Annotated in this window: 56 protein-coding genes, 3 tRNA genes and 1 pseudogene (2 of these 60 only partly in view); 32 read left to right on the forward strand and 28 right to left on the reverse strand. The window is 57.9% G+C overall.

Translation table 11 applies throughout. The annotated features are described in order from the left end of the window. Nucleotides 1–889, forward strand: the 3' portion of a protein-coding gene (locus tag RAE07_RS07190) for a bile acid:sodium symporter family protein (RefSeq protein WP_259825468.1). The gene continues 77 nt to the left of window position 1, outside the view; only the last 889 of its 966 coding nucleotides appear in the window; its start codon lies beyond the left edge, outside the window; it ends in the stop codon at nucleotides 887–889. A gap of 15 nt (nucleotides 890–904) precedes the next feature. After that, nucleotides 905–1,213, forward strand: a complete 309-nt coding sequence (locus tag RAE07_RS07195) for a hypothetical protein (protein ID WP_284836039.1) — start codon at nucleotides 905–907, stop codon at nucleotides 1,211–1,213. A gap of 16 nt (nucleotides 1,214–1,229) precedes the next feature. On the opposite strand, the gene RAE07_RS07200 is transcribed toward RAE07_RS07195, so the two are convergent. From RAE07_RS07200 to RAE07_RS07215, 4 genes are read right to left on the reverse strand one after another with little or no spacing between them, the layout of a single operon-like run. After that, nucleotides 1,230–1,562 carry a branched-chain amino acid transport AzlD family protein gene (locus RAE07_RS07200; protein ID WP_200288494.1) on the reverse strand — a complete coding sequence of 111 codons (333 nt, stop codon included), beginning with the start codon at nucleotides 1,560–1,562 and terminating at the stop codon, nucleotides 1,230–1,232. Then, complete coding sequence (locus tag RAE07_RS07205) at nucleotides 1,562–2,278, reverse strand: AzlC family ABC transporter permease (RefSeq protein ID WP_284836038.1); 717 nt, start codon at nucleotides 2,276–2,278, stop codon at nucleotides 1,562–1,564. Before RAE07_RS07205 ends, RAE07_RS07200 begins: the two co-directional genes overlap by 1 nt. 39 nt (nucleotides 2,279–2,317) lie before the next feature. Continuing rightward, nucleotides 2,318–2,914: a YqgE/AlgH family protein gene (locus RAE07_RS07210; protein ID WP_284836037.1), complete on the reverse strand. Its 597-nt coding sequence runs from the start codon at nucleotides 2,912–2,914 to the stop codon at nucleotides 2,318–2,320. Further along, a complete protein-coding gene (locus RAE07_RS07215; protein WP_248100264.1) occupies nucleotides 2,914–4,350 on the reverse strand; it encodes a CCA tRNA nucleotidyltransferase in 1,437 nt (478 codons plus the stop codon). The genes RAE07_RS07210 and RAE07_RS07215 overlap by 1 nt, the downstream gene beginning before the upstream one ends. A 43-nt stretch (nucleotides 4,351–4,393) precedes the next feature. Between RAE07_RS07215 and RAE07_RS07220 the strand changes: the two are divergent. The 5 genes and pseudogenes from RAE07_RS07220 to RAE07_RS07240 all read left to right on the forward strand — a co-directional run. Beyond that, a pseudogene (locus RAE07_RS07220) lies at nucleotides 4,394–5,032 on the forward strand (NUDIX hydrolase); the annotation flags it as partial. Continuing rightward, nucleotides 5,032–7,227: a DUF6049 family protein gene (locus tag RAE07_RS07225; protein WP_317001640.1), complete on the forward strand. Its 2,196-nt coding sequence runs from the start codon at nucleotides 5,032–5,034 to the stop codon at nucleotides 7,225–7,227. The pseudogene RAE07_RS07220 and the gene RAE07_RS07225, both read left to right, overlap by 1 nt. Nucleotides 7,228–7,245: 18 nt before the next feature. Further along, the gene (gene murJ, locus RAE07_RS07230; protein WP_317001641.1) at nucleotides 7,246–10,674 is read left to right on the forward strand and encodes a murein biosynthesis integral membrane protein MurJ; all 3,429 of its coding nucleotides are present in this window, start codon (nucleotides 7,246–7,248) and stop codon (nucleotides 10,672–10,674) included. A gap of 213 nt (nucleotides 10,675–10,887) precedes the next feature. After that, nucleotides 10,888–11,421 (forward strand): YceI family protein, encoded by a 534-nt coding sequence (locus RAE07_RS07235; RefSeq protein WP_023020184.1) that lies wholly within the window; start codon nucleotides 10,888–10,890, stop codon nucleotides 11,419–11,421. Between the two features lie 179 nt (nucleotides 11,422–11,600). Further along, nucleotides 11,601–11,888 (forward strand): hypothetical protein, encoded by a 288-nt coding sequence (locus RAE07_RS07240; RefSeq protein ID WP_023020185.1) that lies wholly within the window; start codon nucleotides 11,601–11,603, stop codon nucleotides 11,886–11,888. 120 nt (nucleotides 11,889–12,008) lie between these two features. On the opposite strand, the gene RAE07_RS07245 is transcribed toward RAE07_RS07240, so the two are convergent. After that, nucleotides 12,009–12,644 carry a hypothetical protein gene (locus RAE07_RS07245; RefSeq protein ID WP_317001642.1) on the reverse strand — a complete coding sequence of 212 codons (636 nt, stop codon included), beginning with the start codon at nucleotides 12,642–12,644 and terminating at the stop codon, nucleotides 12,009–12,011. Between the two features lie 419 nt (nucleotides 12,645–13,063). Here RAE07_RS07245 and pepN point away from each other — a divergent pair, with 419 nt between their 5' ends. From pepN to RAE07_RS07275, 6 genes are all read left to right on the forward strand, one after another. Next, the gene (gene pepN / locus RAE07_RS07250) at nucleotides 13,064–15,589 is read left to right on the forward strand and encodes an aminopeptidase N (RefSeq protein ID WP_317001643.1); all 2,526 of its coding nucleotides are present in this window, start codon (nucleotides 13,064–13,066) and stop codon (nucleotides 15,587–15,589) included. Between the two features lie 82 nt (nucleotides 15,590–15,671). Next, nucleotides 15,672–16,220: an RNA polymerase sigma factor gene (locus RAE07_RS07255; RefSeq protein ID WP_239206122.1), complete on the forward strand. Its 549-nt coding sequence runs from the start codon at nucleotides 15,672–15,674 to the stop codon at nucleotides 16,218–16,220. Between the two features lie 84 nt (nucleotides 16,221–16,304). Continuing rightward, nucleotides 16,305–17,231 carry a thioredoxin-disulfide reductase gene (trxB, locus tag RAE07_RS07260; protein WP_023020189.1) on the forward strand — a complete coding sequence of 309 codons (927 nt, stop codon included), beginning with the start codon at nucleotides 16,305–16,307 and terminating at the stop codon, nucleotides 17,229–17,231. Nucleotides 17,232–17,237: 6 nt separating this feature from the next. Further along, nucleotides 17,238–17,561, forward strand: a complete 324-nt coding sequence (gene trxA / locus RAE07_RS07265; RefSeq protein ID WP_023020190.1) for a thioredoxin — start codon at nucleotides 17,238–17,240, stop codon at nucleotides 17,559–17,561. A gap of 85 nt (nucleotides 17,562–17,646) precedes the next feature. Beyond that, nucleotides 17,647–18,828, forward strand: coding sequence for an N-acetylmuramoyl-L-alanine amidase (locus RAE07_RS07270; RefSeq protein WP_023020191.1), 1,182 nt, complete (start codon nucleotides 17,647–17,649; stop codon nucleotides 18,826–18,828). Between the two features lie 94 nt (nucleotides 18,829–18,922). Beyond that, nucleotides 18,923–20,284, forward strand: a complete 1,362-nt coding sequence (locus tag RAE07_RS07275; RefSeq protein WP_396130209.1) for an MFS transporter — start codon at nucleotides 18,923–18,925, stop codon at nucleotides 20,282–20,284. Nucleotides 20,285–20,878: 594 nt separating this feature from the next. On the opposite strand, the gene RAE07_RS07280 is transcribed toward RAE07_RS07275, so the two are convergent. Genes RAE07_RS07280 through rpmH form a run of 7 tightly spaced genes read right to left on the reverse strand, consistent with a single transcriptional unit; the run spans nucleotide 20,879 to nucleotide 25,177 of the window. After that, the gene (locus RAE07_RS07280) at nucleotides 20,879–21,919 is read right to left on the reverse strand and encodes a ParB/RepB/Spo0J family partition protein (protein ID WP_317001644.1); all 1,041 of its coding nucleotides are present in this window, start codon (nucleotides 21,917–21,919) and stop codon (nucleotides 20,879–20,881) included. Nucleotides 21,920–21,925: 6 nt separating this feature from the next. Further along, the gene (locus RAE07_RS07285; RefSeq protein ID WP_023020194.1) at nucleotides 21,926–22,774 is read right to left on the reverse strand and encodes a ParA family protein; all 849 of its coding nucleotides are present in this window, start codon (nucleotides 22,772–22,774) and stop codon (nucleotides 21,926–21,928) included. 10 nt (nucleotides 22,775–22,784) lie between these two features. After that, nucleotides 22,785–23,384, reverse strand: coding sequence for a 16S rRNA (guanine(527)-N(7))-methyltransferase RsmG (rsmG, locus tag RAE07_RS07290; protein ID WP_049359070.1), 600 nt, complete (start codon nucleotides 23,382–23,384; stop codon nucleotides 22,785–22,787). Nucleotides 23,385–23,413: 29 nt separating this feature from the next. Next, the gene (gene yidC / locus RAE07_RS07295) at nucleotides 23,414–24,391 is read right to left on the reverse strand and encodes a membrane protein insertase YidC (protein ID WP_284836030.1); all 978 of its coding nucleotides are present in this window, start codon (nucleotides 24,389–24,391) and stop codon (nucleotides 23,414–23,416) included. A gap of 13 nt (nucleotides 24,392–24,404) precedes the next feature. Further along, a complete protein-coding gene (gene yidD, locus RAE07_RS07300) occupies nucleotides 24,405–24,620 on the reverse strand; it encodes a membrane protein insertion efficiency factor YidD (protein ID WP_080971176.1) in 216 nt (71 codons plus the stop codon). 47 nt (nucleotides 24,621–24,667) lie between these two features. Continuing rightward, nucleotides 24,668–25,030 carry a ribonuclease P protein component gene (rnpA, locus tag RAE07_RS07305; protein ID WP_023020197.1) on the reverse strand — a complete coding sequence of 121 codons (363 nt, stop codon included), beginning with the start codon at nucleotides 25,028–25,030 and terminating at the stop codon, nucleotides 24,668–24,670. Nucleotides 25,031–25,033: 3 nt separating this feature from the next. After that, entirely contained in the window at nucleotides 25,034–25,177 is a 144-nt protein-coding gene (gene rpmH, locus RAE07_RS07310; protein WP_003847033.1) for a 50S ribosomal protein L34, read from the reverse strand. 669 nt (nucleotides 25,178–25,846) lie between these two features. Here rpmH and dnaA point away from each other — a divergent pair. The 5 genes from dnaA (at nucleotide 25,847) to gyrB (ending at nucleotide 33,347) form a co-directional block, all read left to right on the forward strand. Further along, entirely contained in the window at nucleotides 25,847–27,484 is a 1,638-nt protein-coding gene (dnaA, locus tag RAE07_RS07315) for a chromosomal replication initiator protein DnaA (protein ID WP_239206134.1), read from the forward strand. Nucleotides 27,485–28,183: 699 nt separating this feature from the next. Beyond that, nucleotides 28,184–29,365 (forward strand): DNA polymerase III subunit beta, encoded by a 1,182-nt coding sequence (dnaN, locus tag RAE07_RS07320; protein ID WP_317001645.1) that lies wholly within the window; start codon nucleotides 28,184–28,186, stop codon nucleotides 29,363–29,365. After that, nucleotides 29,365–30,558 carry a DNA replication/repair protein RecF gene (gene recF / locus RAE07_RS07325; protein ID WP_317001646.1) on the forward strand — a complete coding sequence of 398 codons (1,194 nt, stop codon included), beginning with the start codon at nucleotides 29,365–29,367 and terminating at the stop codon, nucleotides 30,556–30,558. Before dnaN ends, recF begins: the two co-directional genes overlap by 1 nt. Further along, nucleotides 30,551–31,120 (forward strand): DciA family protein, encoded by a 570-nt coding sequence (locus RAE07_RS07330; protein ID WP_317001647.1) that lies wholly within the window; start codon nucleotides 30,551–30,553, stop codon nucleotides 31,118–31,120. Before recF ends, RAE07_RS07330 begins: the two co-directional genes overlap by 8 nt. 157 nt (nucleotides 31,121–31,277) lie before the next feature. After that, complete coding sequence (gene gyrB / locus RAE07_RS07335; RefSeq protein ID WP_200288482.1) at nucleotides 31,278–33,347, forward strand: DNA topoisomerase (ATP-hydrolyzing) subunit B; 2,070 nt, start codon at nucleotides 31,278–31,280, stop codon at nucleotides 33,345–33,347. Between the two features lie 69 nt (nucleotides 33,348–33,416). Here gyrB and RAE07_RS07340 read toward each other — a convergent pair whose 3' ends face one another. Genes RAE07_RS07340 through RAE07_RS07360 form a run of 5 tightly spaced genes read right to left on the reverse strand, consistent with a single transcriptional unit; the run spans nucleotide 33,417 to nucleotide 36,274 of the window. Then, nucleotides 33,417–34,892 (reverse strand): MFS transporter, encoded by a 1,476-nt coding sequence (locus tag RAE07_RS07340; RefSeq protein WP_317001648.1) that lies wholly within the window; start codon nucleotides 34,890–34,892, stop codon nucleotides 33,417–33,419. A gap of 41 nt (nucleotides 34,893–34,933) precedes the next feature. Then, a complete protein-coding gene (locus RAE07_RS07345; RefSeq protein ID WP_284836027.1) occupies nucleotides 34,934–35,371 on the reverse strand; it encodes a DUF6918 family protein in 438 nt (145 codons plus the stop codon). A gap of 20 nt (nucleotides 35,372–35,391) precedes the next feature. After that, nucleotides 35,392–35,748: a hypothetical protein gene (locus tag RAE07_RS07350; protein WP_317001649.1), complete on the reverse strand. Its 357-nt coding sequence runs from the start codon at nucleotides 35,746–35,748 to the stop codon at nucleotides 35,392–35,394. 37 nt (nucleotides 35,749–35,785) lie between these two features. Next, entirely contained in the window at nucleotides 35,786–36,046 is a 261-nt protein-coding gene (locus RAE07_RS07355) for a cell filamentation protein Fic (protein WP_284836025.1), read from the reverse strand. A gap of 6 nt (nucleotides 36,047–36,052) precedes the next feature. After that, nucleotides 36,053–36,274 (reverse strand): CopG family transcriptional regulator, encoded by a 222-nt coding sequence (locus RAE07_RS07360; protein ID WP_086588404.1) that lies wholly within the window; start codon nucleotides 36,272–36,274, stop codon nucleotides 36,053–36,055. A gap of 78 nt (nucleotides 36,275–36,352) precedes the next feature. On the opposite strand from RAE07_RS07360, the gene gyrA reads away from it, so the two are divergent. From gyrA to RAE07_RS07385, 5 genes are all read left to right on the forward strand, one after another. Beyond that, nucleotides 36,353–38,905: a DNA gyrase subunit A gene (gene gyrA, locus RAE07_RS07365; protein WP_301716431.1), complete on the forward strand. Its 2,553-nt coding sequence runs from the start codon at nucleotides 36,353–36,355 to the stop codon at nucleotides 38,903–38,905. A 3-nt stretch (nucleotides 38,906–38,908) separates the two neighbouring features. After that, nucleotides 38,909–39,247: a DUF3566 domain-containing protein gene (locus tag RAE07_RS07370; protein ID WP_023020209.1), complete on the forward strand. Its 339-nt coding sequence runs from the start codon at nucleotides 38,909–38,911 to the stop codon at nucleotides 39,245–39,247. A 162-nt stretch (nucleotides 39,248–39,409) separates the two neighbouring features. Beyond that, nucleotides 39,410–39,486 (forward strand) — tRNA-Ile (locus tag RAE07_RS07375). Between the two features lie 9 nt (nucleotides 39,487–39,495). Continuing rightward, nucleotides 39,496–39,568: transfer RNA gene (locus RAE07_RS07380), tRNA-Ala, on the forward strand. Nucleotides 39,569–39,924: 356 nt separating this feature from the next. Next, nucleotides 39,925–40,146 carry an MmcQ/YjbR family DNA-binding protein gene (locus RAE07_RS07385; RefSeq protein ID WP_317001650.1) on the forward strand — a complete coding sequence of 74 codons (222 nt, stop codon included), beginning with the start codon at nucleotides 39,925–39,927 and terminating at the stop codon, nucleotides 40,144–40,146. A gap of 146 nt (nucleotides 40,147–40,292) precedes the next feature. On the opposite strand, the gene RAE07_RS07390 is transcribed toward RAE07_RS07385, so the two are convergent. Beyond that, nucleotides 40,293–41,000 (reverse strand): DUF4352 domain-containing protein, encoded by a 708-nt coding sequence (locus tag RAE07_RS07390; protein ID WP_200288475.1) that lies wholly within the window; start codon nucleotides 40,998–41,000, stop codon nucleotides 40,293–40,295. 185 nt (nucleotides 41,001–41,185) lie between these two features. Here RAE07_RS07390 and RAE07_RS07395 point away from each other — a divergent pair, with 185 nt between their 5' ends. Beyond that, nucleotides 41,186–41,671, forward strand: a complete 486-nt coding sequence (locus RAE07_RS07395) for a MarR family winged helix-turn-helix transcriptional regulator (RefSeq protein ID WP_200288474.1) — start codon at nucleotides 41,186–41,188, stop codon at nucleotides 41,669–41,671. 18 nt (nucleotides 41,672–41,689) lie between these two features. Here RAE07_RS07395 and RAE07_RS07400 read toward each other — a convergent pair whose 3' ends face one another. Together RAE07_RS07400 and RAE07_RS07405 are read right to left on the reverse strand one after the other, a co-directional pair. Beyond that, the gene (locus RAE07_RS07400; RefSeq protein ID WP_200288473.1) at nucleotides 41,690–42,238 is read right to left on the reverse strand and encodes a DNA-3-methyladenine glycosylase; all 549 of its coding nucleotides are present in this window, start codon (nucleotides 42,236–42,238) and stop codon (nucleotides 41,690–41,692) included. Next, entirely contained in the window at nucleotides 42,238–43,101 is an 864-nt protein-coding gene (locus tag RAE07_RS07405) for a polysaccharide deacetylase family protein (protein WP_200288472.1), read from the reverse strand. The genes RAE07_RS07400 and RAE07_RS07405 overlap by 1 nt, the downstream gene beginning before the upstream one ends. A gap of 167 nt (nucleotides 43,102–43,268) precedes the next feature. Here RAE07_RS07405 and RAE07_RS07410 point away from each other — a divergent pair. Continuing rightward, nucleotides 43,269–43,341, forward strand: a tRNA-Ala gene (locus RAE07_RS07410). A gap of 208 nt (nucleotides 43,342–43,549) precedes the next feature. After that, nucleotides 43,550–43,798, forward strand: a complete 249-nt coding sequence (locus tag RAE07_RS07415) for a hypothetical protein (RefSeq protein WP_005329702.1) — start codon at nucleotides 43,550–43,552, stop codon at nucleotides 43,796–43,798. Here the strand turns inward: RAE07_RS07415 and RAE07_RS07420 are convergent. The 3 genes from RAE07_RS07420 to RAE07_RS07430 all read right to left on the reverse strand — a co-directional run bounded on the left by RAE07_RS07420 (nucleotide 43,795) and on the right by RAE07_RS07430 (nucleotide 45,439). After that, the gene (locus tag RAE07_RS07420) at nucleotides 43,795–44,265 is read right to left on the reverse strand and encodes a GNAT family N-acetyltransferase (RefSeq protein WP_200288471.1); all 471 of its coding nucleotides are present in this window, start codon (nucleotides 44,263–44,265) and stop codon (nucleotides 43,795–43,797) included. The genes RAE07_RS07415 and RAE07_RS07420 overlap by 4 nt on opposite strands. Nucleotides 44,266–44,364: 99 nt before the next feature. Then, a complete protein-coding gene (locus RAE07_RS07425) occupies nucleotides 44,365–44,568 on the reverse strand; it encodes a hypothetical protein (protein WP_005326240.1) in 204 nt (67 codons plus the stop codon). A 133-nt stretch (nucleotides 44,569–44,701) separates the two neighbouring features. After that, nucleotides 44,702–45,439: a hypothetical protein gene (locus tag RAE07_RS07430; protein ID WP_200288470.1), complete on the reverse strand. Its 738-nt coding sequence runs from the start codon at nucleotides 45,437–45,439 to the stop codon at nucleotides 44,702–44,704. A 282-nt stretch (nucleotides 45,440–45,721) separates the two neighbouring features. On the opposite strand from RAE07_RS07430, the gene RAE07_RS07435 reads away from it, so the two are divergent. Both RAE07_RS07435 and metE read left to right on the forward strand, forming a co-directional pair. Then, nucleotides 45,722–46,654, forward strand: coding sequence for a methylenetetrahydrofolate reductase (locus RAE07_RS07435; protein ID WP_200288469.1), 933 nt, complete (start codon nucleotides 45,722–45,724; stop codon nucleotides 46,652–46,654). Beyond that, nucleotides 46,641–48,911, forward strand: coding sequence for a 5-methyltetrahydropteroyltriglutamate--homocysteine S-methyltransferase (metE, locus tag RAE07_RS07440; protein ID WP_200288468.1), 2,271 nt, complete (start codon nucleotides 46,641–46,643; stop codon nucleotides 48,909–48,911). The genes RAE07_RS07435 and metE overlap by 14 nt, the downstream gene beginning before the upstream one ends. Nucleotides 48,912–48,959: 48 nt before the next feature. Here metE and RAE07_RS07445 read toward each other — a convergent pair whose 3' ends face one another. Then, nucleotides 48,960–49,598, reverse strand: coding sequence for a DedA family protein (locus RAE07_RS07445; protein WP_200288467.1), 639 nt, complete (start codon nucleotides 49,596–49,598; stop codon nucleotides 48,960–48,962). Between the two features lie 142 nt (nucleotides 49,599–49,740). Here RAE07_RS07445 and RAE07_RS07450 point away from each other — a divergent pair, with 142 nt between their 5' ends. Then, nucleotides 49,741–51,378 (forward strand): dihydroxyacetone kinase family protein, encoded by a 1,638-nt coding sequence (locus RAE07_RS07450; protein WP_200288466.1) that lies wholly within the window; start codon nucleotides 49,741–49,743, stop codon nucleotides 51,376–51,378. Here the strand turns inward: RAE07_RS07450 and RAE07_RS07455 are convergent. After that, nucleotides 51,338–51,997: an HAD family hydrolase gene (locus RAE07_RS07455; protein ID WP_200288465.1), complete on the reverse strand. Its 660-nt coding sequence runs from the start codon at nucleotides 51,995–51,997 to the stop codon at nucleotides 51,338–51,340. The two genes, RAE07_RS07450 and RAE07_RS07455, sit on opposite strands and share 41 nt — an antisense overlap. Before the next feature lie 69 nt (nucleotides 51,998–52,066). Here RAE07_RS07455 and RAE07_RS07460 point away from each other — a divergent pair, with 69 nt between their 5' ends. The 3 genes from RAE07_RS07460 to RAE07_RS07470 all read left to right on the forward strand — a co-directional run bounded on the left by RAE07_RS07460 (nucleotide 52,067) and on the right by RAE07_RS07470 (nucleotide 55,121). After that, on the forward strand, nucleotides 52,067–52,597 hold the full coding sequence (locus tag RAE07_RS07460; protein WP_034656094.1) for a peptidylprolyl isomerase: 531 nt from the start codon (nucleotides 52,067–52,069) through the stop codon (nucleotides 52,595–52,597). 109 nt (nucleotides 52,598–52,706) lie between these two features. Further along, entirely contained in the window at nucleotides 52,707–53,360 is a 654-nt protein-coding gene (locus tag RAE07_RS07465; protein ID WP_259825500.1) for a rhomboid family intramembrane serine protease, read from the forward strand. Between the two features lie 306 nt (nucleotides 53,361–53,666). Then, a complete protein-coding gene (locus RAE07_RS07470; protein WP_200288463.1) occupies nucleotides 53,667–55,121 on the forward strand; it encodes a phytoene desaturase family protein in 1,455 nt (484 codons plus the stop codon). Here the strand turns inward: RAE07_RS07470 and RAE07_RS07475 are convergent. The 3 genes from RAE07_RS07475 to pknB form a co-directional block, all read right to left on the reverse strand. Continuing rightward, nucleotides 55,072–55,638: a hypothetical protein gene (locus RAE07_RS07475; protein ID WP_200288462.1), complete on the reverse strand. Its 567-nt coding sequence runs from the start codon at nucleotides 55,636–55,638 to the stop codon at nucleotides 55,072–55,074. The two genes, RAE07_RS07470 and RAE07_RS07475, sit on opposite strands and share 50 nt — an antisense overlap. Before the next feature lie 74 nt (nucleotides 55,639–55,712). Then, complete coding sequence (crgA, locus tag RAE07_RS07480) at nucleotides 55,713–55,982, reverse strand: cell division protein CrgA (protein WP_317001651.1); 270 nt, start codon at nucleotides 55,980–55,982, stop codon at nucleotides 55,713–55,715. 64 nt (nucleotides 55,983–56,046) lie between these two features. After that, on the reverse strand, nucleotides 56,047–56,176 hold the final stretch of the coding sequence (gene pknB, locus RAE07_RS07485; RefSeq protein ID WP_200288461.1) for a Stk1 family PASTA domain-containing Ser/Thr kinase. The gene runs 1,829 nt beyond the window's last position; the window shows 130 of its 1,959 coding nt (coding positions 1,830–1,959); the start codon falls outside the window, past its right edge; its stop codon occupies nucleotides 56,047–56,049.

Below are 56,176 nucleotides of genomic sequence, written 5' to 3' on the forward strand. Positions count from 1 at the left end.
AGCCCGTGGGGATTTTGCCGAGACATTCGGCCAGTTAACAAATGTTGCGATCGCTTTCCTCTTCTTTTTGTACGGCGCTAGGCTCTCCACTCAAGAGGCCCTCAATGGGCTTAAGCATTGGCGCCTACACCTAACGATCCTGGCCTTCACCTTTGTGGTCTACCCGCTAATAGGTATAGCGCTACGACCGCTTACCGCTTTCATTTCGCACGATATGTACCTGGGGATCTTGTTTCTCACGCTGGTGCCGTCCACCGTGCAATCTTCGGTTGCTTTCACTTCCATCGCGAAGGGGAACGTCGCCGGCGCAATCGTGTCAGCATCTACTTCTAACTTGGTCGGAGTATTTATTACCCCTTCGCTGGTTATGCTCCTCATGGGTACCGGGGGAGGAGTCCACATCGACACTTCCGTATTTGGAGAAATCGCGCTCTTGCTGCTGGCTCCCTTTATCCTGGGTCAGCTGACTCGGCGCTGGGTTGGCAAATTCGCCCAAAGCAAGGCCACCAAAGTGGTAGACCGCGGCTCCATTGCCATGGTGGTGTATTCTGCCTTTTCCAAAGGCGTAGTAGACGGAATTTGGTCCTCCATCTCCATATGGGAGTTGGCCTTCCTTGTCGCCTTCGCAGCGATCTTCGTTGCTTTCATGCTGTGGCTCACCAAGAAGGTAAGTGAAAAATTGGGATTCAAGCGCGCCGATACAGTCGCAATCGAGTTCTGTGGATCGAAGAAGTCACTAGCCACGGGCCTACCCATGGCCTCGGTTATCTTTGCTTCTGGGGGAACGTCTCTTGGTCTACTTATCCTGCCGTTGATGATTTACCACCAGGTCCAGTTAATGATGTGTTCGTGGCTGGCATCCCGCTACGCCCAGCGTGCCACCACGTAGCTACACTTAGGTCCTATGGGGAAATTTCTATACGTACGAACTGAACTAACCGTGCCCGGCGTAGGCTCGGCCATCCATATGGCGGAAATGGAGGAGCAAGATGCGCGCAGCTGTCGAATGGTCCGCATGATCGCCCTCGATCCCTCAGATGCCATAGTTGGTGTGGCTACCCCGACCAGTTCCACGGGAAACGTAGATCAGCCGCAGGAGGTTATCCCACACCCGGATACCTACGATGAGTTTCCAGACATTAGCGCCAAATACGTGGACCAATCTCATTTCGACGCCCTATGGTCCGAAGCTACCGCCAAGTTCGGCCTTTAGCGTCGAAACACGATGCCTACAAGACAACGTTAACGAGGAGCATATAAAAAGCGGTTCCTCCGAAGATGGACAGCGCTGATTCACGCTTCCACAGGTGGAGCAGGAAGGTTACCACCACGCCGAGGAGAGCCGCCCAGATGCCCCCAGGGGCACCTGCCTGCCCGTAGACGGTATAAACCACCAAAATGGTCATCACACCTACAGGCATCATCATGCCCAGCAATGAAAAGAACTGGCTATCCTTCATCCATTTCACAAAGGAAAAGGGAAGCTGGCGCAGCACAATGGTAATAAGGCCGACTGGGACCAACACCGTGGCGATGGAAGCAAGCGTAACTCCAGCGGGCATTAGCGTTCCTCCCGGAATCTCGTAGACTCGCCGCGGCTACGCAAGCCAATAGCGGCATCGATGCGGGGAGATGCGTAGCGGATAATAAGCAGAATGAAGTAGGCACTCAGCCCCACCATGAGCAGTTGTCCTGGGGCGAAGACTGCAGCAAGGATTCCCACCACCACAGCACTTAACGGCAATGAAAAGTCCTGGTTACTGCGGAAGGAATCCATTGCAAGCACGACAAAAAGGGCAACCAGAGCGAATTCCATTCCCTGCACGGAAGAGGGAATCACTCGGCCGGCGAGGGCACCGACGATGCCGCCGCCTACCCACAAGACCTGACAAAAGATTTGGATGGTGAGTATTCGGTTCCCACTCGGGCGCTCCTCGGCGGGGAGGGAGGAGACGATGGCATAGGTTTCGTCGGTAAGCGCATATGTGGAATAAGCCCGGCCCACCCGTGAATGAATGCGGTGCCGGGGAAAGGTGAGGCCATAGAAAATATGGCGGAAGTTCACCATGAATCCGGTAAGCAACGAAGCAAAGGCGGAAGCCCCACCAGTAACCATGGAAATGGCCAAGAATTCCATAGAGCCGGCGTAGATGACGAGGGAGAAAATCGGCGTCCACCACCAGCTGAAACCGGATTGGACCATGAGTAGGCCGAGGGGAATAAGGCCGATCGCGGCGACCCAGGTATCTCTTAATCCTTGAGAAATATCCGGGCGCATGCGGGCTAGTCTAGCCCATTGCCTGCAGCGCGATAGGAATTAATTGTCTTCCACGTTGACTGGATATGTGGAATAGAGAGGCAACGGCATGGGCTGACGTTTCATAACATCGGCCCAGAGATCGGCCGGACCTGGAGTAATAACGTCTTGGGCAAGGGCAGGGGAGACGAACCATTCGCCGGCCTCGATTTCCTCCTCCAACTGGCCCGGGCCCCATTCGGCATAGCCGGCAAACATACGCATGCCAGAAACTAGGGGCTCGATCTCTTCTGGGTCCGCGCGCAGATCCACATGTGCCAGGCGCGGTGCGAGGCGGGTGAGCCGATCTTGCTTGTCCACATCGACGCCCTGTTTAGTCTGCGCGAGCCCAACAACGGATTGTTGGTTGAGCGGACCGCCGATATACAGCGCCTGCGGTTTAGCCACCACGGGAAGCCATTCCGGCAGCACATTGAAAATAGCTACCTCAGAGCGCTTGGTCAGATCCACGCCGAAGGTCATAATGTCATTGTGCTCAATGACGAGGATGACGGAGCGGGCGAATTCCGGCGAAAGCATGCCCGGAGCAGCGATAAGAAGCTGGCCGGGGGCGGGGTCATTGCGCTCGAGGGCGTTAAATAATCTATCGGCAAACATCACTGTTTAGAATCCCACCACTCGCGCAACTTCGCAATCGCTTCCTCGCGCTCGAGGGGGCCGTGCTCTAGGCGCAGCTCCTTGAGATAAGACCATGCCTGGCCCACCTCAGGGCCGGGCTGAAGACCGAGGATTTCCATAATCTCGTTGCCGTCAAGGTCCGGACGCACGCGAGCCAGGTCCTCCTTGCGGCCGATCTCTTCGATGCGCTCCTCAAGCTGATCATAGGTGCGCTGGAGTCGACGGGCCTTTTTAGCATTGCGGGTGGTGCAATCGGCGCGCACCAGCTTATGCAGACGGGGGAGGAGATTTCCGGCGTCGGTGACATAGCGGCGCACGGCAGAATCGGTCCACTGATTTTCCCCGAACCCGTGGAAGCGCATGTGCAGGTACACCAGCTGGCCGATGGCCTCCGTGGTGGCCTTGGGGTACTTCAACTTGCGCAGGCGCTTGCGGGCAAGCTTGGCGCCCACCACCTCGTGGTGGTGAAAGGAGACCTTGCCATCGGTGTTATCAAAGGTATCCGGTTTGCCAATATCGTGTAGAAGCGCCGCCCAGCGCAGGACAAGGTCTGGGCCATCTTCTTCTTGGTCCATGGCCTGACTTAGCACCTTCAGCGAGTGAGCATAAACGTCCTTGTGCTGCGCGTGTTCATCCGCGGTCATACGCAGTGCGGGGATCTCCGGAAAGATATAGTCCGCAATTCCGGTGGAAACCAGCAGGTCAATGCCGTCCCACGGTGCAGTGCCGCAGATAAGCTTATCCAGCTCCACCTGTACGCGCTCTACGGTGATGCGCTGGATCTCGCCGGCCATATCCCGCATGGCATCTACCACCCGATCGGCCACGCGAAATTCCAGCTGGGACGCAAAACGCGCCGCCCGCAGCATGCGGAGCGGATCATCGTGGAAGGAGATTTCCGGCTTGTCCGGGGTATCGAGCACCCGGTCGGCCACATCCTGGAGGCCGTGGAGGGGATCGTGGAAGGTAAAAGAGGCGTCGGCAAGCAGCTCGATGGCCATCGCATTGACCTTAAAGTCACGCCGCACTAGGTCACCTTCCAAGGTGTCACCATAGACCACCTCAGGGTTGCGGGACTGGCCATCATAAGAATCGGAACGGAAGGTGGTGATCTCAATCTGCTGACCCTTATAGGCCGCGGAGACGGTACCGAAGTCGATGCCGGTATCCCACACGGTCTCAGCCCACTCATCCAAGATCTCTTTAACCACGTCCGGGCCGGCCGGAGTGGTAAAGTCCAGGTCATTTCCCAAGCGGCCCAAAAGCGCATCGCGCACAGAGCCGCCCACAAGGTAGAGCGAATAGCCACGGGCGGCAAATTTCTCCACCAAACCGCCCAGCAGGTCGCTGAGGGAGGAGACGGTGGATTCCGCGCGGGCAAGAACGCCAATTAGCTGAGTGTCCTGAAAATTCACGGGTGAGAGTCTACTACGATTGGCAGGGATGACTAACCAAGAACAGGGCCCCTCTAAGGGAGGCGGCCGCAACCGTAACCGGTCCCGGCGCAGGCGGCGCCGCCGGCCGGATAATCGCGCGCGCCGCAGCACTCAGCAGCGCAGGCCCTACCGCGGTGGCAATGGCCAATCCACGGCCATGGAAACCCGCGATGAAACCTCCGCCGGCGGCCTTGTTGTCTCTGGTTTGGCGGAGTGTGTCGATGCCACTGGCCAGGTAGATCTTTCCCGGCTTTATGTGGCGCTCATCGGCCGCCTCGACCGTCGCGGACGCCTGCTGTGGTCCATGCCTAAAGGCCACGTAGAAAATGGCGAGGCCAAAGAAATCACCGCTGAGCGCGAGGTATGGGAAGAAACCGGCATTTCCGGTGAGGTTTTTGCAGACCTCGGCATGATTGATTATTGGTTCGTCTCTGATGGGGTGCGTATCCATAAGACAGTGCACCATCACTTGCTGCGCTTTGTAGACGGCATCATGAACGATGAGGATCCGGAGGTCACCGAGGTCGCATGGATTCCCGTCTCTGAACTCATCGAGCATTTGGCCTACGCCGACGAGCGCAAATTGGCGCGCATCGCGCATGATCTCCTTCCCGATCTCGCACGAAAGGAAGCCGCCGCGGGGAAAGTGACCCCACGGTAATGCGCCAACGCCTGAAGTCTTGGGCCGCCGTGGGCGGCTGCCTGGCGGTAGCGGGGTGGGGATTGTGCCTGCCGCTGCCAGAGGCCGCCGCGCAGATGGATTCGACTGCGGGAAAACAGCAGGATATCCAGGCATGGTTGGGCGCGCGCGGACCAGAGCGGGCCACTCTCGACCTCATCAAGGCCGAACCCTTCACCGTGGGCAAGGAACTGAAACTGACCTTCCAGGTGCACAATCCCACCGATGAAGCCATGGAAGACCTCCAGCTCACCAGCCGCCGCGGCGATGCCGTAGAGGGTACCGCGCAGGCCCGCACGCAGCTGGCCACCGGCGAATTCCCGTATTACGGCCCCAGCACCACCACCGCGCCCCTGCAGCCGGGTGAAACCCGGGAGGTTACCTTCCAGGTTCCCACCTCCTTACACGGCGAGCAGACCCTAGCCATCGAAGACGCCGGTGCCTATCCGCTGCTATTTACCCTCACCGGCACTGTCGGCGGCGAAGCGGTCAGCTTTGCGGAAGAACGCCTAATAGGCCAGGTGCAGGGAAAGAAACAGGCGCTTGGCGATGCCCCCTCGGAGCCCAAACCCCACGATCTCACCGTGGTCTATCCCATCAGCGCCGATATCGACTCGGTACCAGGCGGCGCTGGGGGAGAAGACCTTATTCTCGCCTCCGATGAGCTAGCCACCGAGCTGGCTGAGGGCGGCCGCCTCGATCGCTTGGTGAGCACCTATGCGGACCACGATCTGCGCGGGGCAGGCTGCGTAGCCATCGATCCCGCACTCTTGGACACGGTCAACCGCATGGCGGAGGGCTATAAGGTGGGTTCGTCCCGCCCGGCTCAGGCGGAGCGTCCTAAGCGCCTGCGTGATTCGTGGTTCAATAACAACGACGATGTGCACCTCGAACCCGGCACTGGCAAAGAGGATGCCGCCCGCTGGCTCAAGCGCCTGCGCGAACTCGATTGCTTTATGTCTATGCCGTGGGCAAACGCCAATGCTTCATCCGTGGCCAAGGCGAATAATCCCTTCCTTACCTACGAGGGGCTGCAGCGCGGCAACCACACCATCGAGCGAATTCTCGGCACCAAGCCAGCCACCTCTGTCCTCGCGGTTGGCTCCGGCTATGTGGATCAACAACTGCCCCTGCCCGCACTGGTGGCTGATAATACTTCGTGGCCCGGCCGCGCCGTGACTTTCGACGCCTCCCTGGGCGCCCTCCTCGCCCAAACCGGCTCCAAACCACAGACGGTGGGCTATTCCAACCCAGAGCTGCGCTACGACTACTCGCTCGATTCCGAACTTTCCCGCGCCATCACCGGCGGCGCCGCGTTGAGTTTAGCCGCTAGCGATGACACTGTGGCGCGTTTGCCCAATTACTTGGATCCCAGCGCCGCCGAATACGCGCTTGACTCCGCCGAAGCGCTCATCGATTCCGGCCAGTCCCATGCGCGTACCGTCGGCAGCCTCAAGCAGGAAACCGCCGATCCGGGGTCACTGCCTGGCAGCCCCTTTAGTGATCCCGCCGCCTTCGCCGAATCCGATATCGTCCGCGTGGAGCAGCAGGCCCGCTATACCGATGAGCTGATGAATATCATGGTCGATGATCCAGATATCGCACTGACTCCCTATGAATTCGTCCTGCCTTTGCGCCGGGATTTGCTGGCCGCGCTCTCGCTGACCAACCGCGATAGCTTGGGCAGTAATGCTGAAGCGCGGCGAAGGTTCACCCACACGATGGATGTGCATTCGAATACTTTGCGCGATCTGCGATCTTCTGTGGCGCTTATCCCACCGGGCAATGTTTATACCCGCGTATCCGAGTCATCGCCGCTGCTCATCGTGGCAGAAAATGGGCTTCCGCTACCGGTGGAGGCCAAGCTGCAATACGATGCCCCCGATGGCGCGCGCCTCAACACGCCCAAGAGTGTCCGTATTCCGGCCAAGGGCTCTATTACTGTATCCATGACCGCCGATATGCCTAAGGACGTCGATCGCACAGACATTGGCCTGTGGCTTGCCACCCCAGAAAAGCAAACCATCTCGGAGCCGATCAGTATCGCTGTGCAAACGCGTGCCGGTATCGTAAGCGTGTATGGCGTCGGCATAGCCGGCGCTCTTGCGCTGGTCCTCGCCACTCTCTTCCGGCTAGGCCGCCATCGGCGCAAAAAATCACAAAGGCTTAAAAAGTAAGTTGAAGTTGTATCCTCTATGACTGATAAAACTGGCCGCGAGGCCGAACACGTGGAGAAGTCACCTGCGGGTGTAGTTGACCCGAAGGATGCCGCCGTGCCGGCAGAGCACCCCGCCCCAGCGGGTGCCCGCGGCCGCATCGTCCGCGCCTCTCCTCCCGCTCCGGTGCCAGAAAAGCGCCCCAAGCCCGCGGTGCAGGACACCACCGTTCCTCCCGAGGAGGACAAGTCCGCGCTCACTGGACGCAACGCGGAAAACGAATCATCCAATCAGGACGTCATCCGCGCGACGGGCACGATGGCCATCGCGACGCTGCTATCCCGCGTCACCGGCTTCCTGCGCCAGATGCTCATCGGCGCCACCCTCGGTGCCACGGTGGGCACCGCGTTTAGTAGCGCCAACCAGATCCCCAACCTCGTCACCGAGATCGTATTGGGTGCCGTGCTGACCTCTCTGGTCGTGCCCGTTCTCGTACGCGCCGAAAAAGAAGACACGGACCGAGGCGAGACCTTTGTCCGGCGGCTATTTACCCTGGCCTTTTCTATCCTGGGCATAGTCACCATCGCCTCCGTGGTGCTCGCACCCTTCTTAACGAGGATGATGCTGCCGGAAGATTCCAAGGCCAATGCCGTGCAGGCAACCTCCTTGGCCTTCTTATTGCTGCCGCAGATCCTCTTCTACGGCCTCTTCGCCCTCTTCCAGGCCGTTCTTAATACTAAGAATATCTTTGGTCCAGGTGCGTGGGCGCCGGTAGTCAACAACGTCATCTCCATTAGCGTGCTGCTGGCTTATCGCTTCCTGCCCGGCCAGCTCGACCCGCACGAGCCCACCCCGGTGGCCGATCCCCACGTCATGCTATTGGGCTTGGGCACCACCACGGCGGTGATGGTGCAATGCCTCATCTTGTTGCCGTACCTCAAAAAGGCCGGCATTAACCTGCGCCCCAAGTGGGGCTTGGATGCCCGCATCAAGCAATTCGGTGGCATGGCTCTGGCCATCATCACCTATGTGGCTATCTCCCAGTTGGGCTACGTGATCACCTCCCGCGTAGCCGCCTATGCGGATGCCGGCGCCCCACTGGTCTATCAGAATGCTTGGCTCATGCTGCAGGTGCCCTATGGCGTAATCGGCGTGACGCTGCTGACGGCCATCATGCCGCGCCTGTCCCGCAACGCCGCCGACGGCGATGTTGATGCCGTAGTCCGCGATCTGACCTTGGGCTCAAAGCTGACCTTCATCGCGCTTATCCCCATCGTCATTTTCATGACCGGCTTTGGTGTACCGATTGCCCGAGCCCTCTTCCAATACGGTGCCTACGGCGCCGAGAGCGCCGAGCAGCTTGGCCTGACCATCAGCTTCTCCGCCTTCACGCTCATCCCGTATGCCTTAGTGCTGCTGCACCTGCGCGTGTTCTATGCCCGCGAGGAAGCCTGGACGCCGACCTTCATCATCGCCGGCATCACGCTGACCAAGATCGTCCTTACGCTTTTGGCCCCGTTGATGACGTCCAACCCGGACCGCGTGGTGATTTTGCTCGGTACGGCCAATGGCTTTGGCTTCGTCTCCGGTGCGGTCATCGGTGGCTTCTTGCTCAAGCGCAAGCTCGGCAGCCTCGGCGGCAAAGCCGTCACGCAGACCGTGCTGTGGGCTTCTGGTGCCGGTCTCGTAGGCTTGGTTGTCTCCTGGGTGCTGTACTGGGGCGTGAATTACCTCCTTCCAGAGAATTTGCCCTCCATCGTCTCGCTGATCAAGGTCGCGGTGCTTGGAGTCATCTTCCTCATCGCCACCGGCCTGGTGCTCTCTAAGTCCTCCTTGCCGGAGGTCCAGAACCTGGCCCGCGCCTTGCAGCGCATCCCGGGCATGTCCCGCTTCATCAAGGTCGATTCCTCCAAGGCTATCGAGCTGGAGGAGCCCGACGTGCCGGAAATCCGGCCGGTATTCACCCAGGATGCCTTCAATGCCACCCTGGTACCGCCACCAATGTCCGCCGGTATCGTCCGCGGCCCACGCCTCGTGCCGGGCGCCCCGGTATCGGATGGTCGCTTCCGCTTGCTCCAAGATCACGGTGCGGTCACCGGTGCACAGTTCTGGCAAGCACGCGAGCAGTCCACCGGCCGCCTAGTCGCGTTGACGTTCGTCGATACCAATAGCCTGGCACCGATTGCGCCATCGACTCCGGGAGTTGCCGCCCGCCGCTCCGCCGAGATTTCGCGCAATACCCGCCGCCTTGCCGAGCTGGAGCTCGATACCGTGGCGGATAATATCCAAGTCCTGTCCTACCGCACGGGCTGCCTGGTGGTGGCGGATTGGTTCGAGGGCACCTCCCTCAAGCAGGTGGCTGAGGCCGATGACCTCGACCCCCATTCTGTGGCTCGTGCTACTGCGCCGCTATTTGCTGACGCCGCCGCTGCCCACGATGCCGGCCTCATCCTCGGAGTGGAACACCGCGACCGCTTCCGCGTCTCTACCGACGGTGTAGTCAAGGTGGCCTTCCCCGCCGTACTGGATGGCACCTCCGCCGCCACCGACCGCGAGGCTCTCAGCTCCGCCCTGGAGCTGCTCGTGGAGTCCACGGATCCTTCGCCGAAGAAGCTGCGCGATATTTCTGAAGATGCCAACCTCTCGGCCGACGAGGCCGCTCAGCGCGTCGAGGACGCACACTTTGCCCTCGATAATGCTGATGAGGACAGCCGCGAGGAAAAGATGGAACAGCTGCAGGAGGCAAAGGCGCTGACCTTAGCCGGCATCGCCCAGCGCCTGCACGACTTCGCACCGGAGGAACCGGAGGAAGCACCCGAGGCCTTGCCGGTAAAGGCAGAAGAAGAACCGGCCCAAGAGGATGACCCGGCCCAAGAGCCTGGCTTCGGCGGCCGTGGTTATTCCGGTTCCGGCGTCATCGTCATCGGTATCTTCGCCACCATCTTCGTCGTGGCAATGGCTGCGCTCACCACCTGGATCATGTCCTTGCTCAGCAATGTGGAGACGCCTAACCCAGTCAGCGAAACCATCCACGGCAGCACTGAAATTCCGGATGCCCCGCCGGTGCGTCTCCAGCCTTCCTCTGCGGTTACCATCCCTGATAACAAGGACGAAGCTGCGCTTATCGACGGCAAAACGGCCACCACCTGGTCCACCGAAGAGGAAGATACCGGCGTCCTCGTCACTGTGGATTCGCCAACGCACTTCGCAGTCTTGCCGGTGGTGCAATCCAATTCCACTGGGGCAAAGTACGCCGTCTATGGCGTTAACCGTGACCGCTTCAACCCAGAGAACCCACAGGCTGGCTCTCTGCACCAACTGGCAAGGGGCAAATTCAAAAACGGCAAGGAAGACATCGAGCTGGAGAAAACCCCTGAGCAATTCGATGGGCTGCTGCTCATGATCACCGAGCTACCCAAGTCCAATAAGGCAACCATCGCAGACATTGGGCTCGTCGGGCAGCCCTAGAAAAGCTCCTGTAGCTCAGACTTGATTCCTGGTCCATAAATAGACGGCCGAACTGAGGAAAACTCGCTTCAGTTCGGCCTCAATTCTATTTTCCCCAACACAAAACTCCATGAGCTGCGATTTCTAAACTATTTTACTTCAAGTGTTGACTATTTAGGAGTAGTGCGTACACTGTGGGGTGTAACACAAGCAACAACTTTAGGAGTATCCACTATGTCCCTCGCAGCAGGTACCTACGCACTCGACCCAGCCCACACCGTTATCGGATTCGTCGCCAAGCACGCAATGGTGACCAAGGTCCGCGGCAACTTCGCAGATTTTGAAGGCACCATTACCGTGGCCGAGAACATCGCTGAGTCCAACGCTCAGGCCACCATCCGTACCGCATCCATCTCCACTGGCAACGATGACCGCGATGCCCACGTAAAGAACGAGGACTTCTTCGCGGTAGAGCAGTACCCGGAGATCACCTTCAAGGCCACCAACCTCAACGTTGATGAGAATGGCAACGGCACCGTCACCGGTGACCTCACCATCAAGGGCACCACCAAGTCCGTCGACCTCGATGTGGAAGATGTTGCTACCGCTGAGGACCCCTTTGGTAATACCCGCCTGGGCTTCGAGGCAACAACCAAGATCAACCGCAAGGACTTCGGCATTGACTTCAACGCTCCACTGAAGACCGGCGGCGTGCTGGTCTCCGAGGAGATCAAGATTGAGCTCGAGGTCTCCGCTATCAAGCAGTAGACCCGTGCCCCAGACGCACTAGAAGCATTAAGCTTCTCCAAGCCCGCAGCCACCTTCTGGCCGCGGGCTTTTCCTACGTCTTCCGGTATTGCGGTACAGCCACTCCTTAACCCTGGGAAGGCATTTCAGCGTGAACATGAAGACATAAAAAGTAATTTTCATGGAAAATATGGTGCTGCGTGGAGGACGGTAAGTGCGTCACCGTTGAAATGAAGTACATGGAGGTACCAATCACGGATACTTTCTATGGCGTTGACCTTAATCGTCACCCCGCCGAGACCGCACAGGAGAGCACTGAACGAGTCGCACAAGAGCTACAACGCCAAGGAATCCGCACCGAGACAAATAATTTCCTCATCTTATTGCCTGACCACTTAATCGCAATCGAAGTCAACGAAGGCGTTGCTTGGTTCGATCCTGACTATTGGAGTCTCGAGGACTTTCTTGAAACGTCGTTCCTTGCCTAGTGAAAAGTAATCCTCAGTTGTCAGCGAACGAGGTGGCGGCATGGTTCAACGGAAAATAGTTAGAATGCACACCAACTGTGATGACGGTTTCAGTTTCCCACTTTGTACTGCGATATGGGCCTAAGGGCGTTGTGCTCGTAAAGCGGAGACTCTGGAATTGTTCTTGATCCATGTTGCTGCATGAGGATCAATGAAACCCGCTATTTCTTGGATAGCGTTATCAACGGAGTCGAGATGTGCGACTTCACGGGCTCTATCGCGCTGCTGAACGATTGATTCGTGGTGAGAGCACCTATTTCTCATTTCATAAACAATGATTACAAGCTCTTCGAACTGCTGTCTGCTGTCAGGGGGTTTCTTCAACGCCCTCTTTACCTGAGGCCAGATGCTTGCTTGATAGTGGTTACTTAAGAGGTAACGCCAGAAGTCGAAGCTGAGTTCAGCAATGATTTTTCCCGGTAACGCCCCTCCTCCTCCAGCTCGTCTTTTCGCTTTGCGGATATTCTTCTTTGCTGCAAGGTTGAAAGGTATTCGATCGTCATCAAACCATCGGTCACCGTACCTTCTGGTTAGGACACTGTGAATGCAGTTTCGAAGAAGTACTTCAACATGCTCAATGTCAGCGAGATAGGTCTTCGTGAGGTGAGTATTCCAAAGGTATAGCGCCTCTGGTGTGGGGTGATCGGCGTACCGGCTCATCCGCGCGGATGAAAACCATTGCGATAGCGGTACGGGGGTCGATCTTGGATTACTCATTATGGAAATGCTAATCTCTATCTTGAAAGCCTCGGAACGATCCCTGCACTACGAAAGTAGGAGTAAATCGCCGAGGTTATTGATTTTTCCGGACGATTAATTTCTTGCACGTCTTTAGATTTAGTCGTGAGGCCCACCATACTGTGTACCTGAGGCGGCAACTAGGTTCTTTCGCAAATCTTGCGTGCTGAGATGAGATCGCCCACCTCCGCGCGCGGTTGTGTCCTTTAGTGTGGTCTAACGCTTGCTGATGGTCACTGACATCTTGCGCCACTTGAAGAGTGTGGGCCGGGCAAAACTGATCCAACAGGTCCACAGCGGGGCCCATTACCCGCCGGGTATTTTGCTCCTAGAAGGCAGCGGAACTTAGGACCCCAACCCCGCACCCTACGTGACGGAGGTAACTATAGTTCCTAAGTATGACCGCACCACAAAATAAGACGCAGCACGAGTTGCTCCAAGAACGCGCAGCAGCGGTGGACCTGCTCGCCTATCACCTCCACCTTGATCTTTCGGAGGTACTCGATAGCCCCACCTACCGCGTGACTACCCGCCTCGAGCTCACCAGCAATGAGCCCGAGCTCTTCCTGGATTACTTGGGAGAATCGGTCGCTGAGCTAAAGGTCAATGGCACCCCGCAGGAGGTGGACTTTGATGGCAGCATCATCCGGCTACACGGCGTGCCGGTAGGGGAGGAGCTGACCATCGAGGTCACCAGCCACTCCCGTTATTCGCGCACCGGCCAAGGCCTGCACCGCATGCACGATCAAGCCGATGACGCGACCTACCTGTACTCACACCTCGAGCCTTCCGATGCTCGCCGCATCTTCCCCTGCCTCGAGCAGCCGGATCTCAAGGCCGTCTTCCACGTGCGCATGACCGCACCGAAGCAGTGGCAAATCCTCTCTAACCAACCGGAAGTCGAGCGCAGTGAGGATGGTGACCTCGCCACTGTTACCTTCGCGCCGACACCGCCGCTGTCGACCTACCTGACTTCCTTCGCGGCAGGCCCTTACCAGTATCAAGAGCGCACGTGGACCGCCCCGGATGGCAGCCACTCGGCACAGTTGCGCGCCTTTGCGCGCGCGTCCATGTTTGAGTACCTCGACGAAGAAATCTTGGACCTTACTGCCCAGGGTATGGACTTTTTCCACCAGAACTTTGACTACCCCTACCCGTGGGGCAAGTACGATTCCATCTTTGTGCCCGAATACAACCTCGGCGCGATGGAAAACCCTGGTCTCGTCACCTTCACGGAGAACTACATTTTCCGCTCCCACGCCACCCGCGCGCAGCATGCCGGCCGCGCGAATACCATCCTGCACGAGATGTCCCATATGTGGTTCGGCGACTTGGTTACGCCACAGTGGTGGGATGATCTATGGCTCAAGGAGTCTTTCGCGGAGTTCATGGGCGCGGATTCTTCTGGGCACGGCACCGAGTACACCGAGGCCTGGGCTAACTTTGCCGGTGCCCGCAAGAATTGGGCCTACCTGCAGGATCAGCTGCCCACCACGCACCCAATCAAGGCGGAGATCCCAGATGTGGATGCCGCGCGCCAAAATTTCGACGGCATCACCTATGCCAAGGGCGCGGCGGTGCTCAAGCAGCTGGTGCACTATGTCGGTCGCGATAATTTCTACGCTGGGGCGCGCGACTACTTCCAGGAGCACGCTTTCGCCGCCGCCACGTTTGATGACCTCCTGAAGGCGCTAAAAAAGCACACAGACCGCGATCTTGATGCTTGGTCGCAGGCCTGGCTGCGTACGTGGGGTCCAGATACGCTCACCCCGGAGCTGCACACCGAAGGCGAGAAGATTGCGGAGCTGGCCATCCTTGCAGAAGCCGAGGACGTCTGCCGGCCACACCGCCTGACCGCCTCGCTTATTGATGCCGACTTACACAAGTATCGCGAGATCGACATCGATCTCCCCGCCGGCGATGACACCACCCGCACCATTATCGATGAGGCGGCCGGCCTTCCGGCCCCGGCATTGCTGCTGCTTAACGACGCCGACCATACCTACGCCAAGATCCGCTTCGACGACACCTCCCTAGAAACGGCAGGGAACCGCCTGACCGAAATCGAAGATGAATTGACCCGCGCGGTAATCTGGACCGCCCTGTGGAACCTCACCCGCGATGGGGAAATGTCGGCGATTGATTATGTGGGGGTCGTCGTCAAGCACGAAGCCTACGAGACCAACACGACGCTGCTGGCTACTGCCTGCGCCAATGCCAATTTTGCGATTGCCCACTATGTTGCGGAAGCCGACCGCGAGCAGGTCCGCACCGACTATGCCGAGGCAATCTGGGGCCATCTGAACGAGGCCGAACCAGCCTCGGACGCCCAGCTTGTACTCGCTCGCGCGGCCATCCGCGCACTCGCCGCAATGCCGGAGGAATCAGGCACCGAACGCCTGCGGGCCCTACTCGCCGGTGAGATAGCAGGTCTGCGCCTTGACCCCTCGATCCGGTGGTTTATCCTGCGCGCACTCGCCGCCCGCGCTGCCGTAGAACTAGCTGAGCTGGAAGAGGAAAAGCAGCGCGATAATACGCTCACCGGCGCTACGGAATTCCTCGGAGCCAGCCACGCTTTCCCCACACCAGAGACCAAGCGTGCCGCGTTCGATAGGGCGCTCACGCCTGGCGCCTACTCCAATGCCGAGGTAGACGCGCTGGTCGCCGGATTCAATGCTCCGCGTTCAGCTGCACTGCAGGAGGCCTTTGCGGAGGAATTCTTCTCCCGCGTGGAAGAGATCTGGGCCGCGCACCCGATTGAGATTGCCAACCGCCTCATCCGCGGCTTCTATCCACAGCTGCCCATGGCCGACGACGCCACCACCCGTCTGCTGCACCGTGAGCTGCCAGGAGCACTGCGCCGCGTACTGCTCGAGTGTCGCGATAATCTGCGGCGCACGCTTCGCGTGCGGGCTGGTCAATAGACTGTACTGTCCAGCGCTCGCGCTCTGCTTCCCCTCGGGTCACACTGTGGTTAACAGTTGTTGATCCGGGGGGAATCTACATATGACACTGAGTCATGACCGCAGTGACGAAGAATTAGTTGATGCTTTCATTGAAGGTGATAATAAGGCCTTTTCCACCATCGTGGAACGCCACCGCACGCGGCTGACCACCGTGGCACGCCGCTACACCAAAAACGATCACGATGCCCAAGATGTGGTCCAGGAAGCCTTCCTGCGCGCCAGCTGCAACCTGCACTCCTATCGCCGCGAATCCGCGCTATCAACCTGGCTACACCGGCTGGTGAAAAATTCTGGCTATGACTACCTCAACCATCGCTCGAATAGGGAAAATGCCTCATTAGATACGGAGGACTTCGACGACGATCGCAACCCGCTGCTCGCGCATAATCCTTCCGAAAACCTAGCGGAGCAGCTGGCGGTGCGCGAAGCCATGGAGTTACTGCGCGAGGATCAACGCGAAGCGCTGGTGCTCACCGACGTCGCCGGGTTCCGCGTCGGAGAAGTTGCCACTGCTCAAGGAGTAAAGCCCGGCACCATTAAATCCCGCTGCGCCCGAGCGAGGGAAGTCCTACGCGCGGCCATTGGGTGAGTTTGCTAATACCGACGTTTGTCAGTGTGGCGGGTAGACTCATGGCGTTACGCGAAACCACACTCTGATTTAAGGGAGTTAGCAATGACCGTCCACGATGTTGCCATCGTAGGTTCCGGCCCTGCCGGTTATACCGCCGCGCTGTACGCGGCACGCGCCGAGCTCAACCCGATTGTCTTCGAGGGCTTCGAGTACGGCGGCGAGCTTATGAATACTACCGAGGTAGAAAATTACCCCGGCTTCCAAAAGGGCATCATGGGCCCAGAGCTGATGGAGGAAATGCGCGCCCAGGCCATCCGCTTCGGTGCGGATTTGCGCATGGAAGTCGTTGACTCGATAGAGCTAGAAGGCGATATTAAGAAGCTGCACGTGGGTGACGAGTTCTTCGAGGCCCGCGCCGTCATCCTCGCCACCGGTGCCGCCCCGCGCCACCTTGGCGTTCCAGGTGAGGAAGAACTTACCGGCCGCGGCGTTTCTACCTGCGCTACGTGCGATGGCTTCTTCTTCAAGGACCACAATATTGCTGTTATCGGCGGCGGCGACTCCGCCATGGAGGAAGCAACCTTCCTCACCAAGTTCGCGGACTCCGTCACCATTGTGAACCGCTCCGAGAACTTCCGCGCCTCTAAAATCATGCTGGAGCGCGCCCAAGCCAATGAGAAGATTAAATGGGAGACTAATAAGGTCGTCGAAGAGGTCATTGAAGCCGACGGCAAAGTTGGCGGTCTCAAGCTCAAGGACGTCACCAACGGCGAGACCTCTACCTTGGACGTGACTGCCATGTTCGTAGCAATTGGCCATGATCCGCGCTCTTCCTTCCTCAATGGTCAGGTCGAGCTAAATGACAATGGCTATGTTGTAGTTGAACAACCCACCACCAAGACCTCTCAGCCTGGCGTTTTTGCCTGCGGTGATTTGGTGGATGACCACTACCAGCAGGCAATTACCGCGGCCGGCTCCGGTTGCCGCGCGGCAATTGATGCGGAACATTTCCTCGCAGAAAGCCGTTAATTCAGTATGAGCAACGTCAAGAAAGTAACCACCGATACCTTCCGCAAGGACGTCATCGAGTCCGATAAGCCCGTCGTCGTCGACTTCTGGGCCGAATGGTGCGGCCCCTGCAAGAAGCTATCCCCCATCTTGGAAGAGGTAGCAGAGGAGCTAGACGGCGAGGTCACCATCGCCAAAGTCAACGTCGATGAAGAGCGCAACCTAGGTGCCATGTTCCAGATCATGTCCATCCCTAACGTGCTGATTTTCAACCACGGCGAGAAGGTAGACGAATTTGTTGGTCTGCGTTCTAAAGATGACATCGTGGCGCAAGTGAAAAAGCAACTTTAACTGTTAATCTAATTCCTATTAGATTAAGCGTGTAGAAATTCTGAAATGCGGCCCCTAAACACGGGCTGTGAAAGGGGTAAAAGGCGTGAACCGCGTTCTTCGAGTCGGCGATACAAGCGTGCGTGTAGCTGAGGCTCGCGCCACCTTGGCCCGTCTCGGCCTCTTGTCAGATTTCAAGGGGGAACTTTCTGCGTGGAAAAAGCAGAAGTACTCCGAGAGCGACAAGAGCTTTGATGCCAATTTGTCTGAGGTCCTCAAGGCCTTCCAGCAATCGCGCGGCATCGTGCCCACGGGAGAGATCGATGATCTCACCCTGCGCGAACTGCGCCAGGCCTCGTACACGCTCGGCAGCCGTGTACTTGCCTACGAGCCCGCAAATGAGCTCGTGGGTGATGATATCTCGCAGCTCCAGCAACAGCTGCAGGAGCTGGGCTTTTACCAGCAGCGCGTAGACGGCCATTTTGGCACCAATACCTACGCGGCGCTCAAGGAATACCAACACAACTGTGGCTTGCAAGAAGATGGTGTATGCGGTCCCGCCACCATCCGCGCCCTCAGTCTGCTTGGCCGCCGTATCACCGGCGGATCCGCGCACAATATCCAAGAGCGCGAGCGCGTGCGCAACGCCGGCCCTAAACTGGCGGGCAAGCGCGTTGTGATCGATCCCGCCTTGAGCGGCGGCGACGCCGGCCAACAGGTCAAGGGACGCTTTGGTGATATTTCTGAGCAAGAGATCCTGTGGGACCTCACCCAACGCATCGAGGGACGCATGATTGCCGCCGGCATGGAGACCATCATCTCCCGTCCTCGGACCTCCGATGCGGACGTGAAGTCCCGCGCGGAGTTGGCCAACGCCTTCGATGCGGACATTGTCATCTCTTTGGCTTGTGATTCCTACCCCAATGAGAAGGCCAATGGTGTTGCCACCTTCTATTTCGGTTCCGAATCCGGCAATTCCTCGCTTATTGGTGAGACCCTATCCGGCTTTATCCAGCGTGAGATTGTCGCACGCACCGAGCTGCTGGACTGCGGCAACCACGGCCGCACCTGGGATCTGCTTCGCCTGACCCAAATGCCGGTCATCCAGATCGTGCTGGGCTACCTCACCAACCCAGAAGACATAAAGATCCTCACCAATCCGTCCCGCCGCGACGATATTGCTGAGGCCATCGTCATCGCGGTAAAGCGTATGTATCTCATGGATCAGGATACAGTTGTGACAGGTACCTATAAATTTTCTGAACTCCTTCAAGCTGAGCAGTCCTAAGTCAACGAGATTTGCCCAAAAATCTTGGTTCGAAGCGAATCATTCGATTAGTATCTACTGATAATCTTCATTTCTACTATTTGAATGGATCTTCATGATGGATGCTTCGAGCCCCTCCGCGATCTCTCCCAAGGAAATGGGACGTGTAGTAGCTGCAACCACAATCGGTACGGCGATTGAATGGTACGACTATTTTCTATACGCTGCAGTAGCCGGACTCGTTTTTAACCAAGTAATGTTTTCTCCCTTAACCGGAAGTTTGGCCAGCATCGTGTCTTTTGCTTCTGTGGGCCTATCGTTTTTGTTTCGGCCCCTCGGTGCGTTTTTAGCCGGCTACTATGGAGATCGCTACGGTCGACGAATCGTCCTCATGGTCACACTTTTCTCCATGGGAGGCGCAACCACTTTAATCGGCCTCTTACCTACTTACGAAACGGTAGGTCTATGGGCTCCCATTATGCTCATTTTTCTCCGCATTATTCAAGGCGTATCCGCTGGAGGGGAGTGGGGATCAGCGGTATTGCTAGCGGTTGAACATGCTCCGAACCAGAAGCGTGGCCTTTACGGTGCCGGACCCCAAATTGGAGTTCCCATCGGTCTTCTCATGTCCTCGGGAATTTTATCCATTATGAATAGAATTGCGCCCGGAGATGCATTCTTTCAATGGGGTTGGCGCGTCCCCTTCTTACTTTCCTTCGTGTTGGTTATCGTGGGCTACGTAGTAAGAATCGGCGTCGATGAATCGCCGGTTTTCAAAGTTATAGCGGGCAACAAAAGTCATGAAGGCCCGAATCCCATTGGAGTTCTCTTCAAAAAGCATCTACCTCTTGTATTTGTCGCCGCACTGGTATTTGCAGGCAACGGAGCTGTAGGTTATATGACAGCAGGAGGCTATATTCAAAATTATGCCACCAACCCAGAAGGACCCATTTCCTTTGAGCGCGGTGATGTGCTCAACGCAGTTACTTTGTCTGCCGTAACTTGGTTAATATTCACGCTATTCGCCGGCTGGGTGTCGGACTATATCGGTCGACGAAGGACTTATCTCATTGGATTTGTCGTACAGGCAATTGGAGCTGGAATACTCTTCCCACTGGTCAACTCAGCTTCACTGGGCCTTCTTTATGTCGCGCTTATCTTTCTAACTGTAGGCCTAGGACTAACTTATGGTGCCCAGTCCGCCATGTATGCTGAGCTCTACCCTGCATCCGTTCGTGCATCAGGGGTATCGATATCTTATGCCATTGGATCAATTCTCGGCGGCGCATTTGCACCTATGATCGCTGCATCTTTAGTAGATGCAACAGGCACAACAGTTGCGGTTACAATCTATCTAGTAACTGCAAGCCTCGTAGGTTTTACCGCTATCTTGCTTCTCCAAGAAAGAAAAGGTATCCCTCTTAGCCCTGATTTTGAAACGGAACAATCTAAAAGTCCGTTTATTTTTGGTAAGTAACCTAAACAACAGTAGAACTGAGGCATCCGATTCCCATAATCTTCACTGTGACTATTTTATGGTCAATTCGTGGAGTTTCGGACAAATGATCCGAGTCGAACACGCTCTGCTTGACAGGCTGTAGCTGTCATTGAACGATTCTGAATCAGAATAGGAGAGTAACGCCAACGTCCCTCTCTGACGGCCTTTCAACCCGAGCAGATCAAAAGTGCAATTTAGGGGTGTACCAATTACTTCTTCTACTTTTCACTTTGACAAAGAGTACCGATTTCCTTGCAAGTGAATTGTAAAACTTCACAGAGAGGTATTTAACTACATAAAGCAAATTCGGCAGCAATGCAATAATTGCAAATAATTCATCATCCCAAAGTTAGCAACATTCTATTGAACGACACAAGAACCCCCCTTTAGGATCCTACGTCCGTATCAAATCTAAATACCTGGAGACGTCAATCGAAAGTTCAGAAAGCCATTAGCCTGACTTTAGGAGTTAAATAATCAGTGCTGCTACTAAAGCCTGCCTTGGGATTAAAAGATCGAATATTTTAAGTGCCCGCAAACTAGCATTTGTTTAAACTTTCCATCTTTCGAAAGTTATCCACCTGGCTGCATTAGTGCCATGATGCGCTCAAAATCTTCTTGATCACCAAATTCCACGACCATCTTGCCCTTGCGTTTGCCCATGGTCACGGTGACTTTGGTGTCAAAGCGGTCCGATAGGCGCTCGGCAGAATCGGTGAAGTACTGCGGCTGTGGCGCCGACTGCTTCTTTTTTGATTCGGCCGGCTTGCCATCGCGCTTATAAAGGGTGACTGCCTCCTCAGTGGCGCGGACAGACAGGCCCTCCGCGATGATGCGGTTGGCTATATATTCCATCGCCTCCGTGTCATCCAAAGATAGAAGCGCACGCGCGTGGCCGGCGGATAAGGTACCAGCGGCTACACGTTTTTGTACCTCTACCGGCAGCTTAAGCAGGCGCAGCATATTGGTCACCTGTGGGCGCGAGCGGCCAATGCGGTCCGCCAGCTCGTTCTGGGTAACGCCAAACTCTTCCAATAGCTGCTGGTAGGCGTGTGCCTCTTCCAGAGGGTTGAGCTGCACGCGATGGATGTTTTCCAGCAGGGCATCGCGCAGCAGGTTGTCATCCTTGGTATCGCGCACGATGGCTGGAATAGTAGCCAGACCCGCCTTGGAAGAAGCGCGCCAACGGCGCTCACCCATGATGAGCTCGAAGCCACCCTCCTCGGAAGGGCGAACAACGATGGGCTGCAAGAGGCCAAACTCGCGGATCGAGTGAACGAGCTCGCCCAGCTCATCCTCGTCGAAGACGGTGCGTGGCTGCTTCGGATTAGGGATGATATCCCCAATGGAAATCTCACGGTAGGTCGCACCGATGGGAGCCGGGGTGGCCTGACGCTTCTTCGAAGATTGTGAGCCAGAACCCTGTTGAATGGTGGGCGCGCCCTTTACACGCTTGCCGTCGCCGCCCTTGCGGCCAGGCTGCGGGGTGGCATTTCCCAAGATGATATCCGCCGCGGAATCTCCCAGCCGCGGCTTGCGGGTAGGGGCATCAGGGCCGGATGGGATGAGTGCGGCGAGACCCTTGCCGAGTCCACCTTGCTTCTGTTCTGCCATGAGTTCCTATCCTTCCAATTCCGCGTAAATCTCTGGGCTCACGCCAATCGCCCCGGTGGTCGGGTGCGGGCGATAATCGCCGCGCCGGTTAAGCTCGCGCGCCGCCGCAAGATAGGCGCGGGCACCGGTGGACGAAGGAGCGTAATCAATAACCGTAGTACCGTATCCCGGCGCCTCCGAAACGCGCACGGAGCGCGGGATAACATTGCCCAACACCACGGCACCAAATTGCTCGCGAACGTTATCTGCCACATCTTCTGCCAAGCGCGTGCGGGCGTCATACATGGTCAACAGCACGGCGGAGATATGCAGATCCTCGTTGAGGTGTTCACGGATCATGGAAATATTTCCCAGCAACTGGCCCACACCCTCGAGGGCGTAGTACTCGCATTGAATCGGGATGATGACCTCTTCCGCGCACGTCATCGCATTGATGGTAAGCAAACCTAGCGATGGCGGGCAGTCAATGAAAACGTATTCGAAGCCATGCTCCTCGAGGAAGCCGTTATGCAGGGCGTCATAAAGCCGAAATTCGCGGCGTACCAAGGACACCATTTCGATCTCCGCGCCAGCCAAATCAATGGTGGCGGGGATGCAGAAAAGGTTCTCGTTGTGCGAAGAAGGTTGCATAGCCTTCTCGGCGCTGCAGTCCCCGAGGAGCACCTCATAGCTGGAATCGGTGCCGGAATTATGTTCCGCACCCATGGCCGTGGAAGCATTTCCCTGCGGGTCGAGATCGATCACCAGCACTTTCTTGCCCTCTGCGGCAAGCGCTGCGGCCAAGTTGGCGGCGGAGGTGGTTTTGCCTACGCCGCCTTTCTGGTTAGCAATGGTGATAAGGCGCGGATTAGTCATGCCGTCTACTTTAGTTCACGCGCGGGACACGAATGATCGTGGTTCCCTCGATGGTGCTGACCTCGGCCTTTCCACCGCCGGCCTTCTTGATGTCAGCGGCATCGCGTTCTAGTTCTTCGTGTACGGAAGAGCCCTTCAGTGCGATCATTTCGCCCCCCTTGCGCACTAGCGGCAGCGACCACTTCGCAAGCTTTCCCAGGGGTGCGACGGCGCGCGAGGTCACCACATCGGCCCCCGCCACGGCCTTTTTGATCGGGCCTTCTTCAGCTCGGCCGCGCAGGACCGTCACGTTGTCGAGACCGAGCTCTTCTACCACCTCGTTGAGGTAGTTATAGCGCTTTAATAGCGGCTCGATCAGGGTTATCCGCAGATCTGGACGCGCAATGGCCAGCGGAATGCCAGGCAGTCCGGCGCCCGAGCCTACATCGATGACCGTGGCACCCTCGGGGATTGCCTGCTTGACGACGGCGCAGTTAATAATGTGCCTGTCCCACAAACGCGGCACCTCCCGTGGGCCTATAAAACCACGAGTGGACCCGTCTGTAGCGAGCGAATCATGGTAAGCCTGCGCGAGGGGCAAGCGGGAGCCGAATACTACTGACGGGTCCATCTTGGACACGATGGGGTTCTCCTCCGTGTTTATTTGTTTTTGCGCTGTTTCTTGGTGCGGTTGTCCTTCTTGCGGGCACCCGGCTTAGGTGCGGAAGTCCGCTTGGCCTCAGCCTTCGCGGCTTCCTCTTCTTCTTCCTCGCGGTCCATCTTGGCATAGACGATGCGGGTTTGGAAGAAGGTCCAGACCGTATTGGCCATCATGTAGAACAGCAAACCGATTGGCCAGATGAAGCCGGAGAAGATCAACATGGCTGGCATGACCCAGAGCATCATCTTGGACATCATGGCCATTTGCTGTTGCATCATTTCCGCATTCTGGCCCTGTGGCGCTTGGGTCTTACCGGCGGCGCGGCGCTGTTCCTGGCGGTTTAGGCTCATGCGGGCGTTGAAGTGCGTCATAACCGCAATCACGGCGATCATCGGAACGATGATAACGGCGGCCTGGCTGGTAGTAACGCCCTCCACAATCGGCGAATTCAAGCGCAGGTTGGTCACCAGCGGGACATCGAAAATCTTGGCATCCAAGAACTGCTGGACCAGCTCCGGCTTAAAGATGTAGTTGGCAGTATTGGCGTTGTCCTCAATGGACATTGGATCGCCACTGGGGTGGCCAATGCCACCGGCTACTGCAACGGTGCGGTCGAAGGAGCGCAGTACGTGGAACAAACCAACGAACATTGGAATCTGCACGAATACCGGCAGGCAGCCGGCCATCGGACGAACGCCAGATTCCTTGTAGACCTTCTGCATTTCCTGCGCGGCCTTGGTCTGATCGTTGCCGTACTTCGCACGGATTTCCTGCACCTTAGGCTGGATTTCCTGCATCTTGCGCGAGGAACGAATCTGGCTGATAGTCGGCTTGACCATCAGCGCCTTAAGCGTCCAGGTCAGCAGCACAATGGCCAGAATCCACGTAATGCCCCAGGATGGGTCCATCACGAGGGAAAGCAGCCAGTGCCAGAACCATAAAACGGCCGAAATTGGCCAGTAAATGAAATTAAGCACGAGTGTTTAATCCTCAGTTGTTGTTGGGGTCCGGAACCGGATCGAATCCGCCCGGATGCCAGGGGCCACATTTGCAGACCCTGGCAATTGCCATCGCCGTACCCTTGAATGCCCCATGTTTGGATAGCGCTTCAAGAGCATAAGCACTGCATGTCGGTTCAAACCGACAGGTCGATACCATCTTAAGGCCAGAGACATGTTTTTGGTAGAAACGAACCACTTTGACCATTGGTGTGGCCAATCCTCTGGCTGGGGGAATTTCCTCCCCGCGGGAATTTAGATATCCCATTGCTTGCGCAGTGCTTTAGCAAGATCTTTTTCTAATTGCTCACTGCTAGCAGTGGCGCTAGCGGGCAGTGCACGAATGACCACATCCACGCTGGCAGGCAGCTTGGGAATGAAAGTCATGCACACATGGCGAAGCCGTCGGGAGGTGCGGTGGCGAACCACTGCATTCCCGACGGCTTTAGAAACAATTAAGCCAAAGCGCGGCCCAGTGGCTGCGATTTCGGCTTCCTTGTCCGTACCTGCGTTATCGCGCGCATGCACGACTACCGTACGAGTGCCCGCCCGGCGACTGCCCTTCATCGTGCGCCGAAACTGTGTCGGCGATGTGAGCTTGTGCTGGGCCGGAAGCATAACTTACGCAGTCAGCTTTGCGCGGCCCTTCTTGCGACGAGCCGCAACGATTGCGCGACCTGCACGAGTGCTCATGCGGGTGCGGAAACCGTGCTTACGAGCACGACGACGGTTGTTCGGCTGGAACGTGCGCTTACCCTTTGCCACGTTAATTCTCCTTGAAGTTGTGCGTAGGCACACCACCGCTAACAGCGGCGCACCCACTGATGATTAGATTCCATGAACCTGACGCATCACAGTCTCTCCGGTGCACGGCGAGCCGACGGGCCCAGCCAGTGCGAGGTGACGCTGTCACTTTCACGCGCAACTCTTTGTTGCAATAGACCATGCCAGATTACGTGATTTCTGCCGCTAGAAACAAATCGACACCCGGGTACACCCGAAATTACATAAATGTTTTTTCCTGCAGCTAGGCGGCCAGATTCCGGGCTCTTACTGCGCCGAATCCACCGCACTGGAAGACCTATCCAGATCGGCGTCCAGGGGGTGAATTTTTCTCACTAGACACACCCGCCGCTTCGGCGGTACAACAGAAGAATCAAATTCCACAGCCAAGCCTGGCATGTGGATAACTCTAAATCAACGCTTGAGACTTTTGTAGTTTCCGCAGCTTAATGCCATAAACCGGCCTATGAAGAGTTATCCACAGCCATGAACTAAGCTGTGAATAACTCTTTCATCCACACCTGTGGATAACTCTGTGGAGATCGAGGTGACTCGATAAAAACCACTGTGAAAACCACGGTGGAATCCACGGTGAAAATTGTTATTCAATGTCCACCCGTTCCCGACTAAATTCCACAAAGGTAGCCTGTTGTGACTGACCCACAAGCGAACCTGCATGCCATTTGGCGCGCGGTCGTTGATGACCTGCTCGCACAATCCGAGCAACCCAATTCCGAGGTCCCTAGTTTTTCCCATTCACAGCGCCTTTACCTCCAACTGGTCCGCCCCATCATGATGGTCGAGGGCTACACCCTCGTCGCCGCCGAGAATCTCGATGCCAAAAATGTGGTCGAAAATGAATTGGGCGAGTACATCGCCAAGGCCTTAACCCGACACCTCGGACGTCCCTGCTCCTTCGCGGTTACCTTGGCTACTCCGCAAGAACCACAACCACCAGCCACAGAGCCTTCTCCCCAGGCAGCTCCCCCGCAACAGCAGCAGGCTCCGCAAGCGCAACAACCCCAGCGCACGGAGCCTCCCCAGAACTACATTCCGCGCCCGCAACACTCTGATACCGGTTCACAACCGGCACCCGCCCAAAACAACTGGCAATCCAGCCATGCCCCAGCCAGCTTGGATGAGCTTGCCCAGCACTATAACCAGCAGCAGGCGCAGTCCGCGGGAAATTTCACCGATGCTAGCTCTAATTCCGCTCGCATCCCGCGCGAGGCTCCAGCACATGATCCCAACCGTGAAACTTCACTGAATCCGAAGCACACCTTCGATAGCTTCGTTATCGGGTCTTCGAATCGTTTTGCCAATGGTGCAGCCGTTGCCGTGGCCGAAAATCCCGCCCGTGCATATAACCCACTATTCATCTGGGGTGGCTCTGGTCTAGGCAAAACGCACCTTTTGCACGCCGCTGGTAATTACGCCCAGGTGCTGCACCCGGGTTTGCGCGTGAAATATGTGTCTTCGGAAGAATTTACGAATGACTATATTAATTCGCTGCGTGATGACCGCCAGGAATCCTTCAAACGGCGCTACCGCAATCTCGACATCTTGATGGTCGATGATATCCAGTTCTTGGAGGGCAAAGAATCCACCCAGGAAGAGTTCTTCCATACTTTCAATGCGCTGCACCAAGCCAATAAGCAGATCATTTTGTCTTCGGACCGCCCGCCGAAGCAGCTGACAACGCTGGAGGATCGCCTCCGCACGCGCTTTGAAGGCGGTCTTATTACCGATATTCAGCCACCAGATCTGGAAACGCGCATCGCGATTTTGATGAAGAAGGCGGCAAATGACGGCACCGAGGTGGATCGCTCCGTGCTTGAGCTCATTGCCTCGCGCTTTGAATCTTCCATTCGCGAGCTCGAAGGCGCACTTATCCGTGTTTCGGCCTATTCCTCTTTGGTAGATGAGCCAATCAACGTAGAGATGGCGGAAATCGCATTGCGCGATTTGGCCCCGGATTCCGCTGATCGAAAGATTACCGCTACCTCAATCATGGAGGTCACGGCAGACTTCTTCGATATTGATGTAGAAACTCTGCGCGGCGCCGGCAAGAAGCGCGCGGTAGCGCATGCTCGCCAGCTGGCAATGTATTTGTGCCGCGAGCTTACCGAGCTATCCCTGCCCAAGATCGGTGAACAGTTCGGCGGTAAGGACCACACCACCGTCATTTATGCCGATCGCAAAATCCGCAAAGAGATGACTGAAAAGCGCAATACCTATGACGAGATCCAGGCGCTTACCCAACGCATCAAGAATCGCAGTCGCGCCTAAGTCTTAGCGTGCTGCCTCAGCGCTCTCCTTTATATAAGGAGGGCGCTTTTGTTTTCCCGCTCCCGTTTCCCAAATTTCGCCGGGGTCACTTGGGGTTGAAACCAGCTAGAAAGCTAGACAGAATCCTCCACGCCGCACCGGCACACCCGTGTAATTTCACAAATAAGGCCCGAAACCCTCTAAAAAGGGCCGTTTATCTGCAAGAAAAGTTATCCACAGCGTTATTCACACTTGTGTAATTTCATCTTTGTAATTCATAGATCTTACTCACAGTTTTTGATTCCACAGGCCTTGTGCTGGGAGAACCACCCTGTGATCAGTGTTGTGTGTAGATCAGTGATCAAATGACAAAACCTGTGGATAAAACGGCGATCCCACTAGTTGTCCACAATTCACCCCGATTGATCACAGCAAGATCACAAGATTTGCCACACCCCGGATCTGCGCCATGAACTTGTCATTTACCTAGTTACCCACAGATCCCACAGCGCTTATTACTACTACTAAATTATTTCTCTGATCTGTATAGAAGAAAGAGGGTGTGTGGAATTCGGCCCGCCCCGCCTCCGGCCAGGCGCGGATCGAGCGGGCAAAGATGGAATTACACGTTGTGGCGCACCGCGCCCAATGCGGTAAGTTGGAAGCCAGTCTTTTGTAAGTAACAAATTTCCTACTTGCCTCAGAGGAGCTCTTCGCACCATGGATGAAGCCGTGTCATTTCGCGTTGCCAAAGATGACCTTGCCAACGCCGTAGCGTGGGTTGCTCGCAGCCTGCCTTCCAAGGTCACTCAGCCCGTGCTTCGCGCGATGTTGATCACCGCGGATGACAATGGTCTTGAGTTCACCGGCTTCGATTATGAGGTTTCTACCCGCGTCCGCATCGCCGGCATGGTGGATGAGCCCGGACAGATTGCGGTAGCCGGCAAGCTCCTCTCCGATATCGTTGCTTCTTTGCCCAACAAGGAAGTAGAGATCTCCCAGGTAGATTCCAAGGCACTGGTTACTTGTGGTTCCTCTCGCTTCGAGCTGCCACTGATCCCACTGGATGATTACCCTCAGCTTCCGGTATTGCCAGAGGTTACGGGCACTATCCAGCCACAGCTTTTCGTCGAGGCCATCCACCAGGTCGCTGCCGCAGCCGGCAAGGATGACACCCTGCCTATGCTCACCGGTGTGCACATGGATATCCATGGCAAAGACATTGAGATGACGGCAACGGACCGTTTCCGTCTGGCCATGCGCACCTTGGAATGGGAACCCAAGTCCCCGAACGTGGAAGCCAAGCTCCTGGTGCCTGCTAAGACCCTCCAGGAAACCGGCCGTTCCTTGGATCCGCATCTCAACATTCCGGTAGAGATTGCCGTGGGCACCGATGACAATATTGGTGCCGATGGCCTCTTTGGCCTGCACGCGGATAATCGCGAAACCACCACGCGCATGCTGGATGCGGACTTCCCCAACGTGCAGCCGCTGCTGCCGAAGAATCTCACCAATATTGCCTCCATTGAGGTCGCCCCGCTGCAGGAAGCAATCCGTCGCGTCTCATTGCTGACGGATCGTAATGCACAGATTCGCATGGAATTCGCCGATGGTCAGGTAACCCTATCTGCCGGCGCGGATGCCGGTAATGCGACCGAAACCTTGCCGTGCGCCTTCCACGGCCGCGATGAGTTTCTCATTGCCTTCAATCCGGGCTACCTCAAAGATGGCTTGGCCGTCATTAACACCGACCGCGTGGTCTTCGGCTTCACCGAGCCTTCCCGCCCAGCCATTATGATCCCAGAACCGGAAGAGCTGCCTGAGGCCGATGAAGATGGCAACTTCCCCACGCCGGAGACCAACTTCACCTACCTCCTCATGCCGGTTCGCCTGCCGGGCTAATGTACGTCAGGGATCTCGATGTTCGGGATTTTCGCTCATGGCCCGAACTTAATGTGCAGCTAGGGCCCGGGATCACCCTTTTTGTCGGGCGCAATGGCTTTGGCAAGACCAATATCGTCGAAGCCATTGGTTATACTGCCCATCTTTCCTCCCATCGCGTATCTCACGATGCGCCGTTGGTGCGTCAGGGTGCCGATAGTGCACGGGTGTCTATTACCGCGGTGAACCAGGGCCGCGAGCTCACTACCCATTTGCTGATTAAACCCCACGCGGCCAATCAAGCGCAGATCAATCGCACGCGCCTGCGCAGCCCCCGTGAGCTGCTGGGCGTGGTAAAAACGGTGCTCTTTTCCCCGGAGGATTTGGCCTTGGTGCGCGGGGAGCCGGCCGGACGGCGCGCTTATCTCGATAGCATCATTGCCTCGCGGACTCCGCGCCTTGCGGGTGTAAAGGCCGACTATGACAAGGTACTCAAGCAGCGCAATGCCTTGCTGAAATCAGCCTCCGGCAGCCTGCGCCGCGGCTATTCCGATAGCGACGGTGCCGCCGCATTGGCTACCTTGGATACCTGGGATGCGCAGCTTGCCCGGCTCGGCGCCCAAGTAATCGCCGCGCGCCTTGCGCTTGTCGACGCCCTCTTAGACCACATCCCCGCCGCTTATTCCGGCCTGGCACCAGAATCGCGGCCGGCGCAGGTGCAATATAAGTCCACGATCGACACCTCGGATCGCGAGGTACTAGAGGCCGTCTTGCTTACCGAGTTGGCCACCGCCCGGCAGCGCGAGATTGAACGCGGTATTTCCCTGGTGGGCCCGCACCGCGACGATCTGGTGCTTAACCTGGGCGATCAGCCGGCCAAGGGTTTTGCCAGCCATGGCGAGACGTGGTCTTATGCTATTGCGCTGCGCCTAGCGGAGTTTAATCTCCTGCGCCAAGAAGGAGGATCGGATCCGGTGCTCATTTTGGACGATGTATTTGCCGAGCTTGACGCCAAGCGCCGCAAGCAGCTTGTCCACCTGGCCGCCGAGGCCGAGCAGGTGCTCATTACCGCGGCGGTGGATGAGGACCTACCGGGGAACTTGGAACCCATCGTGCGCTACCGCGTGAGCGTGGAAGATACCGATACCGGCCGCATCTCCAAGCTCAGCGCTGAGGATGCCGGCGAGGATGGGGATGGTGACAAGGATGAGTGAGGAACAAGGGGGCGTCGGCAAGCAGCGCATTGATCCTGTCACCCAGTACTTTAAATTGGTACGGTCCACCTCCAAGAACCCGCCGAAGCTAACCCGCCCTGTGCCAAAGATGCCGGTGCCCTCTCTGGAGAAGGCACAAAAGCAGGGGTATATGGGCTATCAACGGGGTATCCCTACGGGACCAGATGGCAGGAAGAAACGGCGAACGCTGGCGGTGCCGAGACTGGGAGCCCAAATCAGCCGCGAGGTAGTCAATCGCGGCTGGGAGCACGACCTAGCCAATGGTTGGGTGATGGGTAATTGGGAGAATCTCGTGGGCGAGCGCATCGCCGCCCATACGCAGCCGCAGCGGATTAAGGACAAGGTTGTCTATGTGTCCTGCGATAACTCCACCTGGGCTACGGAGCTGCGCTACCTGCAGCGACAAATCCTGCGGAAAATCTCTGACCGCCTAGGCCCGGATGTCATTGTTGAGCTGCGCATTCATGGGCCCAAGCAGCAGCGAAATTATGAGGGGCGGCAGTGGGTGAAACCACAAGGATCGCAAGATACGTATGGCTAATAGGTTGCACTTGGATCCGACCTTTAAATCCTAAATAACCTCAGAGCGCGCCAGATTCCTATCTCTCACGGGTGTGGGGTGTCTTTCAGTAGGGGGTATCCGTGTAGAATAGTTAAAGTCTTAGAATTAGCTATAGCCAAAAGGAGAGCACGAATCCGTGGCTGAAGAACACGCATATGATGCCGGGTCAATTACGATCCTGGAGGGCCTCGAAGCCGTCCGTAAGCGCCCCGGCATGTACATTGGTTCGACCGGTTCGCGCGGCCTGCACCACCTCATTTGGGAGATCGTTGATAACTCCGTCGATGAGGCTATGGCCGGCTACGCCGATAAGGTTACCGTCAAACTGCTGGAAGATGGCGGCGTCGAGGTCATCGATAATGGCCGTGGTATCCCGGTAGAAATGCACGCCTCCGGCGCACCTACCGTCCAAGTGGTCATGACGCAGCTGCACGCCGGCGGTAAATTCGACTCCGACTCCTACGCCGTATCTGGCGGCCTGCACGGCGTCGGCATTTCCGTGGTGAACGCGCTTTCTACCCGCGTAGAAGCGGAAATTAAACGCGATGGTAAGCACTGGTATCAAAACTTCCAGAACGCCGTCCCGGATGATCTCGTTGAGGGCGGCAACGCCCGCGGCACGGGTACCAAGATCCGCTTCTGGGCGGATCCGGAAGTATTTGAAACTACCGAGTACGATTACGACATCATTGCTCGCCGCCTGCAGGAAATGGCCTTCCTGAATAAGGGCCTATCCATTGAGCTCATCGATGAGCGCGTTACCGAAGAGCAGATTGAGCTGGAAGAAATCGCCGATGCAGAATCCGGCGAGACCAGTGCGGATGAAACCTCCTTCGATGATGCCCCGGACGCTGGCGATACCTTCAACGAAGAATCTGGTGAAGCGGCGGAAACTGCGGCGGAAAAGAAGCGCCGCAAAAAGGTCACCTTCCACTACCCGGATGGCTTGACCGATTACGTCAAGTACCTCAATAAGTCCAAGACCGCGATCCACCCGACTATCGTTTCTTTCGATGCCAAGGGCGAAGATCATGAGGTGGAAGTAGCACTGCAGTGGAACCAGGGCTATAAGCAGTCCGTGCACACTTTTGCTAATACCATCAATACCCACGAGGGCGGCACGCATGAAGAGGGCTTCCGCGCGGCCCTAACCTCCCTGATGAACCGCTATGCCAAGGAGCATAAGCTCATCAAGGAAAAGGATGGCAACCTCTCCGGCGATGACTGCCGCGAGGGCTTGGCCGCCGTCATTTCCGTCAAGGTGGGCGATCCGCAGTTCGAGGGCCAGACCAAGACCAAGCTGGGCAATTCCGAAATCAAGGGCTTTGTCCAGCGTGCGGTGAACGAGCACGTCAATGACTGGTTCGATGCCAATCCGGCTGAGGCAAAGGCCATTATCAATAAGGCCGTGTCCTCCGCACATGCTCGCATGGCTGCCCGCAAGGCCCGCGAGATGGTGCGCCGCAAATCTGCCACCGACCTGGGCGGTCTGCCCGGCAAGCTCGCGGATTGCCGCTCCAAGGACCCGAAGATTTCCGAGCTCTACATCGTGGAGGGTGACTCCGCAGGTGGTTCCGCTAAGGGCGGCCGTGATTCCATGTTCCAGGCCATCTTGCCACTGCGCGGCAAGATCTTGAACGTGGAGAAGGCCCGCATGGATAAGGTCCTCAAGAATGCTGAGGTCCAGGCGATTATTACTGCACTGGGTACCGGTATCCACGAGGAATTCGACATCAAGAAGCTGCGCTACGACAAGATCGTGCTCATGGCCGATGCCGACGTCGACGGCCAGCACATTGCCACGCTGCTATTGACCCTGCTCTTCCGCTTCATGCCCCAGTTGGTTGAGGACGGGCACGTGTACCTGGCTAACCCGCCGCTGTACAAGCTCAAGTGGTCCAAGGGCACTCCGGGCTATGCCTTTTCCGACGACGAGCGCGATAAGCTGCTGGCCGAGGGGCTGGAGCAAAACCGCAAGATCAACAAGGATGACGGCATCCAGCGCTACAAGGGTCTGGGCGAGATGAACGCCGCCGAGCTATGGGAAACTACGCTCGACCCGAGCACCCGCATCCTGCGCCGCGTGGATTTGGAAGACGCGCAGCGCGCCGATGAGCTCTTCTCCATCCTCATGGGTGACGATGTCTCGGCCCGCCGTTCCTTTATTACCCGCCGCGCCAAGGACGTCCGCTTCCTGGATATCTAAAGCGCAGCACAAAGCCCACCGTGGAATTTCTGCGGTGGGCTTTAATTGTGGCGTTTTAAAGCGCGATCCCTAGGCCTGGGAGCTGCGCTGATCCGCCACGGCGAATCCTAGGGAGGCTAGGCACATGGCAAGGATGACGCCGAAGCCAGCAACGATGGAAAGTGGCCAGTCCGCGTTCGTGCCGTGCAGGGTGGCAAAGACTATGGCCGTGATGACGGCAAGACCAATGGCCGTGCCGATGCGCTGGCCGGTCTGGAGGACAGCGCCCGACGATCCAGCGTAGGCCTGAGGGACATGTGCCAAGGTGAGCGTCTGGTTAGGGGAGATGACCGAGCCTTGCCCGCCGCCCACCAAGGAGAGCGACAGGACCATCCACCATTCGCTGGTGCCCCATTGCTCGGTGGCCCAGATGAGCGCAATGGTGGAAACAAGCCCGGAGATGGTCACCATCATGCCGATAACCACGACCTTGCGGCCGTGGACGGACACTGACCGGCCGGCCAGTGTGGCAGAAATAGAACTCAACAAAGCGGCCGGAATGCCTACGGATCCGGCAGCGAGGGCGGAGTGCCCGAGACCGCTTTGGAAGTAGAGCGCGACGAGCACCCAAATGCTGGTAATGCCCATGAACCACAAGGTGGCGATGATGGTGCCATTGCGAAAGCTCGCAGTAGCAAAGATATTAAGATCCACCATTGGTGGATGACCGGTGGCCTTGTGTCGTCGCTCCCATAGCACCCATGCCACCAGCAAAAACGCGCCCAGGAGCAGCAGCCACCACACGCCAGGTGTTCCAGAAGACTCCATAAAGGGGAAGAGGATGGCCCACACGGCGGCGCCAAGGATGACAGCACCAATGGGATCAAGGGTGGCTAGGGTCTTGAAAATTCCCAGTTTATTGCCCATTTCATCGCGCACACGAGAAAACAGCGGCCGCGGAAACCACATCAATCCCAAGATGATGGCAATAAGGCCGACGGGGAAATTGACCAGCATGGTCAACCGCCAGCCCAGGTCTGCGCCACCCAGGTGTATGAGCAAGCCGCCAAGTACCGGTCCAATGGCCACGGCGAGGCCCACTGTGGAGCCAAAATAGCCGAAGGCACGGGCCCGCTCGGGGCCGCGGAAGTACTGCTGGATCATGCCCACGCCCTGGGGATTAAGCAGGCCAGCACCTATGCCTTGGATAAAGCGGGCGGCATTGAGTGCCTCAGCATTAGGGGCAAAACCGGCGACTGCGGCGCTGATGGAATAGATAGCGATGCCAGCTAGAAAGATGCCGCCGCGGCCGACGAGATCTCCGGCGCGGCCGGCCGCCACGAGGATGACGCCGAAAGTGAGCGCATAGCCGGAGAGCACCCATTGCACATCCGAATTAGAGGCCCCTAAACCCGATTGAATAGAGGGCAGGGCCACATTAACAATGGATACGCTCAGCAGCGACATAAAAAGCGCCGTGAGCAAAACGATAAGTACCCGCCAGCGAGCGGGATCTTGGCCGGCGGGGTACTCGGTCTGGTTAGCTGCGGAAGTAGTCACTTCCACACTTATACCTGGCGTTTAGAAGGCGATTCAACTGCCGGAATCTACATATGCTTCTGCAGCACGCGGCCGAAATCCGGAACCGCAGGGGTGAGGAATTTCGAAGCCTTAGCGCGCAGGGAGTTATAAGGCTTGGATAGTGCGGGGGAGTTGACCTGCTCGGCATGCTTATCGGCTACCGCCATGATGGCATCACTGACCTCGGCGCTGCGCGGCTCCAGGAAGGAACCGAAATCCTGCTCAGAGCTGTTTTCAAACTCTTGCCAGTGCGGGTCCATAGCGTCGAGGACATCCGGTAGCACGCGGCCTAGCGCCTTGGTGATGATGGCGGAGTCGACCTTCTTCGCGGCGGCGACTGCGCCCTTCAGCGCCATGCCGGTAATGCCCGATTGCTTGGCGACGACCCTCTCAACCAGCTCGCCACAATCGCTTATCACCGCAGTGCGCTGCGGACCTGACATAAGTTCAGAAAGATGTGCCATGCTGCACCACCTTACGCGAATTAAGCCGGCTGTCCCGGCAGGCCAGGAAGGTTGGCCTGAATGGCAGCAATCTGATCGGCGATCTGGCCCAAGCCAGCATCGCGGGCTGCCTTTTCCAGATCCACGTTGGGGGAGTAGAGGGCCACGGCGCTGGCCAGGGCGGTGACGCCCGCGGCCGCTGCGGTGATGATCAACGTGAGATCCAGCTGGGAAGAACCGGTAGAGGAACCACCAGTCTGGCCCTGTTCAAATTTCGGATTTACCTCGTCTTTCCAGGAATCCGCCTCAGCTGCAGTAGCGGTAGGAGCAGTGATGGCGGTGGCGGTTAGGGCCGCGGCGGTAAGGCTCGATACGGCGATCTTCTTGACGTGGGACATGGTGCTAGTTCCTTCCTTGGGTCACTCTTCCCAAAACTTAGGCAACTTCTTTAACACTAAGGTAGACGCGCACGGTGAACTTTGCGAACTCTGCGTTATACCCGCTCAGCGCCGGAACGCGGGCTAAAACCTCCGTCATAGCGCGGGCGGCATCGCGGTGGCTATCGTGGATGGCTATTCCTTCCACCTTGGCAGTGCTGGCCGCCGCAGCGGCCGCAAGAGCAGCAAAATTGGTGATGCGGACGTTAAAGCGCGCGCAAAACTCGTGTGCCAAAAGGTAGAGCTGTTCGGTACTCATGATCACCTAGGACTGCGTGGGCCGGGCGCGGCGGATTTCCGCCTCCAGCTCAGCGCGGCCGGGGAGGAGGGCGCGGGCGGTGGATTGCACGTGGGCGTCGGCAAGCGTGCGGGCTGCCGCCGCAACGATGGCGCGCACTACCGCTTCATGTTTGGAGGTACCCTGCGCCGAGGCCAGCAGGGTGAGCGCGTGGTCTTGTTCGGCCGTAAGCCGCAATGTCATTGCCATGCCTTAGTGATACCACGGTGATACCATGCGTGCGGCAATTCGGGCCCTGAAAGGCGCTAAAGGGTAGAATCTGGCGTTATGAGTGACAATAACGACGATCTTTTTGATCGCATATTTCCCATTGACATTAATGAGGAGATGGAGTCGAGCTACATCGACTACGCCATGTCCGTCATCGTCGGCCGTGCCCTGCCGGAGGTGCGCGATGGACTAAAGCCGGTGCACCGCCGCATCCTCTACGCGATGTTCGATTCCGGTTACCGGCCGGAGCGCGGCTACGTAAAGTCCGCCCGCCCGGTCTCGGACACCATGGGTCAGTTCCACCCGCACGGTGACTCCGCCATCTATGACACCTTGGTGCGCTTGGCCCAGTCGTGGAATATGCGCTACCCACTGGTGGATGGCCAGGGTAACTTCGGCTCCCGCGGTAACGATGGCCCAGCAGCAATGCGTTATACGGAGTGTAAGCTCACTCCGCTGGCCATGGAGATGGTGCGCGATATCCGCGAAAACACCGTTGATTTCTCGCCCAACTACGATGGCAAAACCAGCGAGCCGGACGTACTGCCGTCCCGCGTTCCAAACCTGCTGATGAACGGTTCGGGCGGCATTGCCGTGGGTATGGCCACCAATATCCCTCCGCATAACCTCAACGAGCTGGCTGAGGCCATCTACTGGCTACTGGATAATCCAGACGCCGATGAAGAGGCTGCGCTGGAAGCCTGCATGGAACGCGTTAAGGGCCCGGATTTCCCCACCGCGGGCCTCATCGTGGGCGATCAGGGCATCAAGGATGCCTACACCACCGGCCGCGGATCCATCCGCATGCGCGGTGTGACCTCCATCGAGGAATCTGGATCCCGCCAGACCATTGTGATTACCGAGCTGCCGTTCCAGGTCAACCCGGATAACCTCATCTCCAATATCGCGGAGTCCGTGGCCAGCGGCAAGATCGCGGGTATTTCCAAGATTGAGGATGAATCCTCCGACCGCGTTGGCATGCGCATCGTCGTCACCCTCAAGCGCGACGCCGTGGCCCGCGTGGTGCTCAATAACCTCTACAAGCACTCCCAGCTGCAGACGTCCTTCGGCGCGAATATGCTCTCCATTGTCGATGGCGTGCCGCGCACCCTCCGCCTGGATCAGATGCTGCGCTACTACGTGGAGCACCAGATCGAGGTCATCGTTCGCCGTACCCAGTACCGCCTGAATGAGGCCGAAAAGCGCGCCCACATTCTGCGCGGTTTGGTCAAGGCCCTAGACATGCTTGATGAGGTCATTGCCCTTATCCGCCGTTCGCCCACCGTGGACGAGGCACGCGAGGGCTTGAAGGAGCTTCTCGACGTCGACGATATCCAGGCCGACGCCATCCTGGCCATGCAGCTGCGCAAACTGGCTGCCCTGGAACGCCAAAAGATCATCGATGAGTTGGCGGAAATCGAGCGCGAGATCGCTGATCTGAAGGATATCCTCGCCCGCGAGGAGCGCCAGCGCCAGATTGTCCACGATGAGCTGGCAGAGATCGTCGATAAGTATGGCGATGAACGCCGCACCGAAATCATTCCGGCAACCGGCGATGTGACCGATGAGGACCTTATCGCCCGCGAAAACGTTGTAGTCACCATTACTTCTACGGGCTACGCTAAGCGCACCAAGGTGGATTCCTACAAGGCGCAAAAGCGTGGTGGCAAGGGCGTGCGCGGCGCTGAGCTCAAGCAGGACGATATTGTCAAGAACTTCTTCGTCTGCTCCACGCACGACTGGATCTTGTTCTTTACCAACTTCGGCCGCGTCTACCGCCTCAAGGCTTATGAGCTGCCAGAGGCCGGTCGCGCCGCTCGTGGCCAGCACGTGGCAAACCTGCTGGAATTCCAGCCGGAAGAAAAGATTGCCCAGGTCATCCAGATCCAGTCCTACGAGGATGCTCCTTACCTGGTTCTCGCTACCCAGCAGGGCCGCGTGAAGAAGTCCCGTTTGACCGATTATGAGTCCGCGCGTTCCGCTGGCCTTATCGCCATCAACCTCAACGAGGGCGATGCTCTCATTGGCGCACAGCTCGTCTCCGAGGGCGACGACATCCTGCTCACCTCCGAGCAGGGACAGGCCATCCGCTTTACTGCGGACGACGACCAGCTGCGCCCCATGGGCCGCGCTACCGCTGGTGTGAAGGGCATGCGCTTCCGCGGCGATGACCAGCTGCTGTCCATGTCCGTGGTCCACGATGGCGAATTCCTCTTGGTTGCCACCTCCGGCGGCTACGGTAAGCGCACCGCTATCGAGGAATACACTACGCAGGGCCGCGGTGGCCTGGGTGTCATGACCTTCAAGTACACCCCGAAGCGCGGCAAGCTAATCGGCGCCATCTCTGTGGATGAGGATGATGAAATCTTCGCCATTACCTCCGCCGGCGGCGTCATCCGCACCGAGGTGGACCAGATTCGTCCGTCCTCCCGTGCCACGATGGGCGTGCGCTTGGTCAACCTGGGTGACGATGTCGAACTGCTTGCCATCGACCGCAACGTCGAAGAAGATGGTGAGGAAGACGCTCAGGCCGTGGCTAAGGGCGAAAAGACCGTGGATGAGGTCCAGCAGGAACACAAGGCTGGCGATGCTTCCAAGGATGAGGAGTAATTAATGGCACGACGAGACATAACGATTACGCGAATCTCGCCTATCTCGGCATTCCGCGTCGGTCTGGCCCTGTCACTCGTCGGACTGATCGCCTGGATGCTGGCCGTATGCCTGCTTTATATTGGCCTGAACCAGGTGGGGATTTGGGAATCGCTCAATAGCCTCGTCGGCGGCGTCGGCGGCGGATTCGAGGTCACCTTCGGTGTCGTCATCTCCGCCTCCGCGCTCATCGGCGTTATTTTCGCCGTTCTCCTTACATTGCTGGCTCCCCTGATGGCGGTTATTTATAACGCCATCGTGGACGTCTTTGGCGGCCTGCGAGTCGACCTAGACAACCGCTAGCGCCTCTCTCACCCTAGAGGATGCCGGCACCTTCGGGTGCCGGCCTTTTCTTCTATCAGCACGAATCTTCCCCTTTTTGTTTAGTGGTATGAAATGCTTCTTGAGCAGGCGATTTGTATAAATCCGGGGATAGTATGTAGAGTTAATTCTCGTTCCGCACAAGGGCCTATAGCTCAGTCGGTTAGAGCGCATCGCTGATAACGATGAGGTCGCTGGTTCGATTCCAGCTAGGCCCACCACGGAACAATGGGGCATTAGCTCAATTGGTAGAGCATCTGCTTTGCAAGCAGAAGGTCAGGAGTTCGATTCTCCTATGCTCCACAGCATGTAGTCCGGCTTCCTCTTCGGAGGGGCCGGACATTTTTTATTTCCGCGCCCGTTACCCGCGCGCTCTGAGAAGTGTCACAATGGTGAGTAATTTACGCGGATCACCATTTTCGTCCATCCAAACTTCGGTTTTCGTCGACGGTTTGGCCGGTTTATATGGACGAAAATGGTGAAACAGCGCGAGTCTGGCCTCAAAGAAGGGATCCGATGATGGATGGCGGTGGCATCTACACAGTTGCGCGGCAGCGCGCCGAAGAGATGCTCGGCTCGCAGATACAGTATCCTTTCGGGCCCGACTGGGAAGTATTCAAAGTACGCGGCAAAATCTTCCTGTTATTTTATTGACAGCAGTGACGGGCCAACAGCAAATGATTATTAAGGCGGAGCCGGAAGACTGCCAAGCGCTACAGCAGCAGTATCCGTTCATTGCGCCGGGCTACCACATGAATAAGCGGCATTGGGTTTCCGTCTACCCGCACGCAGAACTGCACCAGCAGTTGATAGAGGAGTTAGTCACGGATTCCTATCGTTTGGTGGTGGAGAAGCTGCCGAGAGCGCAGCGGCCTATTTAGCTGAGAAGAACTTGCATCAGCAAAGCATTTCAAGGGGCGCGAGCTCTGAGGTTGGCTTAGAGATTCAAATTCGGCCCCAGATGAAGTTGTAGGTGGTGAAAACGAAAGTAGCCCCAGAAGGAATCTGGGGCTTTGCTTAGGATGGATTAAATAGTAGAAACCCAAGTTGCCGTATCGGAGCTGAAAGAGAAAGTGGGCTTCCAAATTAGACGATATTCACCTGGGTCCGCGCCCTCAAAATAGAGGGTTCCAGTAACGGTGCCACCTAGGGTTAGTTTGCCAGAATCGAGCTGGTCATCAAATCCATTGATGGCGTAATCGGAGACTACACCGGCCGGAGTCTGAACGCTCCAGTCAAAAGGATTAAAGTCCTTTTCCTTATCACTGTTGTTTACGTAAGTGACTTCTGCTCCAAGATATGTATCGCCGAAGACATCGGTGGAAGGCTGAACATTGTTGATAGTAATTTCTAGCCCGTCTTTAGTGGTGTAGGTTTCACCCAGAGAGAATTCAGTGGACTCATCTTTGGCGGGCGCTTCATTGTCCTTGCCATTGTCGGACGTATTGTTAGAAGACTCGGAACCCTGAGATCCAGAATTAGAGGAGGAGTCGTTTGAATCTCCTCCCCCTGCAATCGCGCTGATAATTCCAATGACAACGATGATTCCGAGAATGATGAGACCCCACTTCATGCAGCCGCCTTTTTTCTTCTGGGGCTGCTGAGGGGCGGCGAAGCCCGGTTGTTGAGGCATGCCATAACCCTGCTGGGGATTTGGCTGTTGGGCGCCGTAGGGCTGCTGACCGTACGGGCTACCGTTTTGGTTATTGGGGTCGGGAAATTGAGGGGTAGACAAAGGTTGACTCCTTTAGAGAGAGATGATGATGCGAACTTCTTCGCAGTGTTAAAATTTTAATGTTGCTAGGTCAACAAGAACAAATAATGGCGTTTTGAAACGGAGAATGGACTCGGTTTAAGTATTGGTATTCGAGGAGTGACGAGTCACTTTAGAATTAAAGCCAAGTTGATAGAATAAATCCCATGACCGAGCGCGATGACTACTGGCTAAATGATGAAGAACTCGCATCATTTATGTCCCTAATGAGCGTAAATATTCGCTTGACCAATATTTTGGATGCTCAGCTGCGCGATGACGCAGGCCTGAGCTTTTTTGAATACACAGTGCTCTCTCGGCTATCTGAGGCGGAAAATCGCGAGATGCGTATGCGTGATTTGGCGATTACCGCCAATGGATCTTTGTCTCGCTTGAGCCAGGTTGTTACGCGCCTAGAAAAGCAGGGGTGGGTCGTGCGCCAGCCGTGCCCGACTGACGGCCGCACCACCATGGCGCAGCTGACGGATAGCGGTTGGGACAAGGTAGTAGAGACTGCGCCTGGCCACGCTAAGCAGGCGCGAAGGTCCGTAATGGATAACCTGACCCGCACGCAGATCCGCCAGATGCTGCAGATCAATCGGCGGATCATAAAGGCCATTGAGGATGATGAGCGCTATGGTGGGCGCTATTAGGCAGTGCGCCTCGCGAGGCTATTGCTTGGGATAGCCGCGGCGGCCCGAGACGGTTTTATCGAATGGGATCCAAAACCGCAGGGCTGCTTCCTTGTTTTTCGAGATGCCGATGCGCGGTCCGCGTACCCATTCTGGTTCGGAGGTTCGCTCAACAATCTGAATTGGTTGGTGGTTATCTTCCAACGTGAAGCCTAAGGCCTTGCCCAAGTTTCCTGGCCCGCGGGCAAGATTATGAAAATCGGTGGTGCCGCGGCGGGCGAAGGCGATATCGGCGCCCTCGATGATTTCGCCGCCGCGCAGCAGGCAGCCTTGGCCGGTGCCATCAGGGGCGCAAACGATATTGACGTTGCGGTGGATACCATAAGAAATATAGACGTAGAACCTACCCGGCGGACCGAACATGGCCGCATTGCGCGGGGTCTTGCCATTGAAGGTATGTGCAGCGGAATCCTCGGCACCGAGGTAAGCCTCAACCTCCGTGAGGCGGATGCTTACCCCGGCATGGGTGAGGGTACAGCCGAGGAGTTGGGGAGCGACGGCGTCGGCAGTCAGGGCAAAATCAATCATTAACCACGAGCGTAGTAGCGCTTACCTGCCACGGGGGTGCGTAGGAGGCGATCTAGGCTAACTGGCTCGAGGCCCTTGGCGCGCAGGCCGTCGATAACGCAATCGGCGGCGTCCACGGTGGTGGGGTGGATATCGTGCATCAACACTATGGAGCCGGCGCGGGCGCCTTGGACGGCCGCGGAGCACACATGGTCGGAGTTGCGGTCCTTCCAATCCACGGTGTCGACGTCCCACAACGCTTGGGAGACGCCCTTATCGCGGGTGGCCTGATCCACGGTGGCGTTGGTCGCGCCATAGGGCGGGCGTACCCAGCGCGTGCCTTGGCCGGTGGCCTTTTTGATGGCGGCATTGCCGGCGTCGATTTCCTGGGATACCTGGTCATAGGACAGGGTGTTGAGCTGGCGGTGGCTCTTGGTGTGGTTGCCGATGGTGTGGCCCTCGGCCTTCATGCGCTTGAGCAGCTCAGGATGCTGATATGCGTTGGGGGCTAGCACCATGAAGCTTGCGTGCGCGTTCTTCGCCTTGAGCTTGTCCAGTAGGCGGTTGGTCTCGGCACCGGGGCCGTCGTCATAGGTGATAGCTACGCAATTGGCACAGTCGACGCCACCTTCGCTGCGCGGCTGCGGCTTCTTTGGAGCTGGGGCGGCGGGTGCCTTCTTCCCGGAGGTAGTGTGTGGAAATGCCTGGGAGCTGAAATCTTCGACCTGTGCGCGGGCATCCTCGAGGCGATGGTTGATTTCTCCTTGAATATCCGCGCTTGAAGACGCAGGCAATCGTGGGATTTGCGGTAACTGTGCATGAGCGGCGGCTGGCATGGCGGCGGCAATAAGCACGGTGAGTGCAGAGGTGAGGATGCGGCGCATAGTGTTCCTAAAAATGAGGGAAAGTGGACATGATGTGCCCATGACCCTAGCGCCCGAATGTAACCAAAGTGATAGGACATGCCTAAAGGGGCCAAAGTGATTTGAGTGGTTCAGGTTTTAAGCGGTTTGTGGTTGCTTCGGCTGCGGTAGTAAAGTGTGTAGGCACTGGGGCATTAGCTCAATTGGTAGAGCATCTGCTTTGCAAGCAGAAGGTCAGGAGTTCGATTCTCCTATGCTCCACAGCATGTAGTCCGGCTTCCTCTTCGGAGGGCGCCGGACTTTTCTCTGCGCAAGGGCAGCTAGGGGGCGATGTCGCGATTTTTCGATGTAAACTCCATTTTTGTCGGCGGAAATGGCAGGGATGTACGCGCAAGGTCGCGGGGAGAAAACTTTAAGTACAGTAAGAGGGGAATTATTACTATTACGTGAAACCATTAGGAGACTAACCATGGCCGCCAACGTTCGCTATAACGATCCCTTTACCTCCACAGAGAAGAAAGTCTCGGCGCCGGAGGGCGCAGAATACGTTGTGGTGCGCAAACGTGGCGAGGCCGCAGTGGACGGGGAGGTCATGAGCTTTCACGGCACTCGCGAAGAGGCGCGCGAGGCGGTCATGGCCGGGCTGACCGAGGAGTTTAAGACGGCCGTGGATAATGAGCCGATTTACGTTACGCACGCCCGCCTGCGCTCGCTTTAGAAGCGTTTCAGCATCACAAAGTGTCCCTCGTGGCTGCCCACGTGTTCAAAGCCGAGGTGCTCATAGAGCCCCTTGGCGCGGGGGTTATCGGGGTGGACGGCTAGCGAGATGCCGGGGGCATGCAGGGTGTGGGCGAGGGAAATAGCGGCGTCGATAAGCGCGGTGGCAATGCCCTGTCCCTTATAGCGGGCCTCGACCGCGATGGCGAGCTCCGGAATGGCGGGCTCGACAAAGCCAAATCCGTGGTTGTCCTCCGTGCCCCAATTGAGCCACACGCCACCGGCTGGGACAAGATCCTCCCAGGCGATGAAACCGCCCTGGTTGGGATCCCAATTTTCCACGTAGAAGGCAAAATCAGCGGCGAAGTCAGGGGAGAGCTCGCCGTGCTCGTCACCGAAAGTATCGGTGAGGAAGTTGAGGCGGGCGAGATAGGTGCGGTCAGATTCTTGGGTTGCGCGAAGTTCCATGGAATCCACGATAGACGCCAGTGGTGCAGCACGGGGTACGCATGCGAAAATCCCCTCCGCACAGGACAGTGACCTGTGGGGAAGGGATGTGGCTGCCGCTTAGGCGAGGTGGTAATTGCGGACGTCGTGACCGTTAAACTCGCGCTCGATACCGGCCTCGTCTACGGAGTGGAAAGTGGTTCCGTTATCGATGGCGAAGCGCAGGTTATCCACGCGAGAGGAAGGGTCTTTAGACACCGCACCCGCTGGGAAGTAGTACGTTGAGCCGTCTTTGAGCTTGACGGTGAGGGACTCAAAGCTCATTGTTCATCTCCTTGTAGAAAGATCCCTAATGTGGGAATTCAATCAAGAGGTTTTTGTCTAAGCAAAGAAATGAGATCTAGGCAACGCTGAATATACCCCCACGGCGGGGTGGAAAGCGTAGTTATTCTTTGGCCTACAGGCGGTGCTTGCCCTCGTTTTGGTGGTCATCCGTGATGCGGGTGGTGTCGGCCGGCTGAGCTGCTTCCTCTTCGCGGTGCTTGGCCAGCTGCTCGTCGATGGAACCCAGCAGTTCTTCATCGCGTACAGCGCCTTCCTCAACGAGGTCAGACTGGGTGTCATTCTCGCTGGTGGAGGTGTAGACCAAGGTGGACTCAGGGGCGGTGTGGGAAGCGGACTGGAAGTCATCCACGCGCGGTGGGGTCTGGGATGGCTTGTCGTTGGAGCGCAGCCAGTAGTAGGCGGCACCGGCCGCGGCGGAAAGCACAGCGATAATGCCGGCGAAGATCCAGCCCTTGGAGGACTTCTGCTTCTTCTGTTTCTTGGCTACCTTGGCGGACTTCTTCTTGAGGTTCTTCTGCGCCTTCTGAGAATCCTTTTTGGCCTGCTTGCGGGCCTTCTTAGCCTTCTTGGTGGCCTCTTCCTTGGCGTCGTTCAGGCGCTCGGTGGCGTCCTCGCGGTAGTTGTTGAACTCTTCTAGGGCGCGCTCGAGGCGGGAGTGTGCGGCGCGGGTGACGGCGCCTGCCTGGCGGCGGGACTCGGCGAAGCTGCCGTTATCGCGCTCGTCCATCTTCTGCGCGGCCTCCTCTAGGGCGGTGTAGGCTTCGCGGGACTTTTCTTCGCGGTAGTTGTTGAACTGGCTCCACAGGTTCGATGCGGTCTTGAAGGCCAGGTTCAATGTGGTGGGGTTCATGGGGTGGAACACTCCTTAACTCAGATTTATCAATTCGCTTTCACCCAGCATAGTGACGTAGTGGGTGGTGTACCACCGTGAGCGCGGCGGCGTGCTGGGGGAACGGGTCACAAATAGACCGCTTGGTTCAGAATGTGCGATTATTATTCAGCCAATTTTTCGCCAACCTCGCAGTTTGCGGGCTTGCAATGGTAATACCATTGCAATATCGCTACCGCACAAACTGAACAGCTTGGTACGTTTTTGTCAACGCACCGACGACGACCAGCAAAGGAGGTGACTATGAGCCCGCGACTTTCGGCTTCCGCGCCCTTGGATTATGAAAGCGAAGAGGAATCCCATGTACCTGAGCGCCTCGCCCTTTCCTTCGAGGTAATCCCACCGCGCCACGATGCCGATGCCGCCAAGATCGACCGCCTGCTAGAGGTCCTGGAAAGCTATCACCCCGATTACATCGCGGTAACCAGTTCCCAGCGCTCCGGCTGGCTAGAGGGAACCGCGGCCTTCATTGAGAAAATCTCGCAGAACACCGCTATGCGCCCGCTGGCGCACCTGGCGTGCACGGCCGGCTCGCGCGACGAGCTCATCGGGTGGATTAATCGCTTGGTAGATGCCGGAGTGCGTGGCCTGCTAGCTCTGCGGGGTGACCTCCCCGAAGGGGGCATGCCCGAGCACTACCTCCAGCATGCCGATGAACTGGTTCGCCTCATCCGGGAATTGGAAAGCCACCAAGCGGCCCGCTTTGCTGCCGGCCGACTCGCTGTAAGTGTGGCGTGCTATCCCAGCGGCCATGCTGAATCCAAAAACGAGGACGAGGACTTTGACGTCCTGCTCAATAAGCAGCGCCTTGGCGCGGACTTCGCCATCACCCAACTCTTTTTTGATGCCGAGGATTTCCTCCGCTTCGCCCAAAGGGCGGAGTTGGCCGGGGTGAAAATCCCCCTCATTCCGGGGATTATGCCCATGACCAGCCTGCGCCGGTTGGAACGAATGGGGCAGCTGTCCGGGCTGGCCGTACCCGAAAGGGTGCGCACTCGGCTCGCGGCAGCGAAAACCCCAGAAGAGGAATACGAAATCGGCATGGAGCTTACCGCCCAATTGGCCCGCACCATCGTGGCCGGGGGCGCGGAAGGTCTCCATATATATACCCACAACAATCCCGACATTACCCAAGACCTGTTATCTCGAATCGGAGTAAGCAATGACGAACACTAATTTCCCCAAGGCGACGATTGAGGGCTACCCTCGCGTCGGCGCTAACCGCGAGCTCAAGCGCGCGCTGGAATCCTATTGGGCCGGCCGCATCGATGCAGAGACCTTTGAGTCTGCCGCTCATTCCCTGCGCTTGGATACCTATAACCGCTTGCGCGACCTCGGTCTTACTGAGGACTATGCCATTCCAGCCGACGTCGCTTACTACGACCAGGTGCTCGAGACCGCACTGACCGTGGGCGCCGTAGCCGGCGAGACCCTGGATGATGAGTTCACCTTGGCTCGTGGCAATAAGGACACCGCGCCGCTAGAGATGACTAAGTGGTTCGATACCAACTACCACTACATCGTCCCAGAAATTTCTGATGACCAGGACTTTAAGGCGCACCCACAGCGCGTTATCAAGCTAGTGGAAGAAGCCCGCGCAGCAGGCCACACCGTGCGCCCATACCTCGTCGGCCCGGTTACCCTGCTGGCCCTGTCCAAGCAGGCCGAGGGCGCGACCAAGTCCCCGCTCGACCGCTTGGATGATGCCGTCAAGGCCTACCAGGAGGTACTGGCCGAGCTGGATAAATCCGGCGTGAAGTGGGTACAGCTGGCCGAGCCTGCCCTGGTAGCGGACCTGACCGTTGCCACCGATGAGGAGCTTGCTGCCCACATCAAGAGCGCCTATGAGGCCATCTTGGGTGCGGACAACCGTCCGCAAGTCTACCTCACCACCCCTTATGGCTCCGCGCGCAAGGGCCTTGAGGTCTTGGCGGAACTTAAGCCAGAGGCCGTCCAGGTGGATCTGTCCGTGGGCACCTTGGCTCTCGATGAGGGCTACCTTGAGCGCGTGAAGAAGCTGAACTCGCACGTGGTTGCTGGGCTTATCGACGGCCGCAATGTCTGGGCCGCCAACCTACGTGACCTGCGCTCCAAGTACGAGGACCTAGAGGGAAGCCTTGACTCCCTGTCTGTGTCTACCTCCGTATCCCTGCAGCATGTGCCGCACACCGTGGAGGCAGAAACCAAGCTGCCGGCCGACGTCGCCACCTGGTTCTCCTTTGCCAATGAGAAAGTCAAGGAAGTCGTAGCCCTCTCCCAGGGCCCACTGGAAGCGCCGGAGGCGTACAACATCAGCGACCGCGCGGTGCGCACCCGTGCTGACTCTGAGCGTATCCACAATGCGGCGGTGAAGGCGCGCATCGAGAAGCTGCCGGCCGGCGAGGTCAAGCGCGAGCCTGCCTTTGCCGAGCGCAACGAGGCGCAAAAGGAACTCGGCTTGCCGCAGCTGCCGACTACCACCATTGGTTCATTCCCACAGACCAAGGAAATCCGCCAAGCGCGTGCGGCGCACCGCAAGGGCGAGCTTTCCGACGCCGATTACAACGCCGCCCTCAAGGATGAGGTCAAGTCCGTCATCGAGCTGCAAGAGCGCCTTGGCCTCGATGTACTTGTACACGGCGAGCCGGAGCGCAATGATATGGTCCAGTACTTTGCCGAGCTGCTCGATGGTTTCGTAACCACCGAAAACGGCTGGGTCCAGTCCTATGGCTCCCGCTGCACCCGTCCGCCAATCGTTGTCGGTGACATCTCCCGCCCGGCTGCGATGACCACCGAGTGGTCCAAGTACGCCCAGTCGCTCTCGGAGCACCACGTCAAGGGCATGCTTACCGGCCCGGTGACTATCCTGGCCTGGTCCTTCGTGCGTGATGACGTCCACCAGTCCATCTCTGCGGACCAGCTCGGCGTCGCGCTGGCGGATGAGGTCCGAGACTTGGAAGAGGCCGGCATCGACATCATTCAGATCGATGAACCTGCCTTGCGTGAACTGCTGCCTTTGCGTGAGGAAGACCGCAAGGCCTACCTGGACTGGGCCGTGCGCTCCTTCCGCCTCGTTGCACTCGAGGCCAAGCCGACCACCCAGATCCACACCCACCTGTGTTACTCCGAGTTCGGCCAAATCATCGATGCCGTTGCCGGCCTCGATGCCGATGTCACCTCCATCGAGGCGGCTCGCTCCCGCATGGAACTGCTCGAAGATATCGACGAGACCTTCCATTCCGAGATTGGCCCGGGCATCTACGATATCCACTCCCCACGCGTGCCCTCCGTGGCGGAGATGGCCGAGCTCATCCGCGCCGCGCTCAAGCACGTGCCGGTCGAGCGCCTGTGGGTTAACCCGGACTGTGGCCTGAAGACCCGCGGCTACGAGGAGACCGAAGCCTCCCTGCGCAATATGGTGCTGGCTCGCGATGAGGTACGTGATTCCCTCTAAGGCCTCGTAACCCCACGGAATCCCGGCTGGGAAATGGGCAACTAGCCCTTACTTGGCCGGGATTTCTCGTTTTGCCTTGCTGCGCTTGTTGATCCACCCGATGATCATCGGCAGCACGGAAATTGCCACCACAATCAGCATGATGATGTCGATGGAGTGAGCAATGCCCGGGATACCGCCCAGCAGGACACCGACGAGCAGCATGGAACCTACCCAGCCGATGCCGCCGAGAATATTCCAGCGCAAGAAGGAGGAGTAGCCCATTTCCGCGGTGCCGGCGGCGAAGGGGACGAAAGTGCGCACGATTGGAACGAAGCGGCCTAATACTAGGGCCACCGGGCCGTGGCGCTGGAAGAAGTCTCCCGCGCTATCGAGGTGTTCGGTGCGCAGAACGCGGGCATCGTCCTTGAAAAGCTTGCGGCCAAAGCGGCGGCCCAAGTAGAAGCCCACCTGGTCGCCGGCAAAGGCGGCCACCGCGGCCACGACAAAGAGCAGCCAGGCGTTGATGTCGAGTTCGTGGCGCAGGATGGCCGCGGTAACGAGCAAAGAATCACCCGGCAGGAACGGGAAAAGCACGCCGGACTCGATGAAGATGACCACGGCGACGCCGAGCAGAATATAAGGTCCAAAGCTTTGGAGCAGGGAACCTGCGTCCATAAGGTTGTGGAGGGAGGACAAGAAATCCATGTGCGGATCCTTTCTTAGTGGTTCTTTTAGTATCCTCCGCAAACTGCAAAGTAGCTGCGAATCCACTGGGTGTCCGAATGGAACCGATATGTTTCTTTTCTCCTCCTAGCTTCCGGGTAAGAAACATCACTAGCCTGGGAGTATGAACCACTCCGCATTCCGTAATAGTCAAGACACTTTTCTCTCCGACGCCCTCGCTGGGCTCATCGCCAACCACCCCGATGCTCGCTGGCACGACGTTGGCTTCATTGGCCGCTCCACGCCGCTGCGCACCGCGGACGGTGATCCGGCAGTGGCGGTGATTTCCGGTGGCGGTTCCGGTCACGAACCGATGCATGCCGGGTTTGTCGGCCAGGGCATGCTCGCAGCGGCCTGCCCGGGGTTGCTCTTTACCTCCCCGAACGCGGTCCAGGTCAGCGAGGCCACCCAGTGGGCTGACCAGGGCAGGGGAGTAGTCCATGTGGTGAAGAATTACACCGGAGACGTCATGAACTTTACCGTCGCTCGCAACGCCGCCGAGGCGGTAGACACCCGCACGGTGCTGGTGGCCGATGATATTGCCACCGATGGCAATGAGGACGGCCCCGGTCGCCGCGGTACGGGTGCGACCATCCTGGTGGAAAAGGTCGCAGGAGCTGCTGCCTACCGCGGCGATGACGTGGATAAGGTTGCTGAATTAGGGCAGCGCGCCGCGGATAATTCTCGGAGCATGTCCGTGGCGTTGGGTGCCGGTTTTATGCCGACTACCGGCCGCGAGACCTTTGATCTTGCAGCCGGCCAGATGGAGGTGGGTGTGGGCATTCACGGTGAGCCGGGCACCCACACTGAGCAGGTAGATAGCGCGAGCGCTATCGTAAATCAGGTCCTGGATAAGATCGTGCCAGCCCTTGAGCTGGGTCAAGGCGATGAAGTGGTGTGCCTGGTCAACGGCCTAGGCGGCACCACCCCGCTGGAGCTGAGTTTGCTCTTTGGTGAGGCCGCCGCGCAGTTGGCCCAGCGTGGCGTCACCGTAGCTCGGTCGTTGGTGGGCTCCTATGTCACCGCGGTCAATATGCACGGTGCTTCCTTTACTCTGCTCAAGGCAGATGCGGAGCTGCTCGAGCTTGTCGACGCCCCCACTGCCGCCCCCGCCTGGCCGCACACCCTGGGCCGCGCGAAGGCGGTAGAACCCGCCACCATCACCTTCCAGGATGAACTTCCTACCGAGGGCGAGGAGAACCAGTGGCTCACCGCCTTTGTGGAGCGTCTCCAAGCCTCCTTCGAGGCGCTTACTGAGCTGGACCGCAAAGCCGGCGACGGCGACTTTGGCCAGAACATGGAGGCGGCCTTCGGCGGCATTGAGACTCCACTGCGCGGCAGGGATACCGAGATCTTCACCGGGCTGGCCAAGCGCCTGCTCGTCCTCGCCGGTGGTACCTCCGGCGCTGTATTCGGCACGCTCTTTAATGAATTGGCTCGGGCGGAGTCGCTGGCGGACGGGCTCAATGCAGCGGCTGAATTAATCCACGAGCTCGGCGGCGCCCAGCGCGGTGATCGCACCATGCTAGATGCCCTCATTCCGGCCGCAGAAAAAGCCCGCGAGCTAGGTGCGAAGGATCCGGACGCGGAGACCTTGCAGGAGCTTTTCGACGCCGCCCATGCCGGCGCCCTCGACACCGAGGACCTTGCTGCAAAGAAGGGCCGCGCCTCCTACCTGGGAGATCGCAGCAAGGGCGTTATCGATCCGGGCGCCATCGTGGTCAGCTGGCTCTTTGGGGGAGAACCTCTCTCAGCGCACTAAGCGAGCGCAGATCTCCATCACCCGCACGGTCGAGGTGGAGCGCATGCAGCCCTGCCTTGCGCGCCCCCTGCACATCGTTGGTGAGGGAATCGCCCACCATGAGCGTGTCTGCAGCATCCACTCCGAGCTGGCGGCAAGCAGCGAGGTAGGCCGCGCGCTGCGGTTTGGGGCAGCCGAGGTCGACGGTGGGGATGAGGAGGACGTCGGCAAGCGCAAGGCCCGTGGCCTCCAGCTTCGCCTGCTGCATTTCGCGCTCGCCGTTGGTGAGTATGCCGACCTGAAAGCCGGATTCGAGGGCCCAGGTGAGGGTGGGCAGGGCGTCGGAAAAAGCGCGCCATTGCTCCCGGTAGGCGGAAAGATAGCCGTCGTAGGCGGCCAGCGCCTCGGCATCGCTCATGTCCCGGCCGAGGAATTCGCGGCAGCGCGCCGCGCGCTGGCCGTGGTGGGAGACCTCGCCGCGCTCATAGGCTTGAAACCACTTTCGTTCAATAGCCGCGAATCGCGGATGCTGGCCCTCGGGCAGTCCGAGCTCGCGGCACCACTGATCCACCGCGTCTCGGGCCGCGCCGGAGTGATCGAGCAAGGTGTCATCCAGATCAAAAAGAAGCGCGCGAATCATACCTTCAGGCTATCGCGATCGCTGACAGCGTTATGTCATGCGCGGCAGGCACGCGTTAAATTCTTTACAATGGCTGGCATGACTCAGAAGACCGCAACTGCAACGATGCATACCAACTACGGTGACATTGTTATCGATCTCTTCGGTAACCATGCACCGGTAACCGTTGAAAACTTCATCGGCCTGGCCAAGGGCGAGAAGGACTACTCCTCCCAGAACGCAAAGGGCGAGCAGTCCGGACCGTTCTATGACGGTGCAATCTTCCACCGCATCATCGATAACTTCATGATTCAGGGCGGCGACCCGACCGGCACCGGCCGCGGTGGCCCGGGATACCAGTTCCAGGATGAATTCCACCCGGAGCTGCAGTTCGACCGCCCATTCCTGTTGGCCATGGCTAATGCTGGCCCAGGCACCAACGGTTCCCAGTTCTTTATCACCGTGGCGCCGACCCCGCACCTGAACAACCACCACACCATCTTTGGCGAGGTAACTGACGCTGCTTCCCAGGAGGTTGTGTCCAAGATCGCCAAGGTGGATACTGACCGCATGGACCGTCCGCACGAGGACGTTGTTATCGAGTCCATCGATATCGCGTAATCGCCTTTTTCCTCGGGCCCGTCACCGCATTATTCGTGCGGCGGCGGGCTCGTTGCAGTTTTCCCGAGCTATCCACAGCCAGACCCCCGCCTAAAGGACTGACAACTTCATGACCATGGTGAGAAACTATGTCCGCGCTACCCCAGCGACCGCGCTCATCGCCGCCGTCTGCATCATCGCTTGGCTGATTACCGCGGTGCAGGCGCGCACGCTAGGAGCCACCTTCTATGATTCCCCGCTCGCAGCGGATTGGGGCCTGTGGGGACCGGATTATCCCTTCCGCCCCCAGACTGCGCTGTCTTCGGAGTTCATGCACCTAGACGCGGGCCATTTGGCGGTGAATATGATCATGCTCTTGCTCATAGGCAGGGAAGTGGAGCGGACGCTTGGCACCGGGTTGTATCTTGCCTCCTATTTCATCTCGTGCCTAGGCGCGTCCGCCATGATCTTGAAATTCGACTTCAATACCCCCACCGTCGGCGCCTCCGGTGCGCTCTTCGCACTCATGGTCATGCTGGTAGGTGCTTATCGCCAGCGCGGGCTCGATCTCCGCGCGCCCATCGCCCTGGTTGTGGCGAACGTGGCCTATACCTTCCTGGCCAATGGCGTATCCCTGTGGGGACACTTGGGTGGGTTGTGCACAGGCCTCGTGTTGAGCCTTTTTCTCTATCGAAAAAGCCCCTCTCTTCGCTGGGGCGGTGTTGTTGTGGTGGCCGCGGTAATCCTCGCGCTCTTGGCCCAACAAGCTGGGTTTTGGGGATAACTGTGGAATTTGATCACCGGAAAGCATGTGCGAAAGAATTCCACAATGTTTATCCACAATGTGGATAACTACATTTTTGTAATTTACCGAACGCTTTTCCGGAGTTTTCCCTGATCACGCTGGTCTAGACTGTGCGAAAGTAAGAAAATCCGCCTGTGGAAGTCCGTGAAAACAGTTATCCACAGGGTGTTAATAATTGTGTGAAATTCACATTTCACAGGCTTTCTCCACAGCCTGTGGATAACTTTCTACCCACTGTGTGAGCAAGACTGATAAATTTGGGTACTGACCTGCATAAGGAGCATTGTGGATAATCAACCTCGCGCTGTGATCGTCGGCGCAGGACCTAATGGACTCACGGCCGCGGCGCGTTTGGCCATGGCTGGCTGGAGTGTGGATATCTACGAACGGGCCGACTGGGCCGGTGGTGCGGCAGCCTCCTCGGCGGAGATTTTTCCGGGGACGATTGTGGATCTCGGAGCGGCCGGGCACCCTTTTGGCGTGGCGAGTCCGGCGTTCCACGCCCTTGATCTGGAATCCCATGGTTTGCGGTGGCTTAACGCCCCCTATCCCATGGCCCATCCGTTAGAGGGAGCCCCGGCCGGAATCCTGCAGAGTTCTTTGGCGGATACGGCCGCGGAGTTGGGAGTCGATGCTCACGCATGGACGCGGTTGCACGGACACATTGTCCGGCATATTGATGAGCATGTGGCGAATGCACTAACGCCGCTGGTGCGTTGGCCCGATCGCCCCGTGCGCTTGGCGCAATTCGGTGCGGCCGGAACGTTGCCCGCAAGTCAGCTCGGCCGAGCGGCCTTTGCTACGCCACAGGCCCGCGCACTCTTCGCGGGCAGCGCGGTCCACGCGATTACCTCGCCTACGAGGCCATTTACCTCCGCATTCGGCTTGCTCTTTGGCGGGTTGGGCATGACCCGCGGCTGGCCCGTGGTGGAGGGCGGCACCGGCGCTCTTATCGACGCCCTCTTAAACCTCCTCCGTTCCCATCATGCGCGCCTCCACACCGGATGCGAGGTTCGCGACCTGCGGGAATTGCCCGCAGCCGAGGCGATTATTCTGAACCTGACCCCGCAGCAGATCCTGGGGCTGCGTGGGCTAGAGCTTCCCAGCCGTGTTCGCCGGAGCCTGGCGCGCTGGCGATATGGCAGCGCCGTCTTCAAAGTGGATTTCCATCTCAGCGAGCCCGTGCCGTGGACCGACCCGCGCGTGGGCCAGGCCGGCACCGTGCACGTGGGAGGCACGGTAGAGGAGATTTGTAGGGCAGAGGGGGACGTCGGCAAGCGGCGCATGCCCGAGCGACCCCTAGTATTGGCCTGCCAACAATACGTGGCCGACCCTTCCCGTGGGCTTACGCTGTGGACTTATGCGCACGTCCCGCGCGGCTATGCGGAGCGCTATCCGGGTGAGGTAACCGAGCTGATTACTGCGCAGATCGAACGCTTTGCCCCCGGTTTTCGGGATACCATCCTGGCTACCCACGCCACTAGCCCAGCCGAGCTGGAGCGGTGGAATCCCAACCTGGTGGGCGGCGATATTGCCGGCGGATCCATGACTGGGCTGCAAACTCTCCTGCGGCCACGCCTTTCGCCCCATCCGCATCGCCTCGCTCCGGGAGTATATATGGCCTCCAGCTCCGCCGCTCCCGGTGCTGGTGTGCACGGTATGCCGGGATGGTGGGCCGCCGAAGAAGCCCTCAGCGGGTGGAAAGGCGGCGCTGCCAGAAAAAGAGGCCCGCGCCGATGAGCCAGAGAGTCGCAGCGGCGAAGTACCCAGGGATGGTCGTGGTGCGGGGCAAGTAGGACCTGCCTGGGACGAGCCCTGCTATGACAGGCTCGATGAGGAAGCCCAGGACGGCGAGATAGTCGAACCACCGGAACTGGGCCGAGGCCGCGCCGGCCAGCCCCAATACCGGTCCAGAGAGGAGAGCCAGGATAAACCACTGGGCGTTGTACTCAAATGCCTCGCGCCAGTTGTACACACCGAAGACCACGAGCAAGGCGTAGTGCACGGCCAGCATCAAGACGATAATTCCCGTACCGGCCAGGAGTGCCTTGAGCCACCGGCCCGAATAATTCTTGCCTATGAGGTAGCTAAAGATTCCCCACACCATGCCCGAGCCCAGGACATTGCCTAGGTAGTTGCGCACGGAAAGGCGGAGGGGAGCGGCGCCGGTGAGTAGGGTGGGGTCGGCAAACGCGATGTGCACGGCCGCGTAGGCCACAGAAATGATGAGGCCAGCAGCAAAAATGTGGCGAGACATGTGGCTCCTAGATATGAAAAACCCTCGCCACCTACAGGAAGCAGGGAGCGAGGGAACAGGCTGGGAGGTCTAGCTTAGCGCCACCCCATGGTCATCAGCAGGCCGATGATGGCCAAGCCAAAACCGATGCCATAATTCCAAGCGCTGAGGTCCGCCATGAATGGGATGTCCTGGCCAGCGAGGTAATTGACCACGAGCCACAGCAAGCCGATGACCATCAGGCCCAGCATGATGGCTACGTACCACTTCGGGGTGCCCTCCGAATTGATCTTGACGGGGGTGCGGTTGGTAGCAGAGCTCGAGGTAGGGACGGAGGAGCTCTGAGAAATCTTTGACTTCGGCATAAGATACCTTTTCTAGATTTAAGTTCTTATCTAAGTTCGTACTGAGACCTTAGGATACCAGCAGCTATGGCTGCGGCAGAAGTGCAGCGGGGTCGAAATTCCACAGGCGAACCTCAATGTTTTGATCCTTACGCATGGTATCGCCTGGATTCACAGAGGCCCAGCCAATCTTATTGTTATCCACCAGCGCGCCG

The sequence above is a fragment of the Corynebacterium nasorum genome (genome assembly GCF_032821635.1).
Taxonomy (GTDB): Bacteria; Actinomycetota; Actinomycetes; order Mycobacteriales; family Mycobacteriaceae; genus Corynebacterium; species Corynebacterium kefirresidentii.

Coding starts and splice junctions, on each gene's coding strand:
- RAE07_RS07465 (WP_259825500.1), top strand. CDS start 52,707: ATGACCATGGTGAGAAACTATGTCCGCGCTACCCCAGCGACCGCGCTC.
- RAE07_RS07280 (WP_317001644.1), bottom strand. CDS start 21,919: ATGGCAGAACAGAAGCAAGGTGGACTCGGCAAGGGTCTCGCCGCACTC.
- RAE07_RS07345 (WP_284836027.1), bottom strand. CDS start 35,371: ATGGCACATCTTTCTGAACTTATGTCAGGTCCGCAGCGCACTGCGGTG.
- RAE07_RS07205 (WP_284836038.1), bottom strand. CDS start 2,278: ATGCGCCCGGATATTTCTCAAGGATTAAGAGATACCTGGGTCGCCGCG.
- RAE07_RS07400 (WP_200288473.1), bottom strand. CDS start 42,238: ATGATTGATTTTGCCCTGACTGCCGACGCCGTCGCTCCCCAACTCCTC.
- gyrA (WP_301716431.1), top strand. CDS start 36,353: ATGAGTGACAATAACGACGATCTTTTTGATCGCATATTTCCCATTGAC.
- crgA (WP_317001651.1), bottom strand. CDS start 55,982: ATGCCGAAGTCAAAGATTTCTCAGAGCTCCTCCGTCCCTACCTCGAGC.
- RAE07_RS07415 (WP_005329702.1), top strand. CDS start 43,550: ATGGCCGCCAACGTTCGCTATAACGATCCCTTTACCTCCACAGAGAAG.
- RAE07_RS07395 (WP_200288474.1), top strand. CDS start 41,186: ATGACCGAGCGCGATGACTACTGGCTAAATGATGAAGAACTCGCATCA.
- RAE07_RS07245 (WP_317001642.1), bottom strand. CDS start 12,644: ATGAGTAATCCAAGATCGACCCCCGTACCGCTATCGCAATGGTTTTCA.
- trxB (WP_023020189.1), top strand. CDS start 16,305: ATGACCGTCCACGATGTTGCCATCGTAGGTTCCGGCCCTGCCGGTTAT.
- RAE07_RS07450 (WP_200288466.1), top strand. CDS start 49,741: ATGAACCACTCCGCATTCCGTAATAGTCAAGACACTTTTCTCTCCGAC.
- RAE07_RS07475 (WP_200288462.1), bottom strand. CDS start 55,638: ATGTCTCGCCACATTTTTGCTGCTGGCCTCATCATTTCTGTGGCCTAC.
- metE (WP_200288468.1), top strand. CDS start 46,641: ATGACGAACACTAATTTCCCCAAGGCGACGATTGAGGGCTACCCTCGC.
- RAE07_RS07460 (WP_034656094.1), top strand. CDS start 52,067: ATGGCTGGCATGACTCAGAAGACCGCAACTGCAACGATGCATACCAAC.
- RAE07_RS07455 (WP_200288465.1), bottom strand. CDS start 51,997: ATGATTCGCGCGCTTCTTTTTGATCTGGATGACACCTTGCTCGATCAC.
- RAE07_RS07225 (WP_317001640.1), top strand. CDS start 5,032: ATGCGCCAACGCCTGAAGTCTTGGGCCGCCGTGGGCGGCTGCCTGGCG.
- RAE07_RS07255 (WP_239206122.1), top strand. CDS start 15,672: ATGACACTGAGTCATGACCGCAGTGACGAAGAATTAGTTGATGCTTTC.
- RAE07_RS07360 (WP_086588404.1), bottom strand. CDS start 36,274: ATGGCAATGACATTGCGGCTTACGGCCGAACAAGACCACGCGCTCACC.
- RAE07_RS07195 (WP_284836039.1), top strand. CDS start 905: ATGGGGAAATTTCTATACGTACGAACTGAACTAACCGTGCCCGGCGTA.
- RAE07_RS07235 (WP_023020184.1), top strand. CDS start 10,888: ATGTCCCTCGCAGCAGGTACCTACGCACTCGACCCAGCCCACACCGTT.
- recF (WP_317001646.1), top strand. CDS start 29,365: ATGTACGTCAGGGATCTCGATGTTCGGGATTTTCGCTCATGGCCCGAA.
- RAE07_RS07405 (WP_200288472.1), bottom strand. CDS start 43,101: ATGCGCCGCATCCTCACCTCTGCACTCACCGTGCTTATTGCCGCCGCC.
- RAE07_RS07275 (WP_396130209.1), top strand. CDS start 18,923: ATGATGGATGCTTCGAGCCCCTCCGCGATCTCTCCCAAGGAAATGGGA.
- RAE07_RS07425 (WP_005326240.1), bottom strand. CDS start 44,568: ATGAGCTTTGAGTCCCTCACCGTCAAGCTCAAAGACGGCTCAACGTAC.
- dnaN (WP_317001645.1), top strand. CDS start 28,184: ATGGATGAAGCCGTGTCATTTCGCGTTGCCAAAGATGACCTTGCCAAC.
- RAE07_RS07330 (WP_317001647.1), top strand. CDS start 30,551: ATGAGTGAGGAACAAGGGGGCGTCGGCAAGCAGCGCATTGATCCTGTC.
- RAE07_RS07200 (WP_200288494.1), bottom strand. CDS start 1,562: ATGCCCGCTGGAGTTACGCTTGCTTCCATCGCCACGGTGTTGGTCCCA.
- RAE07_RS07350 (WP_317001649.1), bottom strand. CDS start 35,748: ATGTCCCACGTCAAGAAGATCGCCGTATCGAGCCTTACCGCCGCGGCC.
- RAE07_RS07285 (WP_023020194.1), bottom strand. CDS start 22,774: ATGACTAATCCGCGCCTTATCACCATTGCTAACCAGAAAGGCGGCGTA.
- murJ (WP_317001641.1), top strand. CDS start 7,246: ATGACTGATAAAACTGGCCGCGAGGCCGAACACGTGGAGAAGTCACCT.
- rnpA (WP_023020197.1), bottom strand. CDS start 25,030: ATGCTTCCGGCCCAGCACAAGCTCACATCGCCGACACAGTTTCGGCGC.
- rsmG (WP_049359070.1), bottom strand. CDS start 23,384: ATGGACCCGTCAGTAGTATTCGGCTCCCGCTTGCCCCTCGCGCAGGCT.
- RAE07_RS07420 (WP_200288471.1), bottom strand. CDS start 44,265: ATGGAACTTCGCGCAACCCAAGAATCTGACCGCACCTATCTCGCCCGC.
- pepN (WP_317001643.1), top strand. CDS start 13,064: ATGACCGCACCACAAAATAAGACGCAGCACGAGTTGCTCCAAGAACGC.
- RAE07_RS07210 (WP_284836037.1), bottom strand. CDS start 2,914: ATGTTTGCCGATAGATTATTTAACGCCCTCGAGCGCAATGACCCCGCC.
- RAE07_RS07355 (WP_284836025.1), bottom strand. CDS start 36,046: ATGAGTACCGAACAGCTCTACCTTTTGGCACACGAGTTTTGCGCGCGC.
- trxA (WP_023020190.1), top strand. CDS start 17,238: ATGAGCAACGTCAAGAAAGTAACCACCGATACCTTCCGCAAGGACGTC.
- RAE07_RS07430 (WP_200288470.1), bottom strand. CDS start 45,439: ATGAACCCCACCACATTGAACCTGGCCTTCAAGACCGCATCGAACCTG.
- RAE07_RS07435 (WP_200288469.1), top strand. CDS start 45,722: ATGAGCCCGCGACTTTCGGCTTCCGCGCCCTTGGATTATGAAAGCGAA.
- RAE07_RS07445 (WP_200288467.1), bottom strand. CDS start 49,598: ATGGATTTCTTGTCCTCCCTCCACAACCTTATGGACGCAGGTTCCCTG.
- RAE07_RS07370 (WP_023020209.1), top strand. CDS start 38,909: ATGGCACGACGAGACATAACGATTACGCGAATCTCGCCTATCTCGGCA.
- yidD (WP_080971176.1), bottom strand. CDS start 24,620: ATGGTCAAAGTGGTTCGTTTCTACCAAAAACATGTCTCTGGCCTTAAG.